Source organism: Streptomyces sp. NPDC003248 (assembly GCF_055563235.1).
Genome location: NZ_JBVHDT010000008.1, coordinates 56,202 through 111,949 on the forward strand (window position 1 = coordinate 56,202; position 55,748 = coordinate 111,949).

Sequence of the window (55,748 nt, forward strand, 5' to 3'; positions counted from 1 at the left end):
CACCGCGGGGCATGTCGACGGAGTGCTGCTGGTCTCCAGCCACTCCGGTGACCCGGTCGCCACCGAGCTGCGCGAGGCGGGCGTGCCGCTGGTGGCGTGCGGCAAGCCCATCGGGCTCGGGTCGAAGGTGAGTTACGTGGCCGCCGACGACCGGGACGGCGCCCGTGACATGGTGCGCCATCTGGTCGCGCTCGGCCGCCGCCGGATCGGCGTCGTCACCGGCCCGCAGGACACCCCGGGCGGTGTGGAGCGGCTCGCCGGCTACCGGGAGGTGCTCGCCGAGGCGGACATCGCCTTCGACGAGCGGCTGGTCGTCCCCGGCGACTACAGCCGGGCCAGCGGGGAGGCCGGGGCCGAGCGGTTGCTGGCCCGGGTCCCCGACCTGGACGCGGTGTTCGTCGCCTCCGACCTGATGGCGCAGGGCGTGCTGGCCGCGCTGCGGCGGGCCGGCCGGCGGGTGCCGGAGGACGTCGCGGTCGGCGGCTTCGACGACTCGCCCGCCGCGACCGCCGCCAGCCCCGCCCTCACCACCATCCGCCAGCCCTGGGACCGGATCAGCAGCGAGATGGTCCGCGTGCTGCTCGCCCAGATAGGCGGCGAGGACCCCGCCGCGGTGATCCTGCCGACGGAACTGGTCCGGCGGGAGTCGACCTGAGCCGGTCCGCTGCACGGCGCTCTGGCTGCGGTCAGGGCCGGCTGGTGGCGGACACCTTCTGGTGGCAGGCACCTCGATACACCGGTACGGCGAGGACGAGCCGGTCCCGCTCCGCGCGGGCGCGGCGTGTTCCGCCTCGGCGGGTTCCGTCGTCAGGGGCAGCGCCTCCCGTACGTCGTTGCGCCCGCACTAGTTGCACGGTAAACGAACAGCGGCTTCGGTGTTACCGTGCGGGTATGGCAGCGAAGACGGCCGGGGCGGGCCTCGAGGAGCGGTGGCGGGACATCCTGGGGGTGCACGCGCGCACGACGTGCGAGATCGACCGCGTGCTGCATCCGCACGGTCTCGGCGCGAGCGACTTCGAGGTGCTCGACATCCTCGCCGCGAAGGCGCCCCGACAGGGTGACCAGTGCCGTGTGCAGGACCTGCTGGAACAAGTGCACCTCAGCCAGAGCGCCCTGTCCCGCCTCATCGGCCGGCTGGAGAAGGACGGCCTGGTGGAACGCTCCGTCTGCGTGGAGGACCGGCGCGGGGTGTGGGTCGCCCTCACCCGCAAGGGCCGCGACCTGCACGCCGAGGTGCTGCCGCTCCAGCGGGAGGTGCTGGAGCGCATGCTGGGCGGCTGAGCGCATGCGGCCGGCCCGCGATCCCGTGGCGTCCGCGTCGGCGCGGGCACGAGCAGGCGGGCAGGCGGGCACGCCCGAGGGGCCGCGGTCGGCCGAAGGGCGGCGCGCCCTGTACGACCGTCCGCGGGGACTCCCGGCCTCGGCAGGGGCCGTGGCTCACCGCGCCAGCAGGGTGCGCACTCCCTCCGAGGTGAGCGTCAGCGGGTGGTCGCCGGCCGCGTCGATGGAGAGCGACAGCTCCCCGTCCGGCCACTGCGCGGCGAGCGCGCCGAGCGGTACCAGGCGGTAGCGGTCGATCCCGGGCAGCAGGTCGGCCATCTCGGGTTCGGAGGTGAACACGGGCACGACGGGCGTGCCGCCGGGCTGCTCCAGCACGGGCAGCGCCAGCGTGCTGGGGTTGGTGACGTCCTCGTCGGTGGCGTCGTCCGGCACGGGCACGAGCACGTCGCAGTGCGCGAGAGTGTCCAGCGCGGTGGCGTCCCCGGTGTCCCGGGCCAGGGCGTCCAGCGCCTGCGCGGCGGGAGTGGCGTCGGGCTCGTGGGCGGGTGTCTGCATGACAGCTCCCCGGATAGCGGCGGTCGGACGGCCAGGTCCGGGCGGACATGCGTCAGGACCCGGTCCGGCCTCGCGTACCCGGCCCGCGGGAGCTCAACCGTGGCGACGCCCTGCCGGTGCCCGGGAATCCGGGGGCGGGCTCACCCCGTCCGCAGCAGTTCCGCGATCGTCGTGACCCGGACCAGCGGCCCGTAGAGGTCCATGACGTGCAGGGCCTCGGCGTGCGAGGCGTCGTCGACACCCGCGCAGGCGTCGGCGACGACCAGCACCTCGGTCCCGGCGTCGGCCGCGGCGAGGGCCGTGGACAGCACGCAGCGGTCGGTGCGGACGCCGGCCAGGACGAGCCTTCCCTCGTGCGCCGTGCGCGCGGCGAGACGCGCGGTCCACTTCCCGAACGTGGGGGCGTCCAGCACGTCCCGGGCCAGGGGCGCGAACTCGTCGATGAGGCGCCACAGGGGCGCGTTCGGGGGCTGCCGGGCGAACGGCCAGCGCTCGTAGTAGGCGCGCCAGGCGCCGGTGGGCTCCCGGGGCGCGACGAAGCGGGTGAAGACGACGCGGTCGCCGAAGGACCGCAGCAGCCGCCGTACGCCTGCTGCCGCCCCGGCGAACCGGGGGACCGCCCAGGGGCTCGCGGGGTCGGCGAAGACGTGCTGCATGTCGATGACGGCGAGCAGTCCGGCCGGGGTCATCCGCACGTCGCCACCTCCCTGCCCGGACCCCGGCCTCCCCCGCCCGGACCCCGGCCTCCCGCGCACGGACGCCGGCCTCCCGCGCACGGACGCCGCCACCGGCCGGTGCGGGGGTGCCGAGGTGCGCCGGTGGGGGTGTCGGCGTGGGGGTCGTCCGTCATCGTCGGCCTGTCTGTTCGGTCCTGTCGGTCGCCGGTCCTGTCGGTCGCCGGTCCTGTCGGTCGTACGTTCCTGTCGGTCGTACGGTCCTGTCGGTCGTACGGTCCGTCGAGCCTGCCGGTCCGCCGGTCGTGTCGGTCCGTCCCGTCGGGTGAGGGGCGCGAAGGTCGTGGTCACCCGTCACACTCCTACCCGGCAGGGCCCGCCGTCGATCCCTGCCACGGGCCGCCCGGGCGACGGACCGCCGACGACGACAGGAGCGGCTGTGAGTCCGGTCGCACCCCGCCCCGCACCACCGCGATCTCCCACAGAGGTCAACCTCCCGGAAAAGCAACGCAGTTGAGCAAGAAGCCGCTCCGCCGTCGGCCCCGCACCCGCGCCCGACCGCGCGGCCGTGCGGTCGGGCGCTTGAAGGGCCGGATCATCAGCGGGTTAGCATATGAGCGCCACCTAGCTCGAAAGAGATACCTGTGACTGTCAACGAGGACTCGTTCACCAACTGGAAGAACCGCGAGGAGATCGCGGAGTCGATGATCCCGATGATCGGCAAGCTCCACCGGGAGCGGGACGTCACGGTCCTGCTGCACAGCCGCTCCCTGGTGAACAAGTCGGTGGTCAGCATCCTGAAGACCCACCGCTTCGCCCGGCAGATCGCCGGCGAGGAGCTCTCGGTCACCGAGACGATGCCCTTCCTGCGGGCCCTCACCACGCTCGACCTCGGCCCCTCGCAGATCGACATCGGCATGCTCGCCGCGACCCACCGGGCCGACGACCGCGGTCTGTCGGTGGAGGAGTTCACCGCCGAGGCCGTCGCCGGCGCCACGGGCGCCGAGAAGATCGACCGGCGCGAGCCGCGCGACGTCGTCCTCTACGGCTTCGGCCGCATCGGCCGCCTCGTCGCCCGCCTGCTCATCGAGAAGTCCGGCTCCGGCAACGGTCTGCGGCTGCGTGCCATCGTCGTGCGCGGCGGCGCCGGGCGGGCCTCCGAGGATCTCGTCAAGCGCGCCTCGCTGCTGCGCCGCGACTCCGTCCACGGCCAGTTCCAGGGCACCATCACCGTCGACGAGGCGAACAACAAGATCGTCGCCAACGGCAACGAGATCAAGGTCATCTACGCCGACGACCCGACCACGGTCGACTACACGGCGTACGGCATCAAGAACGCCATCCTCATCGACAACACCGGCAAGTGGCGCGACCGCGAGGGCCTGTCCAAGCACCTGCGTCCCGGCATCGACAAGGTCGTGCTGACCGCGCCCGGCAAGGGCGACGTGCCGAACATCGTCCACGGCGTCAACCACGACACCATCAAGCCGGACGAGCGGATCCTGTCCTGCGCGTCCTGCACCACCAACGCGATCGTCCCGCCGCTGAAGGCGATGGCGGACGAGTACGGCGTGCAGCGCGGCCACGTGGAGACCGTGCACTCGTTCACCAACGACCAGAACCTGCTGGACAACTACCACAAGTCCGACCGCCGGGGCCGTTCCGCGCCGCTGAACATGGTCATCACCGAGACCGGCGCCGCCTCCGCCGTCGCCAAGGCGCTGCCCGACCTGAAGGCGCGGATCACCGGCAGCTCGATCCGGGTCCCGGTGCCGGACGTGTCGATCGCGATCCTCAACCTCCAGCTCGCCCGGGAGGCCACCCGCGAGGAGGTGCTGGACCACCTCCGCGAGGTGTCCCTGACCTCGCCGCTCAAGCGCCAGATCGACTTCATCAGCGCGCCCGACGCCGTCTCCAGCGACTTCATCGGCTCGCGCCACGCGTCGATCGTCGACGCCGGCGCCCTGAAGGTCGAGGGCGACAACGCGATCCTCTACCTCTGGTACGACAACGAGTTCGGCTACTCCTGCCAGGTCGTCCGCGTCGTCCAGCACGTCTCCGGGGTGGAGTACCCCACCTACCCGGCGCCGAGCGCCTGACCGACGGTCCGGCCCGCCCGGTCGGGGGCGGGCCGGACAAGCCCTAGGTGTGCCGCCTAGGCCGACTCCGTCTCCGGGCGTCCCGGCGCCGACCAGCGGGTGTGGAAGACACCGGGACGGTCGGTACGGCGGTAGGTGTGGGCGCCGAAGTAGTCGCGCTGCCCCTGGAGCAGCGCGGCGGGCAGGCGGTCGGCGCGCAGCGTGTCGTAGTGCGCGAGGGCCGCGGAGAACGCGGGGGCCGGGATGCCCCGCCGGGCGGCGGAGGCGACGGTCTCCCGCCACGGCACCTGCGATTCGGCGATCTCGGTGGCGAACCGCTCCTCCGCGAGCAGGCTCACCAGTCCCGGGTCGGCGGCGTACGCGGTGCGGATGCGGTCCAGGAAGGACGCGCGGATGATGCAGCCGCCGCGCCAGATCCCGGCCACGGCGCCCAGGTCGATCTTCCAGCCGAACTCGCCCGCCGCATCCTGGATCATCTTCCAGCCCTGGTCGTAGGCGATGACCTTCGACGCGTACAGGGCGTGCTCCACCTGCGAGGTGAAGCGCGCGGCCTCCGTCCGGCTGAGCGGGGACGCGGTTCCGCCGGGCAGTCCGGCGTAGGCGGCCCGCAGGTCGCCCTGGCCGGAGGCGGCGCGGGCGAAGGTGGCCTGGGCGATGGCGGTGACCGGCGAGGCCAGGTCCAGCGCCGTCTGCACGGTCCAGCGGCCGGTGCCCTTCTGCCCGGCCGCGTCCGCCACCACGTCCACGAACGGGGCTCCGGTGGCGGCGTCGGTGTGGGCGAGGACCTCGGCGGTGATCTCGATCAGGTAGGAGCCGAGCCGGCCCTCGTTCCAGGAACGGAAGACGCCGGCGATCTCGGCGGGGGCGTATCCGGCGACCTGGCGCAGCAGGTCGTACGCCTCGGCGATGAGCTGCATGTCGGCGTACTCGATGCCGTTGTGCACCATCTTGACGAAGTGCCCCGCCCCGTCGGTGCCGACATGGGCGGCGCAGGGCTCGCCGCCGACCCGCGCGCTGACGGACTCGACGATCGGGCCGAGCACGGCGTAGGACTCGGCGGAGCCGCCGACCATGATCGACGGCCCGTTGAGCGCTCCCTCCTCGCCGCCGGAGACGCCGGCGCCGACGAAGTGGATGCCGCGCTCCCGCAGGGCCTCCTCGCGACGGCGGGTGTCGGCGAAGTGCGCGTTGCCCCCGTCGATGATCATGTCGCCGGGCTCCAGGAGCGGGGCGAACTCGTCGATGACCGCGTCCGTGACGGTACCCGCCTGCACCATGATCATCACACGGCGGGGGCGTTCCAGCGCGGCCACGAACTCCTCGGCCGACTCGGCCGGGACGAACGCGCCCTCGTGCCCGAACTCCTCGACCAGCGCGCGTGTGCGGCCGACGCTGCGGTTGTGCACGGCGACCGTGTGGCCGTGGCGGGCGAAGTTGCGCGCGAGGTTGCGGCCCATCACGCCGAGGCCGGTGACGCCGATGGCAGCGGTTGCGTTCATGAGGTACGTCCCTTGTATCGGTGGCGCGGTCGGGGCGGGCGGCCCCTCGTGCCACCAGGTACGGCCCGCGGGCCGGTTCTTCTCGATACCGGGGGGTTCTTCTCGATGCCGGGGCGGTTCTTCTCGATGCCGGGGCCAAGAGGGGCGCCTTTCTCGGCGCCACGCCCCCCGTGTGGACCCGCGCGCCCCGGTGCCGGCGTCCGACCCGTCGGAGCCCGCCCTCACCCCCCTCCCCTGCTCCCCATCCTCCCCTGCTCCCCCACCGCCGTCGGGGCCGTGGCAGGTCACCGGTGTTGAGGAGAAACCGCCGTTCGGGGGCGGTCGGGCCGGGGCATGCTCGCCTGCGGGGGTGGCCGTCCCCGTGCGGTGACGCACCGCGCACCGGGCAGGCTCTGGAACGAGGGGGAAGATTCCGTGGCGTGGACGAGTGAGGAGTTCGGTCCGTCCCACGAGGGCATCGCCGGCGCGGTCCTCGCCGACGGCAGCGAGCCCAAGGCGGTGCTCCTGGACTTCGGCAGCGGCACCGACGGCGGGCTGGAGACCAGCGAGTGGTGGGCGTACGACGGGCGGCTGCGCCGTCCGAGGGCGGCCGGCTACCGCGCGGCGTGCGCGTGCGGCTGGCGCGGCGAGACCCGGCCGATCGACTGGGAGCGGGTGCCGGAGGACCGGCCGTACGACCTGGACACCGGGCCCGCCCACGGCGACTGGGCCGAGCACCTGCGCGCCGTGGAGCGGCGGACCGTACCGCTCCCCGACGAGCTCACCGACCTGATCGACCGGCTGGAGGACCATCTGGTCACGCTGGTGGACCAAGCGCCGGTGGCCGCCCTCCGCGCGGTGACCGCGCTGGAGCGCCTCCTGCCCGGCATCGGCCGGGAGGCGGCCCAGGCGGTCCGGGACGACGAGCTGTCCTGGGACTCGGTCGGCACCGCGCTGGGGATCGGCCCGGAGCGGGCCCGTTCCCTCCTCACCCGCTATCTGCTGCATCGCTGAGGCCGGGGGCGGGCGGGGTGGTGGTGCCCATCCCGGCGTGCCGGGGGCGGGGACGGTGCCGGTGCCGGTGCCGGCAGTGTCGATGTCGGCGGTGCCGGTGCCGGGGGCGGGGGCGGGGGCTGGAAGCCGTCGGGGCCGCCGCCGGTCGCCTCGGTCACGACCGGCCGGATGTGGCCGAAGCCACGCCTGCGATGAGGGTTCGGCCATGTCGGTCCGCGGGGGCCGCGGGCTACCGTTTTCTCCAGCCTTTCCCCGTACCCGTTCGGACGGCCCTCAGTGCGCGCAGACCTCTCCCCCCTCATCGCGGCGACCTCCCAGTGGCTGACGCGGGCCTATCCGGCCTCCGGCGGCGCGCTGGCCTCCGCCCTGTGCGAGGTGCAGGCGCGCCAGGCGGTGACCGTCGCCGCGTGGCTGCGGTACCCGACCGTGATGGACGCGGCGCTGGTCGGCATGGCGGGCCCCGGGGGCTCGGGCCGGCTGGACTGGATCAGCGGGACGGACGGCCGGGACGGCGAGGAGGGGGAGGAGGCCTGGCGCAGCTGGGTCGACGAGGTCGTGGCGAGCTGGGCGGCCTGTCTCCTCACCGACCCGGACCTGGCCGCGCTGGCCGTGGCCGGCCTCGACGGCGGTGACCACACGACCGGCATCCCGATGGAGTTCCGCCGTCTGGTCGCGCCCGACGCCCGCGACCGCCAGGCGGCGGCCCTGCTCCGCCACCCCGACCTCCTCGCCCCGGTCGCCCACCTGCACCGGGACCAGCTGCTGCACCTCCTGGGCCCGGGCCAGGCCCTCATCGCCTGAGCGACGGCGGCCCGACCAGGTCGGTGCCGGCAAGACGGCACGCTCGCCGTCCGCCACGAGGCGACCGGGCTGGTCACAGCCGTCGACGAGTGGCTGTGACCACAAGGCACCGGCGCCTCAGGCCGCCGCCCCCAAGGCCTCGCGGCGCGTCATCTCCTCGCCCGGTGCCGGGAGGGTCACCGTTCGGGTGGTGCGGCGGGCGCGCAGCAGGAAGCCCGATCCGATCGTGCCGGCGATGAGGAGACCCCCCGCGGCGAGGGCGCCGCGGGCGCCGGCCAGTTCCATGAGGAGCCCGAGGGCCGGCGGACCGCCCAGGCTCCACACCGTGCCGATGCTGCTCCACACGCCGAGCACGCGTCCCCGCAGGTGGGGCGGCGGGTCGGTTTGCAGGACGGCCCTACCGGCGGTGTCGGAGACGGACTCCACCACGGCCATGGGCAGGACCATGATCAGCAGAATGGTCAGGGACGGCGACAGACCCGCCACCACCTGGAGCAGCCCTCCCGCGGCGGCCAGCGCGCCCACCACCCGGACCGAGGGTCTGCGCAGCCGGGCGCCCACGACCGCGCCGAGGATGCCGCCGACGGCGAGCACCGTGGAGACCGTGCCGAAGGCACCCGGCCCGCCCGCGAGCGGCCCGGTGACGAGGACGGCGAGGGTGAGCCCGTAGTTCCGTCCGAAGACACTGCTGATCCCGGTGATGGAGGCGAGGGCGACCAGGCGTGGCCGGGTGGCGAAGAAGCGCAGCCCCTCCCGCACGGTCAGGTCGGCACGGCGGCCCGTGCCGGCGTCGTGGCGGCCGGCGGCACGCCGGTCGCGCTGGGACGGGACGACGGGCCGGCCGGCGTCCGCGCCGCCGGCCGCGCCGGGCGCCGGGCGCAGGAAGGGGATGACCGCCGTCACGAAGAGGAACGACAGCCCGTTGGCCCCGTACGCGGCCGCCGTGCCGAGGAAGCCCACCGTCACACCGGCCAGCGCCGTGCCGGCGAGCCGCCCCGCGTTGTAGACCAGCGCCCCGACGCCGATGGCGGACGGCACGTCCTCCCGGGGCACGAGGTCGTTGCCCAGCAGGGAGCAGGCCGGTCCGTCGACGGTGGCGATGGTGCCGGTCAGAGCGGCCAGCACCATCAGGGAGGTCATGTCGAGCCGGTCCAGCGCGACGAGCACGGCCGTGGTGAAGGCCACGGCGCCCAGGAGCGCCTGGCTGACCGCGGCCGTGAGCTTGCGCGGCCAGCGGTCGACGGCCGCGCCGCCCAGCAGGCTCATGAAGAGGGCGGGGGCGGCCTGGACCGACATGGACAGGCCGGTCGCGGCGGCGGAACCCGTGATCTCGAGGACGAGCAGGTTCTGGACCGTGAGCTGCATCCAGGTGCCGGCGTTCGACATGAAGTTCGCCACCGACCACCAGCGCATGCTGCGGTACCTCAGGGACCGCCACGGCGAGCGCGACGCCTTCCCGGCGGAGCCGGGGACGGAGGCGGAGCCGGGGGCGGGAATGGTGTGCGGGGCAGGGGAGGGCGCGGAGGCGGAAGACACAGTGCGGTACCCGAGGGGCGAGGCGGCGGTCACAGGGGCGGCGGAACCGGGGAACGCCGGCTGCGCTGCGCGGCCACTCCACCTAGTCGGTTACGGCGCGGACCATCGTGGCAGACGGGGCGGGTCGGACGGCGCCGGCACCTTCCGCGGCACTCCCGCCGGGAAGCCCAAGTCGCCGTGGTCGCGGGGCGGTTGCCGGGTCGAGTGTGGTTGCTCACAAGCCCGTGGGCGCGCCCCGCCCGCCCTCGGGTCCGGTCACCGCGCCCCAGCGCATATACGGGCGTCGCCCCGCCTGCCACCACGCCCCAGCGCATATACGGGTGCCGCCCCGTCCGTCACCGCGCCGGCGGGTCCGTCGCCGTGGCGACGGACCCGGGACGTCGGCGCGCGCTCGGGGGCCGGTCTCAGCTCTCCTTGCCCCGCCCGGTCAGCGCGTCGCGCATCCGGTCGACGAGGCCGACGCCCGGCGCCAGCATCTTGTTGGCCGGCGGCTTGTCCGGGGCGGCCGGGTGGGGCCGCGTCGGCGCCGTCTTCTTCGCCTGGCGGACCTTGTCGCCCAGCTCGTCGAGGGCGTCCGGGGAGCACGCGGCGCGCAGCCGGGGGAAGAGGTTGCCCTCCTCGTCGGCCACGTGGTCGCGGATCTCGGTCATCAGCATCCTGATCAGCCGGTCGAACTCGGGGTCGTCCGCCTCGCAGCCCTCGAGGTCCTTCATGATCTGCTCGGCCTTGGCGTGGTCCTCCAGCTCCTTGTCGGCGATGGCGTCCCCGCCGGGCACGTGCTCGCGCACGGCCGGGTAGAGGTAGGCCTCCTCCGCCACCGAGTGCCGGACCAGCTCCATCGTGACCTGGTCCGCCCGCAGCTTGCGGTCCTTGTGTCCGGACGGCAGCGCCTCGATCTTGCCGAAGAGCTCCTCGACCTCACGGTGATCGGTCACCAGCTCGTCGACGACGTTCCCACCATGACCCATGTCCTTCACCTCCAGCCTGGGCACGACGGCTCCGGTCGGACCCGCCTCGGGGCCGAGTGCCCCGCGGTGCCGGGCCGACACCCGGGTCGGGACCGGTTCGTCCGGGCGGACCGGCCGTGGTGCCGGCTGGTGCAGGTCGGTGCCGACTGGTGCGGATCGGTGCCGGTCGGTGCCGGTCGGTGCCGGTGCCGCTGGGTCAGGAGTCGCGCACCGGCGGTGCGTGAGCACAATAGGAGTCAACGTGTGAAAGCTACTGGCACGGAGACTCCGTGCCGGTGCCGTCGGGAAAACGGCGGCAGGCCGGACGGTGCCGCGATCGGCGGCGGAAACCGTCCGGCCCGTGCCCTCCCTGTCGTCACTGCGTCGCATGCCGCGCCGGACCCCGTTGCGCTGCTCAGCGTCTTCCGGATGCGGCTGAAGGGTGTCCCCCATGACCGAAGCCACCTCATCCCTGCCCTGGCGTCGCGCCGTGGTCACGGGCGGTGCCGGCTTCCTCGGCAGCCACCTGTGCGAGCGGCTGCTGGGTTCGGGAGTCGAAGTCGACTGCGCGGACAACCTCGTGTCGGGTTCACGCGTGAACGTCGCCCACCTCCGGGACCGCCCCGGGTTCCGGTTCGTGGAGTGCGACGTCTCCGCGCCGGACTGCGCCGACCGCCTGGCCGGGCCGTACGACCTGGTGCTGCACTTCGCCTGTCCCGCCTCCCCCGCCGACTACCTGCGGCTGCCGCTGGAGACGCTCGACGTGGGCAGCCTGGGCACCCGCGCCATGCTGGCCGTGGCGGAGCGCGACGGGGCCCGCTTCCTGCTCGCGTCGACGTCCGAGGTGTACGGCGATCCGCTCGTGCACCCGCAGCGCGAGGACTACTGGGGCAACGTCAACCCGGTCGGGCCGCGCAGCGTGTACGACGAGGCCAAGCGGTTCTCCGAGGCCCTGGTCACCGCCCATGTGCGGGTCCGGGACGCCGACGCCGGGATCGTACGCCTCTTCAACACCTACGGGCCGCGCATGCGGGCCCACGACGGACGCGCCGTGCCGACCTTCGTCTGCCAGGCGCTGGCCGGCGAGCCCCTCACGGTGGCGGGCGACGGCAGCCAGACGCGGTCCCTGTGCTACGTCGACGACACGGTGGACGGGATCCTGCTGGTCGCCGCGAGCCACTCGGTGCGGCCCGTGAACATCGGCGGCACCGACGAGGTCACGGTCCGTGACCTCGCCCGCCGGGTGGTGGAGCTGACCGGGTCGTCGTCCCGCATCGAGTTCGTCGACCGTCCCGTCGACGACCCCCAGCGGCGCCGCCCGGACACCACGCTCGCCCGCGAGCTGCTGGGCTGGGCGCCGAGGGTGCCCTGGGAGGAGGGGATCAAGCACACGATCGCCCACTTCGCCGCGACGCGGCCGCCGGCCCGGGAGCCGGCACCACAGGTCTGACGTCGTCACCCCGACGCCTTCCCCCAGCCGCCACGGAGGCACTGCATGCGTGTCCTGGGTATCAACGCCCTCTTCCACGATCCCGCCGCCGCCCTCGTCATGGACGGCAGGATCGTGGCAGCGACGGAGGAGGAGCGCTTCAGCCGTCGCAAGCACGGCAAGCGGCCGCTGCCCTTCTCCGCCTGGGAGCTGCCGGAGCTGTCCGCCCGCTGGTGCCTGGACCGGGCCGGGCTCGACCCGTCCGAACTGGACGCGGTCGCCTACTCCTACGACCCCGAACTCGCCCGTCCCGCCGACCTGCTGGGACTGCACGACCCGTGGGACCACCTGCGCCAGGACTACGCGCGGCGCGCCCCGGAGTTCCTCACCGAGGCCCTGCCCGGACTCGATCCGGCCAAGGTCCGCTTCGTCCCCCACCACGTCGCCCACGCCGCCTCGGCCGGCCAGGCCTCCCCCTACCCGGACTGCGCCGTCCTGGTGCTCGACGGCCGCGGCGAGTGCGGCTCCCACCTCGCGGGCCGCTACGCGAACCGTGAACTCACCGTCCTGGACTCGCAGTCGCTGCCGGACTCGATGGGCCTGTTCTACGAGGACCTCACCCAGCACCTCGGATTCCTGCGCAGCAGCGACGAGTTCAAGGTGATGGCCCTCGCCTCCTACGGGGAGCCGCGCTTCCTCGACGCGTTGCGCGCGTACGTCGGGCTGGACGGCCGGGGCGGCTTCCGGGCCCGTACCGTGCCGTGGGCCTCGCTCGTGCCGCCGCGCCCGGCGGGCGCCCCGTGGACGCGGGACCACGCCGACCTCGCCGCCAGCGCCCAGGCGTGCCTGGAGGAGGTGCTGCTCGGACTGGCGCGCCGGCTGCACGAGCGCACCGGTGAGGCCGTCCTGACGCTGGCGGGCGGGGTGGCGCTCAACTGCGTGGCGAACACCCGGCTGTACCGGGAAGGGCCGTTCGAGCGGGTCTGGGTTCAGCCGGCGGCCGGCGACGCGGGCACGGCGCTCGGCGCCGCCCTGCACGTCGCCCATCAGAAGGAGACGGTGGAGGCCATGCCCACGGCCGCCCTGGGCCGGGGCTGGAGCGACGCCGAGCTGCGCGCCTGGCTGGAGCGGGCGGCCGTCCCCTACGAGGAGCCCGGCGACATCGCCGAGACCGTCGCCGAGGAGCTGGCCCGGGACGGGGTCGTGGCCTGGTTCCAGGGCCGCAGCGAGTACGGCCCCCGGGCGCTCGGTCACCGGTCGCTGCTGGCCCACCCCGGGCGGGCGGAGAACCTGGAACGCCTCAACGCGGTCAAGGGGCGGGAGGAGTTCCGCCCGGTCGCGCCCATGGTGCTGGCGGAACGGGCGGCGGAGCTCTTCGACGGGCCGCTGCCCAGCCCGTACATGCTGTTCGTGCACGATGTCGCCGCCGGGTGGCGCGAGCGGATCCCGGCCGTCGTCCACGTGGACGGCACGGCGCGGATCCAGACCGTGGACCGGGCCGAGGAACCGCTGGTGGCCCGGATGATCGAGGGCTTCGAGCGGCGGACGGGGCTGCCGGTGGTGGTCAACACCAGTCTGAACACCGCGGGCCGGCCGATGGTCGACGATCCGCGGGACGCCCTGGAGTGCTTCGGGTCGGCGCCGGTGGATCTGCTCGCGCTGGGGCCGTTCGCCGTCCGGCGGAAGAAGGTGTTCGCATGAGGGACGCGTCCGGGGCGCCGGGCGCCCCCGTGCCCGGCGCCCCCGCGTACTCGGTGGTCGTGCCGACGGTCGGGCGGCCGTGCCTCGCCGACTGCCTGCGCGCGCTCGCCGCGGCCGCCGGTCATCCGCCCGAGGAGGTCGTCGTGGTCGACGACCGCCCGGAGCCCGTCGGCGGGCTGCCGCTGGAGGCGGCCGGCGTCCTGCGCGAGCGGGTCCGCTCCTTGCGCACGGGCGGACGCGGTCCGGCGGCCGCCCGGAACGCGGGCTGGCACACGGTGGGCACCCCGTGGACGGTCTTCCTCGACGACGACGTTCAGGTGCTGCCGGACTGGTCCCGCCGCCTGGCCGAGGACCTCCGGGCGGCCGGCGCGACGACCGGCGGCGTCCAGGGGCGGCTGACCGTCCCCCTGCCCGGGGACCGCAGGCCGACCGACTGGGAGCGGGGCACGGCCGGGCTGGAGCGGGCCGCCTGGGCCACCGCCGACATGGCCTACCGGACGGCCGCGCTGGTCGCCGTCGGCGGCTTCGACGAGCGGTTCCGGCGTGCCTTCCGTGAGGACGCCGACCTGGCGCTGCGGATGCGGGGGGCCGGCTGGACCCTGCGGCGCGGCAGCCGCACGACCCGGCACCCGGTCCGCCCGGCCGACCGCTGGGTGTCGGTGCGGGCCCAGCGCGGCAACGCCGACGACGCCCTGATGAACCGGCTGCACGGCCGCGACTGGTGGAGCCGCGCCGAGGCCCCGCGCGGGCGGCTCCCCCGGCACGTGCTGGTGACGGCCGCCGCGTTCGCCGCGACCGCGTGCGCGGCGGCCGGCCGCCACCGTGCCGCGGGCCTGGCCGGCGCCCTGTGGACGCTCGGCACGGCCGAGTTCGCCCTGGCCCGGATCGGCCCGGGGCCCCGCACCCGCCACGAGATCGGCACCATGCTCGCCACGAGCGTGCTCATCCCGCCGCTCGCGGTCGGCCACTGGCTGCACGGCACGGTGCGGCACCGCGGGGCCGTGCCGGTGGGAGGCCGGCCGTGAAGCGGGCGGGGGCCGTCCGCGCGGCGGGGGCCGGCGCGCGCCGCCCGGTGCGGCCGCGCCCGGTGCGGCGCCGCGTCCCCGTCGGCGCCGTCCTCTTCGACCGGGACGGCACCCTCGTCGAGGACGTCCCCTACAACAGCGACCCCGGCCTGGTGCGCCCGATGCCCGGCGCCCGGGAGGCCCTCGGCCTGCTGCGGGCGCGGGGCGTCCCGACCGCGGTGGTCAGCAACCAGTCGGGCATCGGCCGCGGGCTGCTCACGGACGCCGACGTCCGGCGGGTCAACGAACGGGCGGACGCCCTGCTCGGCGGCCTGGACGCCTGGGTGTACTGCCCGCACCTGCCCGACGACGACTGCGCCTGCCGCAAGCCCCGGCCGGGCCTGGTGATCGAGGCGGCCCGGCGGCTGGGCGTGGCCCCCGGCGCCTGCGTGGTGATCGGCGACATCGGGGCCGACGTCCTGGCCGCCCGTGCCGCGGGCGCCCGCGCCGTCCTCGTCCCCACCCCGGCGACCCTGCCCGCGGAGATCCGCACGGCCCCCCTCACCGCCCCCGACCTGCTGACGGCGGTCCACCTGATCCTGACGTCCGGTGCCCGTGCGGACGCCCCCGCCCGTGCTCCGACGGCGCCCGGGCCACCACGGACCACGGCGCCCGGCCACCGGCCGCCCCGGACCGCCCGAACCCGACACCACACCCCCACCGACCCGCCCCAGGCACCCGGCGACCAGCCGCCCCCGACCACCGGGACACGGGACCACACCCCGCCCGACCCCACCCGGCCGCCCCGGACCCCCGGGGCGCGGGACGACACCGCGGCCGGGGAGACCGGGGAGACCGGGGAGTGGGGAGGCCGGTCGTGAAGGCACTGGTCGTGCGCCTCGACAGCTTCGGCGACGTGCTGCTCGCCGGGCCCGCCGTCCGCGCGGTCGCGGCGCGCTGTTCCCGGGTGACGATGCTCTGCGGTCCGCAGGGCGCGCCGGCGGCGCGGCTGCTGCCCGGCGTCGACGACGTGATCGTGTGGGAGGCGCCGTGGGAGGGCGTGCGGCCGCCCTCGGTCCGGGAGGCCGACGTCGAGGGTCTGGTGCGGCGGCTGCGGGAGCGCGCGTTCGACGTCGCGCTCGTCCTCACGTCGTTCCACCAGAGCCCCCTGCCCACGGCCCTGGTGCTGCGCCTGGCGGGCGTCGGGCGGATCGGCGCCGACAGCGTCGACCACCCGGGCAGTCTGCTGGACGTACGGCACCGTCGGCTGCCCGGCCGGCACGAGGCGCAGGCCGCGCTGGACACGGCCGCGGCGATGGGCTTCCCGCCGCACGCCGGGGACGACGGCCGGCTGCGCGTGCTGCCGCCGCCCGACACCGTCGCGCTGACCGGCAACGGGCCCTACGTCGTCGTCCACCCCGGGGCGAGCGCGCCCGCCCGCGCCTGGAGTCCCGGGCGCTGCGCCGAGGCGGTGGCCCTGCTCGCCGAGGCCGGGCACCGCGTGGTCGTCACCGGCGGCCCCGGCGAGGCGGACCTCACCCGGCGGGTGAGCGGGGACACGGCGGTGGACCTCGGCGGCCGGACGGATCCGCGCACCCTGGCGGGCGTGCTGCGCACCGCCGACGTCGTGGTGTGCGGCAACACCGGCCCCGCCCATCTGGCGGCGGCCGTCGGCACGCCGGTGGTGTCGCTGTTCGCGCCCGTCGTACCGGCCGAGCGGTGGGCGCCGTACGGCGTGCCGAGCGTGCTGCTCGGCGATCAGCGGGCGCCCTGCGCGGACAGCCGGGCCCGGCACTGCCCCGTGCCCGGCCATCCGTGCCTGGAGGAGGTCACGGGCCGGGACGTGGTGCAGGCGGTGCGGAAACTCGTCGAGGAGCGCACATGAACATACTCGTCTGGCATGTACACGGCTCATGGCTGACCTCGTTCGTCCAGGGCCCGTACGACTTCCTCGTCCCGGTGACACCGGAGCGCGGACCGGACGGGCTGGGCCGGGCCAGGACGTGGGAGTGGCCGCCGTCGGTGCGCGAGGTGGGCCCGGCCGGGCTGCGCGAGGCCGGCATCGACCTCATGGTGCTGCAACGCCCGCACGAGCTCGGCCTGGCCGAGGAGTGGACGGGCCGCCGGCCCGGCGTCGACGTGCCCGCCGTCTACGTCGAGCACAACAGCCCGCACGAGTCGGCCGTCGGCACCCGTCACCCCCTCGCCGGCCGCACCGACATCACGCTCGTGCACGTCACCCACTTCAACCGGCTGATGTGGGACAACGGCCGCGCGCCGACCACCGTGATCGAGCACGGCGTCATCGACCCCGGCCATCTGTGGACGGGCGAGCGGCCCCGGGCCGCCGTCGTCGTCAACGACCCCGTCCGGCGCGGCCGTACCACCGGGACGGACCTGCTGCCCCGGTTCGCCCGCACCGTGCCGCTGGACGTCTTCGGCATGCGCACCGAAGGCCTCGGCGGCCGGCTCGGCCTGCCGCCCGACCGCTGCCGCTGCCGGGACCTGCCGCAGGGCGACCTGCACCCGGCGATGGCCCGCTGCCGCCTGTACCTGCATCCGGTGCGGTGGACGTCGCTCGGGCTCTCCCTGCTGGAGGCGATGTTCCTGGGGATGCCCGTGGTCGCGCTCGACACCACCGAGGTGCGGGAGGCCGTGCCCGCGGGAGCCGGGGTGGTCTCCAACCGGTTCGACGTGCTGGAGGACGCCGTCCGCCGCTTCACCGCGGACCCGGCGTACGCCCGCGCGACGGGGGAGGCCGCCCGGGCCGCGGTACAGGCCCGCTACGGAGAACGGCGTTTCCGCGACGACTGGGAGCGCCTGATCAAGGAGGTCACCCGATGAGCCCCAGCCACCCGACGGCCGGCCGCGTCGCCATGGTCTCCGAGCACGCCAGCCCCCTGGCCGAGCTCGGCGGCCCGGACGCGGGCGGCCAGAACGTGTACGTGGCCCGACTCGCCGGCCGGCTGGCCCGCAGGGGCCACGAGGTCGCCGTCTACACGCGGCGCGACGACCCCCGGCTGCCGGCCCGGGTCACCACGCCGGACGGGGTGAAGGTGGTGCATGTGCCCGCCGGACCGCCGGCTCCGATACCCAAGGACGAACTCCTGCCGTACATGCCGGAGTTCGGGGCGTGGCTGGCGCGGGAGTGGGCGGCGGAGCCACCCGATGTGGTGCACGCCCACTTCTGGATGTCGGGGATGGCGGCGCTGGCCGGGGCGCGCGCCCTGGGCGTTCCCGTGGTGCAGACGTACCACGCGCTCGGCACGGTGAAGAAGCGGCACCAGGGCGCCGCCGACACCAGTCCGCCGCAGCGCGTCGCGATCGAGACGGCGGTCGGCCGGGAGTGCGCCGGCATCGTCGCCACCTGTGCGGACGAGGTGTCCGAGCTGGTCGCCATGGGCCTGCCCCGCGACCGTATCTCCGTCGTCCCCTGCGGGGTGGACCCCACGCTGTTCGCGCCGGTCGCCGGCGCCCGCCGGCCCGCCTCCGCGCCGCGCCGGCTGCTGTCGGTCGGCCGGCTCGTCCCCCGCAAGGGCTTCGACCGGGCGATCCGCGCCCTGGCCGACGTGCCCGACGCCGAACTGTTCGTCGCGGGCGGGCCGGAACCGGCGCTGCTGGGCGCCGAACCGGAGGCGGAACGGCTGCTCGCCCTCGCCGAGGAGTGCGAGGTCGCCGACCGGGTGACGCTGCTGGGCGGGGTGAGCCCGGAGCGGATGCCCGGGCTGATGTCCGCGGCGGACGTCGTGCTGTCGCTGCCCCGCTACGAGCCGTTCGGGATCGTGCCGGTCGAGGCGATGGCCTGCTGCGCGCCCGTCGTCGCCTCCGCCGTCGGCGGCCAGCTCGACACCGTGGTGGACGACCTCACCGGCGTCCTGGTGCCCCCGGACGACGACCACGACCTCGGCGCGACCGTCCGTGCCCTCCTCGACGACCCGCCCCGGCTCGCCCGGTACGGCGCCGCCGGCCGGCGCCGCGTCCTCGCCCGCTACACCTGGGACCGCGTCGCCGACGGCGTGGCCCGGGTCTACGGCGCCGTGTCCTCCGTCCCCTCGCTCTCGGGAGTCGTCCGATGAAGAGCGTCACCGATGTCCCCCACTGCGACGACCTGATGAAGGCGCTCGAAGGATTCCGCGAGTACGCCTCCCCGGTGCTGCGGCGGTGGGGGGCCGGCCTCGCCGGCCGGCTGGCGGCGGGGGGCCGGCTGCTGGTCGCGGGCAACGGCGGCAGCGCCGCCCAGGCCCAGCACCTCTCCGCCGAGCTGGTCGGCCGCTACCGCGACGACCGCCCGCCGTTCTCCGCGCTCGCCCTGCACGCCGACACCTCCGCCACGACCGCGATCGCCAACGACTACGGCGTCCAGGAGATCTTCGCCCGGCAGGTCGCCGCGCACGGCCGGGCCGGGGACGTGCTGATGCTGCTGTCCACCAGCGGCGCCAGCGAGAACCTGCTCGTCGCGGCGGAGGAGGCCCACCGTCTGGGCCTGACCGTGTGGGCGCTGACCGGTCCGGCGCCCAACCCGCTGGAAGGGGCCGCGGACGGGGCGGTGTGCGTGGCGGCGGCGGCCGCCGCCACCGTGCAGGAACTGCACCTGGTGGCCGTCCACATGCTCTGCGAGTCCTTCGACCTGACGGTCGAGCGGCGCGCCGCCGTGGAAGGACGGCACCCGGCCGTCGACAGGCGGCACGACGCCGTGGACGGACGGCACCCGGCCGTCGACAGGCGGCACGACGCCGTGGACGGACGGCACCCGGCCGTCGACAGGCGGCGCCCGGCCGCCGGGCAGTGGCCGGCCACGACGGGGAAGGAGGGCGCATGAGCGCCCCGGCCCCGCTGCTCGTGGTGGGGGACGCGCTGCTCGACCACGACCTGTGCGGGCGGGCGGACCGGCTGGCTCCCGACGCGCCCGTACCGGTCGTCAGCGGGGCGCGGCGCACCTCCCGGCCCGGAGGGGCCGCCCTCACGGCCGTCCTCGCGGCGGCCGACGGCCGGCCCGTCACCCTGGTCACCGCGCTCGGCGACGACGAGGCGAGCGGGGCGCTGGTGGCACTGCTGCCCGACCGGGTGCGCCTGGTGCGGCTGCCGCTGGCCGGGACCCTGTCCAGCAAGACCCGGGTCCTCGCGGAGGGCACTCCGCTGCTGCGCCTGGACGACGGGGAGGGCCGTGCCCTGGAGGCGACGGACGAGGCGCGGCGGGCGGTCGAGGGGGCCGGTGCCGTCCTCGTCGCGGACTACGGCCGGGGCGCCGCCGGGGTCCTGCGCGAGGCGCTCCGGGCCGTGGCCGCGCGGGTGCCCGTCGTCTGGGACCCGCACCCGCGCGGGGAGCGGCCGGTGCCCGGCGTGCGGCTCGTCACCCCGTCCGCGAGCGAGGCGCGGGCCTTCGCCGGCGGTGAACCGCCCGCCGGCGCGAGTGCCCTGCGCACGGCGGCGGGGGACGCCGAGACCCTGGTCCGCACCTGGCGGGCGGCGTCCGTGGCGGTCACCCTGGGCGGGCGGGGCGCGCTGGTGTCGCACGGCGGGACGCCGCTGCTGGTGCCGTCACCGGTCACGGCCGAGGGCGACGCCTGCGGGGCGGGCGACCGCTTCGCCGCCACCGCCGCCGGGTGCCTGGCGGACGGCGGACTCACCGAGACCGCCGTACGGGAAGCCGTGCACGCGGCGACCCGGTACGTCGCCGAAGGGGGCGTCCGCTCCCTTGCAACGCCCCCGGACCCCTCCCCGCCCACGCCCGTGCCGGCCGACGGCGGACCGACGCGGGACGCCCTGCGCACGGCCGCCCGGGTCCGGGCCGCGGGCGGGACCGTGGTCGCCGCCGGCGGCTGCTTCGACCTCCTGCACGCCGGCCACGTCGCGCTGCTCCAGGCCGCCCGCCGCACCGGGGACTGCCTGGTGGTGTGCGTCAACTCGGACGCGTCCGTGCGCCGCCGCAAGGGCGGCGGACGGCCGCTCGTGCCGGTGGCGGACCGGATCCGGGTGCTGCGCGCGCTGGAGTGCGTGGACGCGGTCGCCGTGTTCGACGAGGACACCCCGGAACGGCTGCTCGCCGAGCTGCGCCCGCACATCTGGGCGAAGGGCGGCGACTACGCCCTGGAACGGCTGCCGGAGGCGCCGCTCGTGGAGAGCTGGGGCGGGCAGGTCGTCCTCCTCCCCTACCTGGACGGCCGTTCCACCACCGGCATCGCCGCGAGGGCGGCCCGGTCGCCGCGGCCGTCCGGCCCGGCCCCGGAACGGGAGCGCGGATGACGACGCGACCGCGGCTGCTGGTGCTGCGCGCGCTGGGCCTCGGCGACCTGCTCGCCGGGGTGCCCGCGCTGCGGGGCGTGCGCCGGGCCTTCCCCGGGCACCGGGTCGTCCTGGCGCTGCCCGCGGCGCTGCGCGAGGCCGCCCTGGCCACCGGGACGGTGGACGACGTCCTGCCGGCGGAGGCTCCGCACCGGGGTGTGCCGTCGCTGGACCACTGGCCGGGGCCGCCCCCGGACCTCGCGATCGACCTGCACGGCAACGGCCCCGCCAGCCGTGACGCGCTCGCCGCCCTCGCCCCGGGCCGGCTGCTGGCCTTCGCCCAGCCCGACCCCCCGCCCCCGGTGTGGCGGCCGGACGAGCACGAACGCGCCCGGTGGTGCCGGTTCCTGCGGGGCTACGGCATCGCCGCCGACCCCGACGACGTACGGCTGCCCGCCCCGGCCGGGGCCTCCCCGGCGCCGGGTGCGGTGGTCGTCCACCCGGGCGCGGAGTCCGCCGCCCGCCGCTGGCCGGCCGAGCGGTACGCCGCCGTCGTGGGCGCGCTGCGCGCCGCCGGCCACCGTGTCGTGGTCACGGGCGGTCCGAAGGAGGACGCCCTGGTCCTGGACGTCGCCGCGCGCGCGGGGCTGCCGGGGCGGGACGCGCTGCGCGGCGGGCTGCCGTTCGGCGCGCTGTCGGCGCTGGTGGCGCGCGCCGCGCTGGTCGTCAGCGGCGACACGGGGCTCGCGCATCTCGCGGTGGCCCACGCGACGCCGTCGGTGACGCTGTTCGGACCGGTCTCCCCGCGTCTGTGGGGCCCGCCCCGCCGCGCCCGCCACATCGCCCTGTGGAAGCCCGGACCGCCCGGGGACCCGCACGGCGCCGTGCCCGATCCCCGGCTCCTGCGCATCCGGACCGGCGAGGCGACCGCCGCCGCCCTGGCGCTGCTGGCTCCCGGCCGGCCGGCCGCCCCGCCGCACCAGGAGGAGGAAGCCCGTGTCCGCTGAACCCCTGCCCGCCGAGCCCGTCCGCGAGGGGGCGCCGGACGACCGGATCACGGTGGCGGTGATCACCCGCGACCGGCGGGCCGGCGTCCTGCGGACCCTCGACGCCCTGGCCGCGCTGCCCGAGCGCCCGCCCGTGATCGTCGTCGACAACGGTTCCGACGACGCCACCTTCGAGGCGATCCGGCGCCACCCGGCGGCCCCCCGCGTCCTCAGGCCGCACCGCAACACCGGCGCGGTGGGCCGCAACCTGGCCGTACGGCGCGCCACCACCCCGTACGTCGCGTTCAGCGACGACGACTCCTGGTGGACGCCGGGCGCGCTGCGGCGGGCCGCGGACCTGCTCGACGCCCATCCCCGGCTGGGTCTGGTGGCCGCCCGCACCGTGGTCGGCCCGGGCCGGGCGGAGGACCCGCTCAACGCCGTGCTCGCCGCGTCGCCGCTGCCGTACGAGGCGGATCTGCCGGGGCGTCCGGTGCTCGGTTTCCTGGGATGTGCCTGTGTGGTGCGCCGGGAGGCCTTCCTGGGGGCCGGCGGCTACCATCCGCTGCTGTTCTTCGGCGGCGAGGAGACCCTGCTCGCCTACGATCTCGCGGCGGCCGGCTGGGGGGTGACGTACGAGCCCGCCCTGACGGCCTGTCACCACCCGGAGCCGGGCGGCCGCGACGGGCGGTCCGTCCGTGTGCGCCGCAACGAGGTGCTGACCCTCTGGCTCCGCCGGCCCCTCGGGGTGGCGCTGCGCGCCACCGCGCGCCTCACGGCCGCCGCGGTCGCCGGTGAGCCGGGGGCCCGCCGCGCCCTGCGGGAGGTGGCCGTTCGGCTGCCCGCCGCGCTCGCCCGGCGCAGACCGCTGCCCCCGGCGGTGGAGCGGGCGGCCCGGCTGCTGGACCGGCCCGGCGCACCCGGCGGGCCGGCGTGAACGCGGGCGCGAAGGACACCCGGACGACGGTGGTGGTCATCACCCACAACCGGCGCTCGGAACTCCTGCACACCCTCACCCGCCTGCGGGAGCTGCCCGAGCGGCCCTCGGTGATCGTCACCGACAACGGCTCGACGGACGGCACGGCCGCGGCGGTCCGGCGCGCCTTCCCCGGGTTCACGCTGCTGGAGCCGGGCCGCAACCTGGGCGCCGTCGGACGCAACCTCGCGGTGCGCCGGGTCCGGACGCCGTACGTCGCCTTCTGCGACGACGACACCTGGTGGGAGCCGGGCAGCCTGCGGCGGGCGGCCGACCTGCTCGACGAGCGGCCGCGCCTGGCCGGCGTCACGGCCCGCATCGTCGTGGAGCCCGGCGGCACCGAGGACCCCGTCGTCAAGGAGCTGCGCGAGTCGCCCCTGACCGGGCCGGACTCCCTGCCGGGGCCGGCCCTCGGCTCCTTCCTCGCCGCCGCCACCGTCCTGCGCACCGACGCCTTCCGGGCGGCGGGCGGCTTCCACCCCGGGCTGTGGCTCGGCGGCGAGGAGGAACTGCTGGCCACCGATCTGCTGCGGCAGGGCTGGTGGCTGAGCTACGTCGAGGAACTGACGGTCCATCACCAGGCGTCGGTGCTCCGCGACAGCACGGCACGCCGGATCCTGGGCATCCGCAACACCCTCTGGTTCACCTGGCTGCGCCGCCCGCTCCTGCCGGCCCTGCGGCGCACGGCCTACCTGGTGGCCACCGTCCCCCGCGACGCGGCGTCGGTGCGCGCCTTCGCGTACGCGGCCGCCGGTCTGCCCTGGGTGCTGCGGCAGCGTTCCCCGGTGCCGCCGGAGATCGAGCGCCGGCTGGCGGCGCTGCAACGGGCCCGGCGGTCGTCGACGGCCCGCCGGTACGTGGGGTGAGGCGGTAGGCGGGTGACGCGGTACGTGGGCTGAGGCGGTATGTGGGGTGAGGCGGTACGTGCGGTGAGGCCGGCCGGCGTCGCGGGCGCGGGACGTGCCGGTGGCCCACGCCGTCGTGGCGCGTGGGCCACCGGCAGGGCGCCACGGCCCCGAGGAACCGCGGTCGTCCGAAACCGCGGTCGTCCGGAACCGCGGCGGTCGTCCGGAACCGCGGTCGTCCGGGCGGCCGGGGCGGTGCTCAGGAACCGCTGCCGCCGCCCGCGCCCGCTTCCTCGTCCGCGTCGTCGCGCTCGCCCTCCGCCTGGGAGGGTGTCGTCTGGGGCTCGGGGACCGCGTCTCCGGACGCCTCGCGGGTGTCGACCTCTTCCGGTTCGCCCTCGGCCTGGGACGGGGTGGTGTGCTCGTTCATGGTGGTCACTCCTCCTGACGTGTGGCGGCGCCGCCGACGCGGGACGGCAGGTGGCGGCGCGCTCACTCCTCGGTGGTCTGCTGGGTCCAGGTCCAGGCGTACTGCAACCAGTCCGCCAGCGTGACGGCGCCCAGGCCCGCGCAGAGCAGGCGGGTGGCCCTGGGCGTCCAGACGTAGGCCGCGACCAGGCCGCCCGCCATCCACACGGACGAGCAGAACGGGCAGGACACCAGGTCGCCGACGGCCCGCCGCACACCGTCGCCCCGGGGCTCGTCCATGACCTCCGCGCCCAGGGCGTGGCCCTTGCGGCGGGTGAACGGCGCCCGGACGAAACTGGTGACCTTGTCCCTGGTGAGCAGCCGGGCCGCCTTGTACGTGGCCGCGCCCAGCAGGACCACGTCCCACGGCGGCACCCGTTCGGGCAGCCGCACCCCCTGCCGTCGCGCCACGACGGCGAGCGCGGCGGCAGCGGCCGTGAACGTACCGGCGAGCACCGCATAGCCGCCGAGCGGCTCCTCCTCGCCGTCGCTCCGCTCCTCGTACCGCACGGCGTCAGCGGTCATGGCACCTCCCAAGACGGTCCGGGTCTCCACGGGCGCCCGAGTTCCCTCGCCCGGAGGCGGCACACGCGCGCCGGCCGCCGCCGTGGCGGGGGCTCCGCGGGGGGCGGGACGCACCACCGGGCCGCGCCCCCGGTCGCGGGGCGCACCGGACCACGCCCTGCCACCCCTACCCCCGCCCCCGCCCCCGCCCACCGGGAGCGCCCCGCTGCCGTCCGGTTTGTGTCGGCGGGCAGCGGGAAGTCGGGGCGCGGGAACCGCTCGGCGGAGGGAGGCCGCATGTCCTCGCGTACGACGACCACGGCCGCGCCGCCGTCCGGTGAGCGGCCGTGAGGACGACCGGGCCGGGTGCGGCCGGCCCCCGGGAGCGGCTGGGCAACGGTCTCTTCGCCCGCGTCGCCGGGCCGGACGGCCCGCGCAACCGCGCCCGGATCCACGGCACGCCCGGCCCCCGCTGGTTCGGTCCGGAGCGTCCCGTCCGCCGGGTGCACGTCGACGCGTCGATGTTCATCGGCGGGCTCTCCGCCCTGCTGCTCCAGTCGCTGCACCCGCTCGCCATGGCGGCCGTGGCCGCGCACTCCGGCTTCCGCGGCGACCCGTGGGGCCGGCTCCAGCGCACGAGCACCTTCCTGGCCACGACGACGTACGGCACCGCCGGGCACGCGCAGCAGGCCTGCGACCAGGTCAGGGCGGTCCACGCACGCATCCACGGGGTGACCGCGGACGGGGAGGCCTACCGCGCCTCGGACCCGCACCTGCTGGCCTGGGTCCACGTCGCCGAGATCGACAGCTTCCTCCGGGCCCACCAGCGCTACGGCCGGCACCCCCTGTCGGACGACGAGTGCGACGGCTACGTGGCGGACACGGCCCGGATCGCCCGGGCGCTCGGGGTCCCCGACCCGCCGCGCACCCGGGGCGAACTGGCCGCGCGGCTGGCGTCGTACCGCCCGGAGCTCAGGGCCACCGCGGCGGCCCTGGACACCACGCGCTTCCTGCTGCTGAACCCGCCCGTCCCGCTCGCCGCGCGCCTGCCCTACGGCGTGCTGGCCGCCAACGCCGTGTCGCTGCTGCCCGGCTGGGCCGCCGACGAACTGCGCCTGCCGCGGCTCCCGTTGGTGGACGCCCTCTGCGTACGGCCCCTCGGGACCGCCGTCACGGTGGCGATCCGCTGGGCCCTGGCACCGGCCCGGCGCGCGCCGGTCGTGCCGCCGGGCACCCCGTGACCGCGCGGGTGCGCCACCGCCCGAGTGCACCCGCTCGCTCCCCCGTGCCCGAGCACCCGTCGGTCCGGCGGGCGATGAACCCGGGCGGTCGGACGTTTCCCGTCGGGGCGGGGCGACGGGCCCGCCCGCCGGTGGACGGAGCGGGGGAGACCCGATGAGCGAGAAGGCCCGGAAGCTGTTCGAGGCGCTCGATCTGGACCACAACGGGATGCTGACCCGCGAGGAGGTGATCACCGCCCTGCGGACCAAGGGCCCGTCGCCGGCCGCGTCGGGCGATCTGCCGTTCTGAGGGGTGGGGGACGGCGACGCCTCCTCGGCGCTGTTCGACGCCGCCGACCAGAACGGGGACGCGGTGCTGACCCTGGAGGAGTTCGCGGCGGTCGTGGACCGGCGTTTCGGCCGGCGCTGACAGGGCCGGCGCGGGAGCGGACGCCCGCCGGGATGCCCGCCGGACGGTCGGCGGGCGGTCGGCGGGCGGTCGGCGGGCGGTCGGCGGGCGGTCGGCGGGCGGTCGGCGGAGGGGCCCGGTGCCGGCCCGTCGGCCGGGCCTCGGCCCGCGTGGTGGGGGCCGCCGGGTGGTGCGACGCTTGAGGCAGGGGGTCCGAGGAGGGCGACCGGGAGGGCCGATGGGACGGGACGTCCCGGCGATGGTCTTCACCCGCGAGGACCGCCGCCGGTACCGGATCAAGATGCAGGGGTGCCTCGACGCGTTCGCCCAGATGCTGCGCGAGGCACGGTTCGAGTCCGAACGGCCCCAGGTGGGGCTGGAGATCGAGCTGAACCTGGTGGACGGTGACGCCGAGCCGGCGATGCGCAACAGCGATGTGCTGGAGGCGATCGCGGACCCCGCCTGGTCGACCGAGCTGGGCCGGTTCAACCTCGAGATCAACGTCCCGCCGCGCCGGCTGACGGAGGGCGGGCCCGACGCGTGGGAGTCCGAGATCCGCGCGGCGCTGAACCACGCCGACGAGCGCGCCCGGTCGGTCGGCGCCCATCTGATCATGATCGGCATCCTGCCCACCCTGCGGCAGGAGGACATCGGTGAGGACTCGTTGTCCGAGAACCCGCGCTACCGCCTGCTCAACGACCAGGTGTTCGCGGCCCGGGGCGAGGACCTGCACATCGAGGTGGACGGCGTCGACCGGCTGCGGACCTACGCGGACACGATCACTCCCGAAGCCGCCTGCACCAGCACGCAGTTCCACCTCCAGGTCTCCCCGGAGGAGTTCCCCGGCTACTGGAACGCGGCGCAGGCGATCGCCGGGGTGCAGGTGGCGCTGGCGGCCAACTCGCCCTTCCTGTTCGGCAAGGAGCTGTGGCACGAGACGCGGATCCCGCTGTTCGAGCAGGCGACCGACACCCGCCCGCAGGAGATCAAGGTCCAGGGGGTCCGGCCCCGGGTGTGGTTCGGGGAGCGGTGGATCAACAGCGTCTTCGACCTGTTCGAGGAGAACCTGCGCTACTTCCCGGCGCTGCTGCCCCTGTGCGACGAGCAGGACCCCCAGCAGACCCTGGACCGGGGCGACGTCCCCGAGCTCTCCGAGCTCACCCTGCACAACGGCACCATCTACCGCTGGAACCGCCCGGTCTACGCCATCGCCCACGACACCCCGCACCTGCGGGTGGAGAACCGCGTGCTCCCCGCCGGCCCGACCGTCGCCGACACCCTCGCCAACGGCGCCTTCTACTACGGCCTCACCCGCGCCCTGGTGGAGGAGGAGCGGCCGGTGTGGTCGCGGATGTCCTTCTCGGCCGCCGCGGACAACCTGCACACGGCGGCCCGGCAGGGCATCGAGGCACGGCTGTACTGGCCCGGGATGGGCGAGGTGCCGGTGCCCGAGCTGGTCCTGCGGCGGCTGCTGCCGCTGGCGCACCGCGGGCTGGAGCACTCCGGCATGGACGACGCCTGGCGGGAGCCGCTGCTCGGCATCATCGAGCAGCGGTGCGTCACCGGCCGCAACGGGGCCCTGTGGCAGAAGGAGATGTTCCGTCACCTGTCCGCCGCCGCGCGCCCCGGCCGCCACGAGGCGCTGCGCAGGATGACGCGGCTCTACATCGACTACATGCACCTCAACGCCCCCGTGCACACCTGGCCGGTCGACTGAACCCCGGTCGACTGGGCCCTGGTCGACTGGGCCCCCGTCGCCCGAGTCCCGGCCGCCCGCAACCGGACCGGCCCGAGCCGGTGTCTCAGTCCGCGTGACCCGGCGGTCCGGCACCGCGGACCGGCGGCCTGCCGCGGCTGGGGGGACGGCGATGAGCGCATGGGCGGTACCGGGGTACTCCGAGTCGTGCGAACTCGGCTCCGGCGCGGGCGGCCGCGTGGTCGCGGCCGTGCACGACCGGACCGGCATGCCGGTCGCCGTGAAGTACCTCGGCGAGTCGCTGCGGGCGCGCCCCGGCTTCGTGCGCGGCTTCCGCACGGAGGCGGAACTCCTCGGCGGGCTGGACAGTCCGTACGTGGCCGGTCTCTACGAGTACGTCGAGGCGGCCGAGGGCGCGGCCATCGTGATGGAGCTGGTGGACGGCATCTCCCTGCGGGCCGTGCTCGTCCGGGAGGGCGCCCTGTCGCCCGAGGCCTCGCTGGTCGTCCTCAAGGGCTCCCTGCTGGGTCTGGCCGACGCGCACCGGGTCGGTGTGGTGCACCGGGACTACAAGCCGGAGAACGTCCTGGTCTCCCCGGAGGGGCTGTCCAAGCTCGTCGACTTCGGCATCGCCGTGGAGACGGGCCTGCGGGCGGGCGTCGCCGGGACCCCCGCCTACATGGCGCCGGAGCAGTGGACCGGCGCGCCGGCCTCGCCCGCCACCGACGTGTACGCCGCGACCGCCACCTTCGTCGAGTGCCTGACGGGCCGGAAGCCGTTCGCGGGCGGCAACCTGGCCGAGCTGGCGCTCCAGCACGTGCAGGGCGCCGTGCCCGTCGAGGACGTTCCCGAGGCGGTGCGCCCGCTGGTCCGGCGGGGGCTCGCCAAGTCGGCGGCGGACCGTCCCCGGGACGCGGCGTCGTTCGTCGCGGACCTGGAGGCGGTGGCCGTCGCGTCGTACGGCGGGGACTGGGAGGAGCGCGGGCGCGGGCGTCTGGCCGCCGTCGTGGCACTGCTGCTGTTCCTGCTGCCGTCCGCCCGGGAGGCGCCCCGCTCCACCGCCGACACGGCCCGTACGGTGCTCCGCGGGGACGCGTTCCGGGGCCGGCTCCGTCCGTGGCGGCCCACGTGGCCGGGGGTCGCGGTGTCGGCGGCCGCCGCGCTCCTCGCGGTCCTGCCGGCCGAGGACATCGGCCAGGGCGGTGCGGTGGGTGCCGGGCCGGCGGCACGGGTCGTGGCCACCACGAGCGCCACTCCTGACGCCGGCGGAGACCCCGGCGCGGGCTCGGTGCCGTCGAGCCCGGAGCCCTCGCCCCCGACGTCGGCCGCGACCACTCCCCCGGCCTCCGCCGGCCCGTCGTCCGACGCCCCCGGCCCCTCCCCGGAACCCGCCGTCTCCTCGGCGTCTCCGTCCCCGGCTCCCCCCGGCACCGGGACGACGACCGGGGCGCCCACGACGCCCGGCTCCCCGACCGCCACGACGGGCACCTCCGCTCCGCCCGCGTCACCCGCGCCGCCCGCGGTCGAGGACATCGCGGTCTCCGACTTCCGGCAGACGGGTCCCACCACGGCGACGGCGACGATCACCGTCTCCACGGACGGTCCCGGGCCGGTCTCCGTGACCGTCGGCTGGTTCACGGCGGACACCGGCGGTCAGCCGGGCGCCGCCGACGGTCGGACCACGACGGTGCGGCGCGACGGCGCCACGCGCTACACGCTCACCGTCGACCACGTCTTCCAGGGCACCGGCTGCTACTGGGCCGTCCAGGCCACGAGCAGCCCCGCCTCCGCCGACGGCGGCGCCACCCAGCAGCTCCCGACACGGCAATGCGAGATCCGATGACCATGAGCACACCACCCCACGACCCGCCCCCCGACCCCCGGGCCATCCCCGCACCCGCCCCCGACCCCCGGGCCACCCCCGCACCCGCCCCCGCACCCGGCGCCATGCCCATGGCTGCCGCCGCCGCCGACGACGACGGCTACAGCGCCACCGTGCTGGCCGGCCACTGGTTCCAAGGGCCGGGCCCGGACACAGAGACCCGCACGGGGACCCCCACGGCGGTGCCGACGCCGCGGGCCGGTCCGACGGCGCCCGGGGACGCCGGCCGGACGCTCCTGCGCTTCGGCCCGGGGGTGGACGCCGCCCTGGCCCGTCACCCGCGGGCGGCGTTTCCCGCGAGGCCGCTCCCGCCGCCCGCACCGCCGCGCCGGCGCCGCCACGCCCTGCCCGCGCTCGTGCTGGCCGCCGCCCTCGCCTTCGTGTTCTGGCGGCAGCACTCGGCGGGTCCCGTCGTGGTGCGCGAGGTGACGGTGACGGCGGCCCGGCAGAGCACGGGCTGCGACGGGACCGCCGACGTCGTCGCGGTCGTCCGCACGGACGGCGGGCCCGGCACGTTCTCCTACCGGTGGGTGCGCAACGACGGCACGGCCTCGGACCTGCTCCACGCCACCGTCGCCGGCGGCCCCCGGCACACCCGGCTGCACCTGCTCTGGACCTTCGGGGGACAGGGCCGCTTCCCCGCCGCGGCGGAGCTGCGCGTCCTGTCCCCCGTCCGGCGCGCGGCCGAGGTCCGGTTCTCCTACGACTGCCCCTGACGGCGCTCGTACGACCGCCTCCCCGGCTGACGCGACCGCCCCGGCCGCCACCGGCCGCTCCCCGGTCACCCCTCGGCCGGTCAGGCGATGCCCCCGTTGGCGAACAGGACCTGGCCGTTGACCCAGCGTCCCGGGCCGGCCAGGAAGGCGACGGTCTCGGCGATGTCCTCCGGCCGGCCGAGGCGCTCCAGCGGGGGCTGCGCGGCGAGGCGGTCGACGGCCTCCTGGTCCTTGCCCTCCAGGAAGAGGGCCGTCGCCGTGGGCCCCGGCGCGACGGCGTTCACGGTGACGTCCCGGCCGCGCATCTCGCGGGCGAGCACCATCGTCATGGCCTCGACGGCGCCCTTGGTCGCGGCGTAGGCGGCGTAGGCGGGGAAGGCGAGCCGGGTCACCGAGGTGGAGAAGGTGACGACGGCGCCGCCGTCGCGGACCCGGCGGGCCGCCTGCTGGGCGACGACGAACGTGCCGCGGATGTTGGTCCGGGACATCCGGTCGAACGTGTCGAGATCGAACTCGGCGACCGGCCCCAGCAGCATGACGCCCGCGGTGTGGACCACGACGTCGATCCCGCCGAAGGCCTTCTCCACCTGGTCGAAGGCCTCGCTCATGGCGGTCTCGTCGGCGACGTCGCCGGTGACCGCGACCGCCCGGCCGCCGCTCCGCTCGATGGCGGCGACGGTCTCCTCGGCGGCCGTGCGGTTGCCCGCGTAGTGCACCCCGACGGCCATGCCGTCGGCGGCCAGGCGGTGGGCCACGGCGCGGCCGATGCCGCCGGAGGCCCCGGTGACGAGTGCGACTCGGGTGGTGTCGGACATGGTGCTGCCTCCGCATTCTTATGGACGTGCCGTCCATATAACCACTTTGTGAACGTGGCGTCCATATGTAGGGTGGAGAAACGGTCCTCACCACCACAGCAGGAGGACCGGACGCTCACCACGGGAAGGCCGACACATGCCGGAGCGGACGGGACGACGGACGGAGTCACCGGAGCGGACGGAGTCGCCGCAGCGGACGGAGCGGGAGGAGGTCCCGCGGGTCCGGCGCGGCCGGGGCCGGCGCCCGGCCGCCGAGGTGCGGGCCGCCACCCTCGACGCGGCCGGAACCCTGCTCCTGCGCGCGGGCATGGGCGCCTTCACGATCGAGGCGGTCGCCGCGGAGGCCGGCGTCAGCAAGACGACGATCTACAAGTGGTGGCCCTCCAAGGGGGCGCTCGCCCTCGACGGCTACTTCCACGCGGTGGAGTCCGCGCTGACGTTCCCGGACACCGGGGACATCGAGGCCGACCTGACGGCGCAGCTCCGCGCGTTCGTCCACGTCGTCACCGGGACGCCCGCCGGGCAGGTGATCGCCGAGCTCATCGGGCAGGCGCAGACCGACCCGGACCTGTCCGCCGCCCTGCTGGAGCGCTACTCCGGCCCGCGCCGCGAGCTGGCGGTCCGCACGATAGGCAGGGCGCAGTCACGGGGGCAGGTGCGCGCGGACGTCGATCCCGAGGTCCTGGTCGACCAGCTCTGGGGCGCCTGCTACCACCGGCTGCTGATGCCCAGCCTGCCCGTGACGGAGGAGTTCGCCGTGAACCTGGTGGCCAACCTCATGCGGGGCGTGCGCGCCTGAGCGGCCGGCTTCCGACCGGGCGGCCGCCGCCGTCCCCGTCACAGGATCTCCTGCTCCGCCCAGATGATCTTCCCCTCGGCCGTGTACCGGGCGCCCCACCGATGGGCGAGCTGCGCCACCAGGAACAGGCCGCGGCCCCCCTCGTCCGTGCTGCGGGCGTGCCTCAGGCGCGGGGCGGTGCTGCTGGCGTCGGCGACCTCGCAGGTCAGGTGCCCGTCGCGGAGCAGTCGCAGCCGTATGGGGGGTTCGGCGTGGCGGATGGCGTTGGTGACCAGCTCGCTCACGATGAGCTCCGTCGTCATGGCCAGCTCGTCCAGTCCCCAGGCCGCGACCTGACGGGTGGCGCAGGCCCGGACGTCACCGACGGCGGCGGGGTCCACGGGCACCTCCCAGCAGGCGATCCGGTCGGTGCCCAGCGCGTGGGTGCGGGCCAGGAGCAGGGCGATGTCGTCGGGCTGCGGGCGGGGCACGAGGTGCCGCACCGCGGTGGAACACAGGCTGCCGAGGTCGGTGTCGGAGTGGGCCAGCACCTCGCCGAGCCGGGCCATGCCCCGCTCGACGTCGCCGTCGCTCCCCCGCACGAGCCCGTCCGTGTACAGGCCCAGCAGGCTGTTCTCGGCGAGTTCGATCTCGCCGGCCTCGAACGCCATCCCGCCCAGTCCGAGCGGAGGGCCGGCCGGGGGCTCCGGGAACGACACCCGCCCGTCGGGGGCGACGACCACGGGCGGCGGGTGTCCGGCCCGGGCCATCGTGCACCGCCGGGTGACGGGGTCGTAGACGGCGTACAGACAGGTCGCCCCGAGGAAGGCGGCCGTGGTGCTCCGGGCCGTCTCGTCGTCGGTGCGCTCCGCGCTCAGCCGGAGCACGAGGTCGTCGAGGTGGGCCAGGAGTTCGTCGGGGGGCAGCTCCATGTCGGCGAGGGTCTGCACCGCGGTGCGCAGCCGACCCATGGTCGCCGCGGCGGTGATGCCGTGCCCCACGACGTCGCCGACGACCAGGCCCACGCGCGCCCCGGACAGGGGGATCACGTCGAACCAGTCCCCGCCCACCCCGCCCGTCGCGTCCGCCGGGAGGTACGAGGAGGCCACCTCCAGCGCCGTGCCGCCCGACAGGGCGTGGGGCAGCAGGCTGCGCTGGAGGGTGACCGCCGCCGAGTGTTCCCGGGTGTAGCGGCGGGCGTTGTCGACGCACAGTGCCGCCCGCGCCACCAGGTCCCGCGCCAGCAGCAGGTCGTCGGGCCGGAACGACACCGGGTTGAGCGTCCGTATGAACGTGGTGAGGCCCAGGACGGTGTTCCGTGCCCGCATCGGTACGGAGATGAGGGAGTGCAGCCCGAACTCCCTGATGGTCGCCGCCCGTTCGGGCTGCTCGGTGACCCACAGGCCGTCGGACGCGTCGAGGACGGGGAGCAGGAGCGGCTCGCCGTGGACGAGGAAGTCCGCGTCGTACGGCGGGGGGAGGAAGCCCGCCCGCTCACCGACCCGGGCCACGGCCTCCGGGCAGCCCTCTCGCACCGAGCTCATTCCGGCGCGGCGCAGCACCGGCCGGGCGGGGGCCGGTCCGGCGTCCATCAGCCACGCGCCGTGCCCCTCGGTGCTCAGGACCGCCTCCAGCAGGTCGACGACGACGAAGTCGGCGAAGCGGGGAACGGAGAAGTCGGCGAGTTCCTGGGCGGTCCGCATCACGTCCAGGGTCGTGCCGACGCTGGTGCCGGCCTCGTTGACCAGCGACAGCAGCCGGCGGGCGCTCCACCGCTCGGTGATGTCCAGGACGAGGTAGCAGACACCGGTGACGGTCTCGTCGGCGTCCACCAGGGGGAAGAAGGACATGGAGTAGGCGTGCCGGCGGTGCGGGTCGGCCCAGCTCCACCCGACGAACTCGCGGTCGGGGATCGGGGCCTTGGTCCTCAGGACCGTGCGCATGAGTTCTTCGAGGGCGTCGGTCCGCAGCCCGGGCAGGAGGTCGCTCAGCCGGCGTCCCAGACGCTGTTCGCGGGGCACTCCGCCGATGCGTTCCAGGGTGTCGTTCACCCATACGAAGCGCAGGTCCCGGTCCATCACCGCCATGCCGACCGGGGAGCGGGTCAGGAAGCCGTCGAGCACGGACCGGCCCACCGTCCACTCCTGCCGCTGCGGGCGCGCCGAGAGCAGGAAGCACTCGTCGTCGCCGATCCGGAAGGACGCGGAGACCCGCAGGTCCACGTCGACGGAGCGGCCGTCGCGGTGCCGCAGGGGGACCATGCCGCTCCATCCCTGTCCGGCGCGGCACCGCTGCGCGACGGCGGCCACCCGGGCCGGGTCGTCGGGCATCGCCACCAGGCGGGCCGCGGATCCGCCGACGGTCTCGGACGCCGGGTGGCCGAGGAGTTCCTCGGCGGCCGGGGTCCAGCCCACCACCCGGCCGTCCGCGGACACCACCGCCGCCGCGTCGGTGGACGCGTCGAGGAGGTCGCGCGGTGCCGCGGACGCCGGCCCGCCGGAAGCCTGGGGCGCAGGTTCCACGGGTGCCGTCCGGTCCGTGCGGGTGCCGTCCTCCACACGACCATGTTCCTGCGTGTCCGGCCGATGTGCACGGTTCCGGCCTGTCCGGCCGTGTGCGGACCTCCCGGTCCCGAGCCGCGCGTTTGGGGACGCCGCCCGCGGGAGGCAGCATGGAGGTACCGGTGGTCGGCCCCCGGGAGGGCGCCGAGACCGGAGGAGGTCGCTCAGTCCCGCCGAGCGGTGGAGGTCGATGCCGGATGACAGCCGACGACTCCCTCCCGTTGGACGGGGACGCGTTCCGTCCGGAGGGGCCCGCCTCCACCGGTCTGCTGGACGTGCTGAGCGTGGCCGCGATGGTCCTCGACACCGAGGGCCGCATCGTGTTCTGGACCCCGCAGGCGGAGGAACTGATCGGCTACAGCGCCGAGGAGGCGCTCGGCCAGTACGCGGCCCGGCTGATCATCCACCCCGAGCATCTGAAGGCCGTCGTGAAACTGTTCACGGAGGTGCTGGAGACGGGCCGGAGCTGGGCCGGTGCCTTCCCCGTCCGGCACAAGGACGGCAGCAGCCGGCTGATGGAGTTCCGCAACATGCGGCTCCAGGACGACCTCGGTGACGTGTACGCCCTGGGCATCGCGGCCGACCACTCCCTGCTCCAGCGGGTGGAGACCGATCTGGCGCTGTGCGAGCGGCTGATCGACCAGTCCCCGATCGGGCTGGCGCTGCTCGACCCCGACCTGCGGTACCTGCTGGTCAACCCGGCGCTGGAGCGCATCGACGGCATCCCCGCCGAGGACCACGTCGGCCGTCTGCTCCGGGAGACCCTGCCGCTGTCCGACGTCCAGACCATCGAGTCGGCGCTGCGGCAGGTCCTCACCACCGGCACCCCGCTCCTCGACCAGTACCACGTGGGCCGTCCCCCCACCGACCCGGAGCAGGAACACGCCTGGTCCCTGTCGTTCTACCGGCTGGAGGACCCCGGCGGGCGGGTCCTGGGCGCGGCCCTGTCGGTCGTCGACGTCACGGAACGGCACCGCGCGGCCGCCGAGGCCGACCGGGCCCGGCGCCGCCTGGCGCTGATCGCCGACGCCTCCGCCCGCGTCGGCACCACGCTGGAGGTGGAGGAGACAGCCCGCGAACTGGCCGAGATCGCGGTGCCCCAGCTCGCCGACGTGGTCGCCGTGGACGTCCTCGACTCGGCCCTGGCCTGCCGGCGCGCACGCCGTCCGGACAACGGCCCCGAGCTCTTCCGTGCCCTCGCGCTCAAGGCGGACCGGCCGACGGTGGCCCTGCGCGCCGCCGACCCTCCCGGCGACCTGACGGCCTACGACGGCGACCGTCTGGTCACCCTGTGCGTCCACACCGGCCGGCCGGTCCTGGTGCGCCACGTCGGCGAGCGGGACCTGCCGCGCATCGCCCGGGACGCCGAGGCCAGTTCCCTGCTGGCCCGCGCCGGTGTCCACTCGTACCTGGTCGTGCCGTTGATCGCCCATGGCGAGGTGCTCGGCGCCCTCGACCTCAAGCGCACCCGCAATCCGCTGCCGTTCGACGAGGACGACGTCGTGCTCGCCGCCGAGCTGGCCGGGCGTGCCGCCGTGGCGATCGACAACGCCCGCTGGTTCCAGAGCGTGCGCAACACCTCCCTCACCCTCCAGCGCAGCCTGCTGCCCGACCACCCGCCCCGGCACACCGGTCTGGAGCTCGCCTCCCGCTACCAGCCCGCGCAGGCCACCAGCGAGGTCGGCGGCGACTGGTACGACGTGATCCCCCTGACCGGCGACAAGACCGCACTGGTCGTCGGGGACGTCATGGGCAACGGCATCGACGCCGCCGCCACGATGGGCCGGCTGCGGACCGCCACCTGCGCCTACGCCGACCTCGACCTCGCCCCGGCCGCGGTGCTCCAGCACCTGGACAAGATCACCTGCGATCTGGAGCACTACATCGTGACCTGCCTGTACGCGGTGTTCGATCCGCGCACCCGGGAGTGCCGCGTCGCCAACGCCGGCCACATGCCGCCCGCGCTGTCCGGGCCCGGCCGTGACCCCAGGCTGCTCGACCTGCCCTCCGGCGCCCCGCTGGGCGTCGGAGGCGTCGCCTTCGAGACGACGACGGTCGTCCTCGGCCCCGGCGATCTGCTGGTCCTCTACACCGACGGCCTCGTCGAGACCCGCAGCCATCCCCTCGACGACCGCCTCGACACCCTTCTCGGGTTCCTCGACGAACCGCACCGGCGGCTGGAGGAGACCTGCGACCTCCTGCTCTACGGCCTGCGCCACCCGGACGACCACGACGACGTCGCCCTGCTCGTCGCGCGGGCCCTGTGAACCGGCCGCGCGCGGTGAACCGGGGGCACGCGGTGAACCGGGCGCCGACGGACGCGGCGCCGCTCGCCGTGCGCCGCGGGCCGGATCCACCGGTGAGCGGCCGTCAGGCTCTGTAGGGGGCCGGGGGGAAGGACGGAGGGCCCGGCGTGATGACACGTGCCAGATCGCGGTGGATCCGCTCGGCGTCGCGGCGCACCTGGTCGGGCACGTCACCGCGTTCGGTGATGAGGCGGGCGTAGATCGGGGTCTCCTGGAACATGGCCGGTGACTTCCTCACGGTGCGGGAACGGTGTCCGTGGTCCGGCCCCGGTCGCCGCACCTGCGGTGGCGGCGGCACCGGACCACCCCCTACACCTTAAAGATCTCCACTGACACCCGGTGCCCCGGCTACCTCCGCTGGGCGGCGAGGCGGACCGGGGCGTTGGCGGCGCCGTAGCCGCCGTAGCCGCCGGTGCGCTGCACGAGTTCGAGGAAGACATGGCCGACGGTCGCGGTGTAGCAGTGCCGGAACTCGCCGCCGCGCTCGTCGCGGTCGTACAGGATGCCGAGGTCGCGGTACGTCTCCAGTTCGTCCGCGGGCAGCTCGTACCGCGCCTGGAGGTCGTCGTAGTAGTTCGCCGGGATCCGCAGGAGTTCGGCGCCCTGCTCCCGGACGCGGCGCGCCGTCGTCACGATGTCCTCGACGGCGAAGGCGACGTGCTGGGGGCGGCCTCCGCTCGCGTCGTCGGGGCCGGGCGCGAGGTTGAGGACGATCCTGGGTCCGCCGTGCGGGGCGGTCAGGGCGCGGCTGCGGAAGAGGCCGTAGGGGTCGGCGAGGTCGACGGTGTCGTGCGGTCGCAGGCCGAGGACGGCGCGGTGGAAGAGGACCGCCTCGTCGAAGTGGTGCCAGGGCTGGGTGAGGGCGAGGTGGTCGATGCAGGTGACGCCGCCGGCCGGGCTGGGGCGTGTCTTTCGGATCAGCCCGACTCTGTCTGCGGTGCCCTGTCGATGCCGGTGAGCGGGGCGTGGTGCGTGCAGCTGCAAGGCGGAGGAGGGCGTCGATGCGGAGCATCGGCAACCGACGACAACGCCGCAGATGCGCGTGCCACGCCCCGCGGCCCCGGGGTGATCCGAAAGACACGCCCTTGGGGTGTCGTGGAGCGGCTCGAAGTCGTCGGTCCAGCTGGGCAGTCCGGGCCGGTCGGTCGCGCAGTGGAGCAGTTCGGTGCCGTCCGGTGCGGCGATGGCCTCCAGGGGGACGTCGTGGACCGCGCGCCGCTTGGGGAGCGCGGGCGCGAGGAGGGCCTCGGCACGCCGTGCCGCGGCCGCCGGGTCGGGGGTCTCCAGTCCGATGGCCGCGAGGGTGGTTCCCGAGCGGCGCGTCGAGGTGCCGGTGTTGACCAGGACGCGGGCGGCGCCCTGCTCCCACAGCTCGACGGGTTTGCCGCGGTGGCGGCCGGTGCGGGCGAAGCCGAGCGCGGTGAGCAGCGTGCCGACGGGCTCGGGGTCGCCGGCGGCCAGCTCCGCGAAGGCCACTCCGGACGGGACGACGGGGGCCGGGAGCGGGGAGACGCCGGCGTTCTCCTCCAGCGCGAGCAGCGACCGCAGTCCGTCCACCGCCGTGCGGCCCGCGTCGGCCTGGCGGAAGACGTCGTTGAAGACCTCCAGGGAGAGCGGGCCGTCGTAGCCGGCGTTCAGGACGTGGCGGACGAGACCGGTGACGTCGAAGCCGCCCTGGCCGGGGAAGCAGCGGTAGTGGCGGCTCCACTGGAGGACGTCCATCGCCATCAGCGGGGCGTCGGCGAGTTGCAGGAAGAAGATCTTCTCGCCGGGGATGTCCTCGATGCCCCGGGGGTCGGAGCCCCGGGAGAGGATGTGGAAGCTGTCCAGGCACACCCCGAGTGCGGGGTGGTCGGCCTGTTGGACGATGCGCCAGGCGTGGTCGTAGGTGCTGACGTGCCGTCCCCAGGCGAGCGCCTCGTAGGCGACGCGGATGCCGTGGTCCTGGGCGAGGTCGGCGAGCCGGGCGAGCTGCCGGGCGGCCAGGGAGTCGTCGGCGAGGGTCTGCGGGGAGACGTTGGAGCAGACCAGGACGGTGTCGGCGCCGAGCCTGCGCATCAGGTCGAACTTGTGCCGGGCGCGTCGCAGGGTGTGGTCGAAGAGCTCTTCGGGGACGCCCTCGATGTCGCGCATCGGCTGGTAGAGGTCGATGCTCAGGCCGAGGTCGGCGCAGCGGGCGCGGATCTCCTCGGGGGTGAGGGGGGCGGCGACCAGGTCGTTCTCGAAGATCTCGACCCCGTCGAAGCCGGCCCGTGCGGCGGCCGTGAGCTTCTCGGTGAGCGTGCCGCTGAGGCAGACGGTGGCGATCGACTTACGCATGCGTCCTCCCGGCGCTGATCCGGGTCCGGTCCCCGCGTCCGGCCGGGCCGGCACTCGCCCCGCGTCCGGGGGCCGCCGGCCCGGCCGTCGTCCTGAGAACTGCTGCTGTCACTGGAACTCCAAGCTGACCACTAGGTGGATCGACAGGTCCACTGTACGGTCACAGTAGAGGAGGGAGAGGCACCGGACAAGGAAGCGCCGCCCGCGACGGGTCCGCCGGTCAGCCTCCAGGCGGCGCCTGAGCCGCTTTCCTCCCCTTGCCCACCGGCCTGCCTGCCGTTGCGGCGGGGGTGACGTCCGACGGCCTACCGCCGCAATCCGTCCACGCAGTGGACCACGAAGACCGACACGCGGCACCCGGAAGGGCGGCGCGGGCCGCCTTCCGGGTTCCCGTACGGCGCCTGCGTCGTTGCGGTTACCGTGGTCCGCAGAGCGGACTGCCGTCGTGGCCGACGGGGTCCGCGACGGGCGGCACGAGCAGGGAGACGACGGGTGGACGGCGGCGAGACGGCGCGGGCCGAGGACGAACGGGAGCAGCCGGGCACCGGTGTGCGCAGTGTGCGCCGGGCCGTCGACATCCTCAACCTGCTGAGGGAGGACCGGCCGGTCGTCACCCTGCGCGAGATCACGGAGGCCACGGGGCTGGCGAAGACCACCGCGCTGCGCCTGGTGCAGACCCTGGAGGAGACCGGACTGCTCGGCTCGCACCCGGCCGGTTACACGGCGGGCCCCGGGCTGTGGCGCTGGGCCTACCTCGCCCGCGCCCGGTGGGAGGTGCCGCGGGAGACCCGCAAGGTGATGCGCGACCTCGCCGACCGGCTCGGCGAGACCGTGAACATCTTCGTCGCCCGGGACGTCCAGCGCGTCTGCGTCGCGCACGAGGAGAGCCCCCACCCCCTGCGCCACGTCGTCGACGTCGGCGACGAACAGCCGCTGTGGGCCGGCGCCTCCTCCAAGGTCCTGCTGCGCGACGCCCCCGACGCCGTCCTGCGCCGGGTCGCCCTCGCCTCACCGTACGGCGAGGCGCACACCGACCGGCTGCGCGCCGGGGCCGCCGAGACGGCCCAGCGCGGCTACGCCGTCAGCAGCAGCGAGTTCGACGAGGGGCTGACCGCCGTCGCCGTGCCGGTCACCGGCCGTTCGGGGGCGGTCGTCGCCTCCCTCTCCGTGAGCGGGCCCAGCCACCGCTTCCCGTACGAGGCCGTGGAGCGCTTCGCCGCCGAACTCGCCGCAGCCGCCCGCCTCATCTCCGCCCAGGGCTTCAGCCACCCGCTGAGCAGCGGTCACTGACCCCCGTCACGGAGCTTCCGGGGACGGCGGCCGCGGCGCGCGGCGCAGGAAGCGGATCACCGGACGGCCGTGCGCGGTGGTGACCTCGGCGCGGACGCCGTACACCTCCTCGATCAGCTCCGCGGTCAGGACGTCGCCCGGTGTCCCCTCGGCGACCGCGCGTCCCTCCCGGAGCACCAGCAGCCGGTCGCCGTACATGGCGGCGAGGTTGAGGTCGTGCAGGGCGATCACGGTGGTGACCGGGAGACCGGCGACGAGGTCCAGCAGGTCGAGCTGGTGCTGGATGTCGAGATGGTTGGTCGGCTCGTCGAGCAGCAGCTCGCGGGGTTCCTGGGCGAGGGCGCGGGCGATCTGGGCGCGCTGGCGTTCGCCGCCGGACAGGGTATGCCAGGACTGGGCGGCCCGGTCGGCCAGTCCCGTGCGCTCCAGGGCCTCGGCGACGGCCCGCGCGTCCGCCGCCGTGGCGGCCGTCCAGGCCCGGCGGTGGGGGATGCGGCCGAGGGCGACGACGTCGCGGACGGTCAGCTCGGTCTGGGTGTGGGCGTGCTGCTCGACGGTGGCGACCCGGCGGGCGGTGGCGCGGCGGCCGACCTGCGACAGGGGCCGCCCGTCCAGGGTGACGACCCCGGCCGTGGGGGCGAGGACGCCGGCGAGCAGCCGCAGCAGGGTCGACTTGCCCGACCCGTTGGGGCCGATGAGGCCCACCGTCTCGCCGGGGCGGAGGGCGAGGGTCAGGCCGTCGAGGATGAGCCGGCCGTCGGCGCGGCGGGTGACACGGCTCGCGCGGAGCCCGGACGCCGGGGCCGCGACGGGAACAGCAGGCGCCCCGCTCCCGGCTCCGGCGTGAGCGTCCTTCACGTCTTCCTCCTTCCTCGGTGGAGCACTGCCACGAAGACGGGTACGCCGATCAGGGACGTCACGACGCCCACGGGCACCTCCTGGGGGTCGAGGACGGTACGGGCGGCGGTGTCCACCCAGACCAGGAAGACGGCCCCGGCCAGTGCGGTGACCGGGAGCAGGCGGGCGTGGCCGGAGCCGGTGAGGGCGCGCGTCGCGTGCGGGAGGACCAGGCCGACGAAGCCGATCGCCCCTGCGCAGCTGACCAGGACGGCGGTGAGCAGCGCGGTCGCGCACAGCAGGACCAGCCGGGCGCGGCCGACGCGCACGCCGAGCGAGGCCGCGGCCTCCTCCCCGAAGGCGAACGCGTCCAGGGTGCGGGCGTGTCCGAGGCAGACCCCGAGCACGGCCGCCAGGACGCCCGCGCACAGCAGCACGTCGGTCCAGTCGGCGCCGGAGAGCGAGCCGAGCAGCCAGAACAGCACACCGCGGGTCGTCTCGGCGTCGGCCGAGGTGAGCACGGTGAAGGAGGTCAGCGCGGAGAACAGCTGCATCGCCGCGACGCCGGAGAGGACGACGCGGTCGGTGCTGCCGCCGAGGCTGTGGCTCAGCAGCAGGACGAGCCCGAAGGACACCAGCGCCCCGGCGAACGCGCCCCCCGACAGGGACACCGCGCCGCCGCCCACGCCGAGCACGACCACGGCGACCGCGCCGGTGGAGGCCCCCGAGGACACCCCGAGCACGAAGGGGTCCGCGAGCGGGTTGCGCAGCAGCGACTGCATCACCGCCCCGCACAGCGCGAGTCCCGCCCCGCAGACGGCGGCGAGCATCGTCCGGGGCATGCGCAGGTTCCAGACGATGCCGTCGCGCAGCGGCGCCAGCCGGCTCTCCCCCGCCCCGAGACGGGCGGCGACCGACCACCACACGTCCGAGGCGGAGATGTCGGCCGGGCCGATCGTCACGGCGACGGCGACCGAGACCGCGAGGACGAGCAGGCCGCCGGCCGTCACGAGCGTGTCGCGCAGCCTCACCCGGCGAGCCCGAACGAGCGCAGTCCGGCGGCGACCTGTTCGATGCCCTCGACCGTGCGGATCGACGGGTTCATGGCCTGGCCGCTGAGCAGGACGTACCGCTTCTTCTTCACGGCGGTGAGGTTGCGGGTGGCGGCGTCGGTCTCCAGGAAGCGGATCTTGGCCGCGGCGGTCTCCGCCGTCTGCGACCTGCGGGTCAGGTCGCCCAGGACGATGACGTCGGGGTCACGGTCGGCGACCGTCTCCCAGTTGATCTGCGGCCATTCGTCGTGCGTGTCGGAGAAGGCGTTCTCCGCGCCGACGGCCCGGGTGATGGCGCCGGGGGCGCCGCAGCAGCCGGCGAGGTAGGGCGACTCGGAGTTGGCGAACCAGTACATGAGGGAGACGCCGGAGGCGTCCAGTCCGGCGGTGGCCTCGCGGACCCGTTCCCGGAGGCGCGCCACGAGCTTCTCGCCGCGCGCCTCGACGTCGAAGGCGCGGGCCAGGTCGCGTATCTCGCCGTACACGGCGTCGAGGGTGAGCGGCTCGCTGCGGGAGCCGTCGCCGCCGCTGTCGTTGTCCTTGCCCTCGGAGCAGTCGGACGGCGAGACGTAGGTGGGCACGCCCAGCTTCTCGAACTGCTCGCGCGTGGCGACGCCGCCCTTGCCGAGGGTGGAGACGAACGAGGCGGTGACGAAGTCCGGTTCGGCGTCCAGCACCTTCTCGAAGGACGGGTTGTTCTCGGCCAGCCGCGGCACGGAGGCGTTGGCCTTCTCCAGTCCCTTCAGCACCGGATCGGTCCAGGTGGCGGTGCCGGCCATGCGGTCCTGGAGGCCGAGGGAGAGCAGGATCTCGGTGGTGCCCTGATTGAGGGAGACGGCCCGCCGGGGTGCCGACTCCAGCGTGACGCGGTGACCGCAGTCGACGATGGTGCGCGGGTAACCGGCGGCGGCCCGCTCCCCGCCCGCGGCGGATGCGCCGGAGCCTGCGCAGGCGGTGAGCAGGAGGGCGGGGGCGAGCAGGAGGGCCGCGGTGCGCGGGGCGCGCGGCGGTGTGGAACGGAGCACGGGCATGCCTCGGGTGTCGGGGCTCGTACGCGGAGCCTGGCCTGCGGACGTCCGCCACGCCCTGGGGCGTGCCGGTGCCAGCAGGTCTTCGGACTCGGGTTCGTCCGCGCGGGGCGCCTTCCCGGTTCGGTGCCGCGCCGGCCCGCCGGCCGGCCCGTCCCCTTTCCCAGTGGCATGTGTGCCCCGCCCGTCCCCCTCACCGCTGCGCGTCAGCTCCGGATTCGCACCGGATTCCCTGGCCTCGGATGTGGCTCGACTGGCCTCGGCAGGCTATCAAGCCGCCGGTACGGCCAGGTCACGGCATCGGCCGCGGGCACGGTCCGGAGCAGGCACCCGGTGCTGTGCGCTCCGGAAGCAGGCGCCCGGCTCACGGGCGGTCGGGAAGCAGGCGTCCGGTTCACGGGCGGTCGGGAAGCAGGCGTTCGGTCCACGGGCGGTCCGGCGTCCGCCGCGGGCTCGGCCCCGGCGTCCGGCGCGCGGACGGTCCCGGAGCCGACGTCCGCCGCGCGGGCGGCCCCGGAGCCGGCTGGTGTCCGGCGCGCGAGCGGTCCCGGACCCGGCGCCCGGCGTCGGGCGCGTGTGCGGCCCGACGGCTCCTCGGGGTCCGCCGGAGATCGCGGCAGAGGCCCGTCGATAGGGTCGCCCCATGACTGTCGCCCGTTCCGTCGCCCTGTTCGTCGTCGCCGCCCTGTTCGAGATCGGCGGGGCCTGGCTGGTCTGGCAGGGCGTCCGCGAGCACAGGGGCTGGGTCTGGGCCGGGGCGGGCGTGATCGCGCTGGGCCTGTACGGCGTCGTGGCCACCTTCCAGACCGACGAGAACTTCGGCCGCATCCTCGCCGCCTACGGCGGTGTCTTCGTCGCCGGATCGATCGCCTGGGGCATGGTCGCCGACGGCTACCGTCCCGACCGCTACGACGTCGTCGGCGCCCTGGTCTGCCTCGCCGGCATGGCCGTGATCATGTACGCGCCGCGGGCACGGTGAGCCGGCCCGCCGTCGCCGGCCGGGTGCGCCGGCGGGCAGCGCGGTGCCGCCGCGGCTCGCGCCGGACGCGCGTGCGTCACCGGCCGCCGTGGGGGCAACCGTGCGGGTGCGGGGTGACCAGGCCGCTCTGGCAGACGATGACGACGAGCTGGGCGCGGTCGCGGGCGTGGAGTTCGTTCATGGCCCGCTGGATGTGGCCGCGGACGGTCAGCGGGCTCAGCGCGAGCCGGTCGGCGATCTCGGCGTTGGACACGCCGCGCGCGGCCAGCGCCGTGACCTCCCCTTGCCGGTCGGTCAGGGCCTTCAGGACGTCGGGAGCGCGAGGAAGTCGTCGGTGTCCGGGGTGGCCGGTAAGCGGGTGACGAGGGCCCGCGTGGCGGCCGGGGAGAGGAGGCCTCGTCGGCCGACGCGCCCGGGTCCTCCGGCACGAGGAGGAGGACCCGGTACCTGCCGGGGACGACGGCGGGCCCGTCAGCCGGCGAGCACGCTCGCGAAGAAGTCGAGCGACCGGTCGACCTCCTTGAGGGAGGGGCCGCGGTTCAGGTGGCCGTGCGTCATGCCCGCCGCCAGGTACGTCCGGACCGGGACACCGCACTCGTCCAGTTGCCGGGCGAGGAGGTCGCCGGACGGCCGGAGGTCGTCGAACTCGGAGAGGACGACACCGGTCGGGGGCAGGTCGTTCAGGTTCGCCGCCCCGGGCATCGCGTCCGCCGGCAGGTCGGTCAGACGGCCGACGTAGTTGCGCACCATGCCCTCGATCGACTCGGTGGTGAACCGCAGGAGCGACGGCAGGTCCCGCATCGCCGCCGCCGTCTCGTCGTCCAGGGCCGGGGTCGGGAAGTGGGCGAAGGGATAGGCCAGCAGCAGGGTGTCCGGGCGGGGTTCGTGCCGGTCGCGCAGCCGGATCGCCGTGGACAGGGCGAGGGCCGCGCCCGCGCTCGCGCCGCCCAGGGCGACGGGGCCGCGCGCCCGGCCGGATCCGTGGAGCCAGAGCCACGCGGCGTGCGCGTCGTCGACGGGGACGGGGTGGCGGACGCCGTCCACCGCCAGCCGGTATCCGACGGAGACCACCAGGGCCCCGGCGCGGGCGGCCAGCTCGGCGGAGACCGTGTGCGCTTCCGGCATGTCGAGATCACCGGCCGCGAAGCCGCCGCCGTGCAGCCACAGCAGCGCGCGGCGGGGCTCGTCGCGCGGGGCGTACACACGGACGGGCACCTCGCCGTGCGGCCCGGGGACCAGGTGGTCCTCGACCGAGACGTCCGGCAGGCTCCACTCGCCGGGATCGCTGTAGTACTCCGCGAGCCGGGCGCTCGCCTCCGGGTCGGACGCGGCGTCCTCCCAGCCGAGGCCGTCGAGCAGGTGCAGCTTCCCGGCGAGGAAGGGATCTATCGGCATGGGCGCTCCCAGGGTGTCGGGTCCGTGGTGCGGGCGGGCGTGCCCCGGGAACGGGCGCGGCCTCGGGCGAGGACGCCGGTCCCGGGGCTCCTTGTCGGGACCAGTGTGATCGCTCGGCGCCGCGGGGCGGGAGACCGGCGGCGCCGGCTGCCGGGAACGGACGCCGGCGGAGATCCTCCGGAAACCCCCTGCGGCAGGCGTGAACCCTGGACCGGTGACGTTCGTTACTCCTCGGAAGCATCCACACACTCCACGGCACGAGAGGTTGTCCATGACGGGTCTCACGGAATCGATCGAATCGATGGAGCAACTCGCCACGGTCTGGCGCGCCTTGGTCCTCGACCGGGAGCCGCGCGCGGACGTGCGGGACCTGCCGGGCGTCGCCGTGCGCTGGGCCGACTGCCGGTTCGCGTTCTGGAACTGCGTCACACTGACCGACGTGGGGGCGGACGCGGCACTCCTGGAGAGGCGTCTGACGCGGGCGGCGGACATCATGCGCGCGAAGAAGCACCCGGGCTTCCTGTGGCTCTTCGAGGACCTCCTCGACGGCGGGGCACGCGCGGGCCTGGCGGAGGCGGCCGAACGGGCCGGTCTCCAGCACGCCTTCGCCGGCACCGGCATGGCCGGGAACCTGCTCCCCGTGCCCGACCCGGTCCACCCGGACCTGACGTTCGCGCGGGTGAGCACCGACGAACAGCTGCGGGCGTACGCGGACATCAACGCCCGCGCCTACGGATTCCCGCTGGAGGACGGCCGCGACGGACTCCTCGGCTCCGCGCTGTGGAAGACCGGGGTGCACGCCTACCTCGGCCTGCGGGACGGTGTCCCGGTGACGTGCGCCGCGACGCTGGAGGCGGAGGGACGCCTCTTCGTCGTGCTCGTCGCCACGGACCCCGCGTGGGAACGCAGGGGCTACGGCGAGGCGGTGACCCGGAAGGCGCTGCACGAGGGCGCCCGGGCGACCGGGCTGACCCGCGCCACTCTGCACGCGACCGCCGCCGGGGCACCCGTGTACCCCCGCATCGGTTTCGAGCCGAACTCACCGGTGCACTTCTACGGCCTGAAGAGCTGACCCTCCGCCAGCGGGCGTGCCGCTCCGTGCCCCTGACGCCCGCCGGTGCCGTCGCGCCCGGTATCGTGCATCGACTTCGCGGACCTGCGTTCCCGGACCGCCCCGGCGCCCCGACCGCGCCGGGGCGTGTCCCCGACCACGGGAGTACGGCATGGCGCACGCCCCCAGCACCCGGCACGCCTTCACCCTGGAAGTGGAGCTGGCTCCTCCGATCGACGTGGGCGAGACCCCGCACGGCCGACGCCGGGTGATCCCCATCACCGGCGGCACGTTCAGCGGGCCGGACGCCCGCGGCCAGGTCCTCCCGGGCGGCGCCGACTGGAATCTCGTCCGCCCGGACGGCGTCACCCACCTGTGGGCGCGCTACACCCTGCGCACCGACGACGGCCACCACCTCATGGTCACCAACGAGGGCTGGGGCACCCGGGACGAGGCGTCCGTGCGGCGGATCTCCGCGGGCGGCGGCGGGAAGCCGGACGGCTGGTACTGCCGCACCAACCCTCGCTTCGAGGTGGGTGAGGGGCCCTACGCGTGGATGAACCACACCCTCTTCATCGGTGACCTGCGTCCCCCGGTCGGCCTCGACCGCGTGACCATCGTCGTCCACCGCGTGACCTGACGCGTCAGCGCCGGCCCCGCAGGAGAAGTCACGTCGAAAATATTGACGTGCCCCGGACAGAGCTCTACTTTCTGACCGACTCACCGAACCACGTTCGACATATCGGCCATGCGGAAGGTGCAGAGCCGCCGTTCCTCTCCCATGGTCCACTCGTCCTGCCGCCGTTCGCCCGTCCGCCGCCGTGAGCTCACCCGACCCGCACACACCCGGAGAGCCGATGAGCGCACCATCCCGCCCCCAGGCCACGCCGTCACGCAGACTGTTCCTGGGCGCCGCCGCGGCCGGCTCCATGGCCCTGGCCGCCGATCTGACGCTGGGGACCGGCCCCGCCCACGCCGCCGACTCCGCCTACGTCATGGGCTACTTCACCGAATCGCCCCAGGGCGTCGGCACCGACTACGGCCTGCACCTCGCCGTCAGCACGGACTCCCTCAACTGGATGCCGCTGAACCAGAACAACCCGGTGGTCACCCCCACCGCCGGAGCCGGCGGCCTGCGCGACCCGTTCATCCTGCGCAAGCAGGACGGCACCTTCGTCGTGCTCGCCACCGACCTCAAGGGCACCGACTGGACCTACAACAGCCAGACCATCCACGTCTGGGACTCCACCGACCTGCGCACCTTCACCAACTACCGCCGCCCCCACCTGCACGACATGGTCACCCACAGCTGGGCCCCGGAAGCCTTCTGGGACGCCTCCCGCGGCCAGTACGCCCTCATCTACTCGTCCGTGAACTCGTCCGGCCACAACGTCCTCATGGTCAACCACACCACCGACTTCACGACCGTCTCCGCCCCCCAGGTGTTCTTCGACCCGGGCTACGACGTCATCGACGGCGACATGGCCGTGGGCGTGAACGGCGTCAACTACCTCTACTTCAAGAGCAGCAGCACCGGAGGCCTGGTCGGCGCCCGGTCCACCTCGCTCAACCCCGGCAGTTTCACGCCCTTCAGCACCACGGTCGCCCACGGCGGCACCGAGGCACCCACCCTGGTGAAGTCCCTGACCTCCGGCACCTGGTACCTCTGGGCAGACACCTACACCCCCAACGGCGTCTTCTACGCCTGGCAGACCACCGACCTCGCCGCCGGCACCTGGACCCCGGTCGACCAGAAGCTCTACACCCACCCGGTCAACGCCAAGCACTGCACCATCGCCACCATCACCAGCACCCAGTACGCCGACCTCGTCACCCGCTGGGGCGCACCCACCTGGAACCGGCTCAAGTCGTACAACTACCCCGACCGCTACGTACGCCACGCCGACTTCACCGCACGGATCGACACCTACCCGTTCGACCCCTACACCGACTCCCAGTGGCGCCTCGTCCCCGGCCTGGCCGACGCCTCGGGCGTCTCCTTCCAGTCGGTCAACTACCCCACCCGCTACCTGCGGCACTACGACTACCAGCTCCGACTGGACGCCGACGACAGCACCACCACCTTCGCCCAGGACGCCACCTTCCACCGGGTCAACGGCCTGGCCGACGCCTCCTGGGCCTCCTTCCGCTCCCACAACCAGCCCACCCGCTACATCCGGCACTCCGCCTACGCACTGCGCATCGACCCGATCTCGACCGCCACGGACCAGGCCGACGCCACCTTCTCGGTCGGCTACTGATCCCCTCGACGCGGCCACGCGCAACGGCCGGCTCCCGCAGGCCGTTGCGCGCCAGAGCACATCTCCGTCGCGGGCGGTCGTCGGCTGGTAGGCCGTCCCCGACAAGGCGGCGCCCACAAAGGTCCTTCGGCTCATGCGTGGTGAGGTCATGCCCTCACACTGTCAGCGGGCGGGCACCCCGGGCATCGGGGTCGCCCCCGAGTGATCCCTGGTTCCACCCCGACGCGGCCCGGGAGCCGAGCCGGCCGCTTCCGAAGGCGTGCGCCGCCGGGCCCGGTGCCGCACGTCAGCGGGGTGCGGACAGCGGTCTCGCCGTCACGCGCAGGCGGCCCTGTTCGGGGTCGGCCACGACCGCCGTGCCGAGCCCCTGGTACAGCAGGCGCCAAGCGCGCAGCCCGGTCCACAGCGCACGCTCCCAGTCGGCTGCCGCGAGGTGCGGAGCCGTACGGGTGTTCAGGTGGACGGCCGCGGTGACCAGGTCGGGATCCAGCAGGTCCTCGACGTCCGTGCCGAGCCGGTCGAGGGCGAAGACGTGGGCGAGAGCGGCGGCGGCGTGCTCGGCGGACTCCTCGCGGGCGGTCGCCGGACGATCGGGCAGGAACACCCCGGGGCTGAGGCGCTGAAGGGTGGGTGACCAGCCGAGGCAGACCGCGTTGGCCAGGAAGAACACCGGGAGGTAGCGGTACCCCGGGACCGCCGCCGCGGTCTCCGTGCAGGGACGGCCGAGCGGGCGCCCCGCGTGGCGCAGCTCGGTCACACGGTTGCCGGAGGGGTCCAGGGACTCGTGGAACTCGATGCGGTACATGGGGGCGGTGCTCCTCACCGAGGCCGTTCGGCCGCTCGACCGCTCGGCCGTCCGAACGGCCGGACGTCGGCCGCCGACCGTTTTCCTGCGGAACGTCCGTATCGGATTTCTGAGGAACGTCCGTCTCGGATTCGTTCGTTCATGGCGCGTACCGTCCTTCGGCGTGCGCGGTGACGGCGGCCACCAGTTCCCGGTCATGGGCGAGGGCGGGGTCGAGGAAGTCCAGGACGCGGCGGGCGGCCTCGGGGAGCGGGCCGCGGGCGGCGGCCAGCGCGGTGTCCGCGGAGGCGTCCTGCACCGGGGCGCCCGCGCCCCGCAGGTGCAGCAGCCATGCCGCGATCGCCTCGGTCGCGGCCCGCGGCATCCGGCCGTGGGCGCGTTCGGCGCGCAGTGCCGGCAGGATGCGCACGGGAAGCTTCTGCGAGCCGTCGGCGGCGATCTGCGCCAGGGTGTGCCGGATCCGGGGGTTGGCGAAACGGGCCAGCAGCGCCTCCTGGTAGGCGGCGAGATCGCGGGCGGGCAGCCGCAGGTGGGGGGAGGCCTCCGCCCACCACCGCGTGAGCCGGTCCCGGCACCGCGGGTCGGCGACCGCGTCGGCCACCGTGGTGTGCCCGAGGGCGGATCCGGCGTAGGCCAGCAGCGAATGGCCGCCGTTGAGCAGCCACAACTTGCGCTCCTCGTAGCGGCTCACATCGGCCACGACCCGCGCGCCCGCGTCCTCCCAGGCGGGACGGCCGGCCGGGAAGTCCCCGCCGAGCACCCACTCGGAGAAGGGCTCGGTGACCACCGGCGCGGCATCCGCGCGGCCGGTGGCGGCGCGCACCGCGGTGACGTCCTCGTCGGTACTGCCGGGAGTGATCCGGTCGACCATCGTCGTCACGTACGCCGCGTGCTCCGCGGCGGCGACGAGTTCGGCCCGCCCGGTGGCCTCGGCCGTCTCCCGCACCACACGGCGGACCACGGCGCCGTTGCCCGGCAGGTTGTCGCAGGACACGACGGCGACGGGCCCGTGGCCGGCCGCTCGGCGCGCGGCCAGGCCGGCCAGCAACCGGGCGGCCGCGGTGACGACGGGGGCCCGCACGTCGCCGCACAGCGCCGCGAGGTCGGCGGCGACGTCCGGCCGGCCGGTGTCGAGCCCCGGTTCGCCGCCGCCCGCGAGGGCGTACCCGGCCTCGGTGACGGTCAGGGTGACCACCGCGAGCGCGGGCCGCTCCCAGTACTCCAGCCAGGCGGTGTGGTCGCTTCCCGGATGCGCGGCCGTGAGCGAGCCGACCACCTCGCAGCGGTCCTCGCCGGTGTCGCGGGTCACCAGGGTGTAGAGGCCGTCCTGGGCGGCCAGCGCGCGGGCGAGTTCCGGGCGGCGGCCGGAGAACGCCGCGATGCCCCACCGGGCGGCGTCCGACGCCCGGTCGGTGTACCAGGCCTGGTGCGCCCGGAAGAAGCCGCCCAGTCCCAGGTGGAGGATGCGTACGGGGGCGGCCGGGCGGGTGCCGGGACCGTGGGCGCGCGTCAGGGGCCGTGCGGGGGCGTCGGATGCCGGGATCACAGCTTGAACGCCTTTCGCGGGTTCACGGTCACCAGGTCGGCGGCGGTCTCGAACGCCTCGTCCTCCGCCAGCCGGTGTTCGGCGACGAGTTCGGCGAGGATTCCGCAGTCCAGCCGGCGGGACATGTCGTGGCGGGCGGGGATGGAGCAGAAGGCGCGTGTGTCGTCGACGAAGCCGGAGGTGCGGGTGAAGCCGGCGGTCTCGGTGACCGCGCGCCGGAAGCGGCGGATCGCGTCCGGCGCGTCGAGGAACCACCACGGGGCACCCGCGTAGACGGACGGGTAGAAACCCGCCAGCGGGGCGATCTCCCGGGAGAGGACGCTCTCGTCGAGGGTGAAGAGCACGAGCTGGAAACCGGGATGGGTGCCGTACCGTTCCAGCAGCGGGCGCAGCGCCCTGGTGAACTCGGCCCGCACCGGGATGTCGTGCCCGGTGTCCGGCCCGTGGCGGTCGGACGTGGGGCTGTGGTGGTTGCGCCACACGTGCGGGTGCAAGGTCATCACCAGGCCGTCCTCGCAGGACATCCGCGCCATCTCCAGCAGCATGTGCCGGCGGAACGCCGTGGTCTGCGCCTCGTCCGCCTCGCCGGCCAGCGCCGCGCGGAAGATGCGGGCGGCCTCCGCGGGCGGCAGCGGTTCGGCCCGCACGTCCAGGTGGCTGTGGTCGGCCGAGGTGGCGCCGTGCTCGACGAAGTGGCGGCGCCGCTCCTCCAGCGCCCGCAGGTAGCCGTCGTACTCACCGGTGTCGATGTCGGCGGTCCGGCCCAGACGCGCCACCGCCCCGGCCCAGTCCGCGCGGGCCGGCTCCAGGTAGCGGTCGGGGCGGAAGGTCGGCACGACCCGGCCGTGCCAGCCGGGATCGGCGGCGAGCGCGCGGTGCGCCGCGAGGTCGTCGCAGGGGTCGTCGGTGGTGGCCAGCACCTCGATGCCGAAGCGCTCGAACAGGGCCCGGGGCCGGAAGGCGTCGTCGGCCAGCCGGTCGGCGATCCGGTCGTAGATCCGGTCCGCGCTGTCCGGGCCCGGACGCTCGGTGACACCGAAGATCTCGGCCAGCTCCGACTCGAACCAGTACCGGACCGGGGTGCCGCGGAAGACGGCCCAGTGCTCGCACAGCCCGCGCCACACGGCCCGCGCCTCCGGCTCCGCCAGCGGCCCGCGGCCCACGCCCAGCTCCGTCAGGGGCACACCGGCGGCGTGCAGCAGCCGTGTCACGTAGTGGTCCGGGGTGATCAGCAGGCTCGCCGGGTCGGTGAACGGTGTGTCGTCGGCGAGCAGGCGCGCGTCGACGTGACCGTGCGGGGAGAGGATCGGCAGCTCACGCACGCTCTCGTAGAGCCGGCGGGCGAGTGCGCGGACTCCCGGATCGGCCGGCAGCAGGCGGTCGGGAGACAGCGGGGAGGAGGCGGTGGGAGCTGGCATGCGGTGAAGTGTGAGTCGGCCCGGCGGCACGCAGCAATCGGTTGCCATGAGTTGTCCCGGGTGTTTGCGGCCCACCCGCCGGCCGTGGTCGTCTTGCCGCCATGACGACCCGCCTCACGCAGAGCTCCGACACATCCGGCGCCCGGTCCGCGGCCCTGATCGGGGGCCCGGGCGAGGTCCTGGCCGAGGAACGGCTGGCGCGGTTCGTCCGCGAGCGGCTCGCCGGAGAGGACCTGGACGGCCGCAGCGTCTGCCTGGTGGTGCCCGACGCCACCCGCAGCTGCCCGCTGCCCCTGCTGCTCTCCAGCGTCCACGCCGCCCTCGCGGGGCGGGTGAGCCGGCTGACCGTGCTCATCGCCCTCGGCACGCACGCCCCCATGGGGGAACGCGAACTGGCGGCCCACCTCGGCTACCCGGAGGGTGGCCTGGACCGCGTCTATCCGGGCATGACCGTGATCAACCACCGCTGGTGGGAGCCCGACACGTTCGTGTCGGTGGGCACGGTCCCCGCCTCCCGGGTCGCGGAGCTGTCCGGCGGTCTGCTGCGCCGGCGGGTCGACGTGCGGCTGAACCGGGCGGTGGTCGAGCACGACGTCGCCCTGGTCGTCGGGCCGGTGTTCCCGCACGAGGTGGTGGGCTTCTCCGGCGGCAACAAGTACTTCTTCCCCGGAGTGGCCGGCGCCGAGGTCATCGACGTGTCGCACTGGCTGGGAGCGCTCATCACCAGTTCCGAGATCATCGGCACCCTGGGCGTCACGCCCGTGCGGGCGCTGATCGACGAGGCCGCGGCGATGGTCCCGAGCCGGCGGCTGGCCCTGTGCGTCGTCGCCGCGTCCGGTTCGGGCGCACTGCACGCCGCCGCGTACGGGACCCCCGAGAGCGCGTGGGCCGCGGCGGCCGAGGTCTCCGCCGAGACCCATGTGCGCCACCTCGACGCGCCCGTGCGGCGGGTGCTGTCCCTGGTCCCGGCCAAGTACGACGACATCTGGACCGCCGCCAAGGGCTTCTACAAGCTGGAACCGGTGGTCGCCGACGGCGGCGAGGTGATCCTGTACGCCCCGCACATCCGCCGGATCTCCGAGATGCACCCGGAGATCGAACAGGTGGGGTACCACTGCCGTGACTACTTCACCCGGCAGTGGGACCGCTTCAAGGACCTGCACTGGGGCGTGCTCGCCCACTCCACCCACCTGCGGGGGGCGGGGACGTACGACGAGGAGCACGGGGAGCGCTGCCGGGTGACCGTCACCCTGGCCACCGGCATCCCCGAGGACGTCGTCCGCGCGGCGAACCTCGGCCACCTGGACCCGGCCGAGGTGGACGTCGAGGCGTTCGCCGCCGATCCGGACACGCTGGTGGTGCCCGAGGCCGGAGAGGTGCTGTACCGGCTGCGTCCGCCCGCTCCGGGCGGCGGGCGGCCCGGGCCGGGCCGGGGCCGCTGAGATGCGGACGGCATGGCTCGACGTCTCCGCGGGCGTCGCGGGCGACATGCTGCTGGGCGCCCTGGTCGACGCCGGCGCCTCACTGGACGCGGTGCGGACCGCGGTGGACGCGGTGGTCCCGGGCACCGTCCGGCTGACGCGCGAGCGGGTGACGCGCGCCGGGATGCGCGCCACGCGGGTGGTCGTCTCCCCGCTCGCCGCGGACCAGCCGCACCGCACCTGGGCCACCGTCCGCGCGCTGCTCGACCGGGCGTCACCGGCTCTCCCGGAACGGGCACGGGAGCGCGCCTCGGCCGTGTTCACCCGGCTGGCCGAGGCCGAGGCCCGCGTGCACGGGATCGCACCGGACGACGTCCACTTCCACGAGGTCGGCGCCTGGGACTCCATCGCCGACGTGGTCGGCGTCTGCGCCGCGCTGCACCGGCTCGGCGTGGGACGCGTCACGGCGAGCCCCCTCGCGGTGGGCGCCGGCACGGTGCGGACCGCCCACGGCGAGCTTCCCGTGCCGGTGCCCGCCGTGGCGGAACTCGCCACCGGCTGGCGGATCCACGCCGGGGGCCGGGGCGAGCTGGCCACGCCCACCGGAGCGGCCCTGGTCACCGCGCTGGCCGAGGAGTGCTCGGACGTGCCGTCGATACGCCTGGAGGCCACCGGCGTGGGCGCGGGCAGCCGGGACACCCCGCGGCGGCCGAACGTGGTGCGCGTCCTCCTCGGCACCCCCGCCGCGGCGGACGGCGACACCGGCGGCCCCGCGGACGCCGTTCTCCTGGAGGCCAACGTGGACGACCTCGACCCCCGTCTGTGGCCGGGGGCGCTGTCGGCACTGCTGGAGGCGGGCGCCTCGGACGCGTGGCTGGTGCCGGTGCTCATGAAGAAGGGGCGGCCGGCGCACACGCTGTGCGTGCTCGCACCGCCCGCGCGGGCGGACGTCCTGCGCGAGACGGTGTTCCACCAGACGAGCACCCTCGGCGTGCGCGAACACCGGGTGCGCAAGACGGCCCTGGACCGTGGCTGGGTCGACGTGGAGGTCCTGGGTGGCCGGCTGCCCGTCAAGGTCGGTCATCGCGACGGGACGATCGTGCAGGCCACGCCCGAGTTCGAGGACGCGGCCCGCCTCGCCGCCGACCGGGAGCTGGCGGTGCGGGTGGTGCTCGACGCCGCCGTCGCGGCCGCCGCCGCCCGCGGCCTGGCCCCGGGCGCGCCGCTGCCGCAAGACATCGGGCGCCGCGGAGCCCCCGGCGACGCCGCCGAATGAACCGCCGCCCGCCTCGGCTGCACTCGCGTGCGGGCGGCGCCGGCGGACGGGCACCCCAACTCCCCCGACCGCCCGTCACCCTCCGGGCGTGGATTCCCGGGGCGGCCCGTCGCACGACGGCTCCCGTGCTTCACACGGGCGAGGGCGCCGCGATCTGTGCCGCCAGG

The 55,748-nt window shown here is 75.2% G+C and carries 49 protein-coding genes, 2 pseudogenes and 1 riboswitch (2 of these 52 cut by a window edge); of the genes and pseudogenes, 31 read left to right on the forward strand and 20 right to left on the reverse strand.

Annotated features, from left to right (window positions below; all coding sequences use genetic code 11):
- Together ACZ3KJ_RS20245 and ACZ3KJ_RS20250 are read left to right on the forward strand one after the other, a co-directional pair.
- Positions 1-655, forward strand: the 3' portion of a protein-coding gene (locus ACZ3KJ_RS20245) for a LacI family DNA-binding transcriptional regulator (protein WP_467528707.1). 377 nt of this gene lie to the left of the window's left edge; 655 of the gene's 1,032 nt are visible here — the last part of the coding sequence; its start codon lies beyond the left edge, outside the window; the stop codon is at positions 653-655.
- Positions 656-891: 236 nt separating this feature from the next.
- On the forward strand, positions 892-1,281 hold the full coding sequence (locus tag ACZ3KJ_RS20250) for a MarR family winged helix-turn-helix transcriptional regulator (RefSeq protein WP_467528709.1): 390 nt from the start codon (positions 892-894) through the stop codon (positions 1,279-1,281).
- 156 nt (positions 1,282-1,437) lie between these two features.
- Here the strand turns inward: ACZ3KJ_RS20250 and ACZ3KJ_RS20255 are convergent, their stop codons facing one another.
- Positions 1,438-1,836, reverse strand: a complete 399-nt coding sequence (locus ACZ3KJ_RS20255; RefSeq protein WP_389516082.1) for an SseB family protein — start codon at positions 1,834-1,836, stop codon at positions 1,438-1,440.
- Positions 1,837-1,976: 140 nt separating this feature from the next.
- Complete coding sequence (locus tag ACZ3KJ_RS20260) at positions 1,977-2,525, reverse strand: cysteine hydrolase family protein (protein WP_467529075.1); 549 nt, start codon at positions 2,523-2,525, stop codon at positions 1,977-1,979.
- 629 nt (positions 2,526-3,154) lie between these two features.
- On the opposite strand from ACZ3KJ_RS20260, the gene ACZ3KJ_RS20265 reads away from it, so the two are divergent.
- Positions 3,155-4,609 carry a glyceraldehyde-3-phosphate dehydrogenase gene (locus tag ACZ3KJ_RS20265; protein WP_467528711.1) on the forward strand — a complete coding sequence of 485 codons (1,455 nt, stop codon included), beginning with the start codon at positions 3,155-3,157 and terminating at the stop codon, positions 4,607-4,609.
- Between the two features lie 56 nt (positions 4,610-4,665).
- Here ACZ3KJ_RS20265 and gndA read toward each other — a convergent pair whose 3' ends face one another.
- A complete protein-coding gene (gndA, locus tag ACZ3KJ_RS20270; RefSeq protein ID WP_467528713.1) occupies positions 4,666-6,108 on the reverse strand; it encodes an NADP-dependent phosphogluconate dehydrogenase in 1,443 nt (480 codons plus the stop codon).
- Between the two features lie 414 nt (positions 6,109-6,522).
- Here gndA and ACZ3KJ_RS20275 point away from each other — a divergent pair, with 414 nt between their 5' ends.
- Both ACZ3KJ_RS20275 and ACZ3KJ_RS20280 read left to right on the forward strand, forming a co-directional pair.
- Positions 6,523-7,101, forward strand: a complete 579-nt coding sequence (locus tag ACZ3KJ_RS20275) for a hypothetical protein (protein WP_467528715.1) — start codon at positions 6,523-6,525, stop codon at positions 7,099-7,101.
- Between the two features lie 276 nt (positions 7,102-7,377).
- Positions 7,378-7,902, forward strand: a complete 525-nt coding sequence (locus tag ACZ3KJ_RS20280) for a hypothetical protein (RefSeq protein WP_389516089.1) — start codon at positions 7,378-7,380, stop codon at positions 7,900-7,902.
- 117 nt (positions 7,903-8,019) lie between these two features.
- Here the strand turns inward: ACZ3KJ_RS20280 and ACZ3KJ_RS20285 are convergent, their stop codons facing one another.
- A complete protein-coding gene (locus ACZ3KJ_RS20285; protein WP_467528717.1) occupies positions 8,020-9,315 on the reverse strand; it encodes an MFS transporter in 1,296 nt (431 codons plus the stop codon).
- Between the two features lie 527 nt (positions 9,316-9,842).
- Entirely contained in the window at positions 9,843-10,406 is a 564-nt protein-coding gene (locus ACZ3KJ_RS20290; RefSeq protein WP_467528718.1) for a hemerythrin domain-containing protein, read from the reverse strand.
- Positions 10,407-10,836: 430 nt separating this feature from the next.
- Here ACZ3KJ_RS20290 and ACZ3KJ_RS20295 point away from each other — a divergent pair, with 430 nt between their 5' ends.
- The 12 genes from ACZ3KJ_RS20295 to ACZ3KJ_RS20350 are packed head-to-tail and all read left to right on the forward strand — an operon-like array spanning position 10,837 to position 23,569.
- Positions 10,837-11,835: an NAD-dependent epimerase/dehydratase family protein gene (locus ACZ3KJ_RS20295; protein WP_467528720.1), complete on the forward strand. Its 999-nt coding sequence runs from the start codon at positions 10,837-10,839 to the stop codon at positions 11,833-11,835.
- Positions 11,836-11,880: 45 nt separating this feature from the next.
- On the forward strand, positions 11,881-13,515 hold the full coding sequence (locus ACZ3KJ_RS20300) for a carbamoyltransferase family protein (protein ID WP_467528722.1): 1,635 nt from the start codon (positions 11,881-11,883) through the stop codon (positions 13,513-13,515).
- Positions 13,512-14,540, forward strand: coding sequence for a glycosyltransferase family 2 protein (locus ACZ3KJ_RS20305; protein WP_467528724.1), 1,029 nt, complete (start codon positions 13,512-13,514; stop codon positions 14,538-14,540). The genes ACZ3KJ_RS20300 and ACZ3KJ_RS20305 overlap by 4 nt, the downstream gene beginning before the upstream one ends.
- Positions 14,537-15,400, forward strand: coding sequence for a D-glycero-alpha-D-manno-heptose-1,7-bisphosphate 7-phosphatase (locus ACZ3KJ_RS20310; RefSeq protein WP_467528726.1), 864 nt, complete (start codon positions 14,537-14,539; stop codon positions 15,398-15,400). The genes ACZ3KJ_RS20305 and ACZ3KJ_RS20310 overlap by 4 nt, the downstream gene beginning before the upstream one ends.
- Complete coding sequence (locus ACZ3KJ_RS20315) at positions 15,397-16,404, forward strand: glycosyltransferase family 9 protein (protein WP_467528728.1); 1,008 nt, start codon at positions 15,397-15,399, stop codon at positions 16,402-16,404. The genes ACZ3KJ_RS20310 and ACZ3KJ_RS20315 overlap by 4 nt, the downstream gene beginning before the upstream one ends.
- Positions 16,401-17,363 (forward strand): glycosyltransferase, encoded by a 963-nt coding sequence (locus ACZ3KJ_RS20320; protein WP_467528730.1) that lies wholly within the window; start codon positions 16,401-16,403, stop codon positions 17,361-17,363. Before ACZ3KJ_RS20315 ends, ACZ3KJ_RS20320 begins: the two co-directional genes overlap by 4 nt.
- Positions 17,360-18,595, forward strand: a complete 1,236-nt coding sequence (locus ACZ3KJ_RS20325) for a glycosyltransferase (protein WP_467528732.1) — start codon at positions 17,360-17,362, stop codon at positions 18,593-18,595. The genes ACZ3KJ_RS20320 and ACZ3KJ_RS20325 overlap by 4 nt, the downstream gene beginning before the upstream one ends.
- A complete protein-coding gene (locus tag ACZ3KJ_RS20330; RefSeq protein WP_467528734.1) occupies positions 18,592-19,338 on the forward strand; it encodes a D-sedoheptulose-7-phosphate isomerase in 747 nt (248 codons plus the stop codon). The genes ACZ3KJ_RS20325 and ACZ3KJ_RS20330 overlap by 4 nt, the downstream gene beginning before the upstream one ends.
- Positions 19,335-20,762 carry a D-glycero-beta-D-manno-heptose 1-phosphate adenylyltransferase gene (rfaE2, locus tag ACZ3KJ_RS20335; protein WP_467528736.1) on the forward strand — a complete coding sequence of 476 codons (1,428 nt, stop codon included), beginning with the start codon at positions 19,335-19,337 and terminating at the stop codon, positions 20,760-20,762. Before ACZ3KJ_RS20330 ends, rfaE2 begins: the two co-directional genes overlap by 4 nt.
- On the forward strand, positions 20,759-21,748 hold the full coding sequence (locus tag ACZ3KJ_RS20340) for a glycosyltransferase family 9 protein (RefSeq protein WP_467528738.1): 990 nt from the start codon (positions 20,759-20,761) through the stop codon (positions 21,746-21,748). The genes rfaE2 and ACZ3KJ_RS20340 overlap by 4 nt, the downstream gene beginning before the upstream one ends.
- Positions 21,738-22,664, forward strand: coding sequence for a glycosyltransferase family 2 protein (locus ACZ3KJ_RS20345; RefSeq protein ID WP_467528740.1), 927 nt, complete (start codon positions 21,738-21,740; stop codon positions 22,662-22,664). Before ACZ3KJ_RS20340 ends, ACZ3KJ_RS20345 begins: the two co-directional genes overlap by 11 nt.
- A complete protein-coding gene (locus ACZ3KJ_RS20350) occupies positions 22,661-23,569 on the forward strand; it encodes a glycosyltransferase family 2 protein (RefSeq protein WP_467528742.1) in 909 nt (302 codons plus the stop codon). The genes ACZ3KJ_RS20345 and ACZ3KJ_RS20350 overlap by 4 nt, the downstream gene beginning before the upstream one ends.
- Positions 23,570-23,807: 238 nt before the next feature.
- Here ACZ3KJ_RS20350 and ACZ3KJ_RS20355 read toward each other — a convergent pair whose 3' ends face one another.
- Positions 23,808-23,978, reverse strand: coding sequence for a hypothetical protein (locus ACZ3KJ_RS20355; protein WP_467528744.1), 171 nt, complete (start codon positions 23,976-23,978; stop codon positions 23,808-23,810).
- Between the two features lie 62 nt (positions 23,979-24,040).
- Positions 24,041-24,541 carry a DUF1360 domain-containing protein gene (locus tag ACZ3KJ_RS20360; RefSeq protein WP_467528746.1) on the reverse strand — a complete coding sequence of 167 codons (501 nt, stop codon included), beginning with the start codon at positions 24,539-24,541 and terminating at the stop codon, positions 24,041-24,043.
- 326 nt (positions 24,542-24,867) lie between these two features.
- Between ACZ3KJ_RS20360 and ACZ3KJ_RS20365 the strand changes: the two genes are divergently transcribed.
- From ACZ3KJ_RS20365 to ACZ3KJ_RS20385, 5 genes and pseudogenes are all read left to right on the forward strand, one after another.
- Complete coding sequence (locus tag ACZ3KJ_RS20365; protein ID WP_467528748.1) at positions 24,868-25,761, forward strand: oxygenase MpaB family protein; 894 nt, start codon at positions 24,868-24,870, stop codon at positions 25,759-25,761.
- Positions 25,762-25,915: 154 nt separating this feature from the next.
- Positions 25,916-26,170, forward strand: a pseudogene (locus ACZ3KJ_RS20370) (EF-hand domain-containing protein).
- A gap of 217 nt (positions 26,171-26,387) precedes the next feature.
- Positions 26,388-27,866, forward strand: coding sequence for a glutamate-cysteine ligase family protein (locus ACZ3KJ_RS20375; protein ID WP_467528749.1), 1,479 nt, complete (start codon positions 26,388-26,390; stop codon positions 27,864-27,866).
- Positions 27,867-28,017: 151 nt separating this feature from the next.
- Positions 28,018-29,688 (forward strand): serine/threonine-protein kinase, encoded by a 1,671-nt coding sequence (locus ACZ3KJ_RS20380; RefSeq protein ID WP_467528751.1) that lies wholly within the window; start codon positions 28,018-28,020, stop codon positions 29,686-29,688.
- A gap of 2 nt (positions 29,689-29,690) precedes the next feature.
- The gene (locus ACZ3KJ_RS20385) at positions 29,691-30,443 is read left to right on the forward strand and encodes a hypothetical protein (protein ID WP_467528753.1); all 753 of its coding nucleotides are present in this window, start codon (positions 29,691-29,693) and stop codon (positions 30,441-30,443) included.
- A gap of 80 nt (positions 30,444-30,523) precedes the next feature.
- On the opposite strand, the gene ACZ3KJ_RS20390 is transcribed toward ACZ3KJ_RS20385, so the two are convergent.
- Entirely contained in the window at positions 30,524-31,258 is a 735-nt protein-coding gene (locus ACZ3KJ_RS20390; RefSeq protein ID WP_467528754.1) for an SDR family oxidoreductase, read from the reverse strand.
- Between the two features lie 136 nt (positions 31,259-31,394).
- Here ACZ3KJ_RS20390 and ACZ3KJ_RS20395 point away from each other — a divergent pair, with 136 nt between their 5' ends.
- Positions 31,395-32,057 (forward strand): TetR/AcrR family transcriptional regulator, encoded by a 663-nt coding sequence (locus ACZ3KJ_RS20395; protein WP_467528756.1) that lies wholly within the window; start codon positions 31,395-31,397, stop codon positions 32,055-32,057.
- Between the two features lie 38 nt (positions 32,058-32,095).
- Here the strand turns inward: ACZ3KJ_RS20395 and ACZ3KJ_RS20400 are convergent, their stop codons facing one another.
- Positions 32,096-34,558 carry a SpoIIE family protein phosphatase gene (locus ACZ3KJ_RS20400; protein ID WP_467529077.1) on the reverse strand — a complete coding sequence of 821 codons (2,463 nt, stop codon included), beginning with the start codon at positions 34,556-34,558 and terminating at the stop codon, positions 32,096-32,098.
- A 236-nt stretch (positions 34,559-34,794) separates the two neighbouring features.
- On the opposite strand from ACZ3KJ_RS20400, the gene ACZ3KJ_RS20405 reads away from it, so the two are divergent.
- Positions 34,795-36,864: a SpoIIE family protein phosphatase gene (locus ACZ3KJ_RS20405; RefSeq protein ID WP_467528758.1), complete on the forward strand. Its 2,070-nt coding sequence runs from the start codon at positions 34,795-34,797 to the stop codon at positions 36,862-36,864.
- 103 nt (positions 36,865-36,967) lie between these two features.
- On the opposite strand, the gene ACZ3KJ_RS20410 is transcribed toward ACZ3KJ_RS20405, so the two are convergent.
- Together ACZ3KJ_RS20410 and ACZ3KJ_RS20415 are read right to left on the reverse strand one after the other, a co-directional pair.
- On the reverse strand, positions 36,968-37,123 hold the full coding sequence (locus ACZ3KJ_RS20410; protein ID WP_389516137.1) for a hypothetical protein: 156 nt from the start codon (positions 37,121-37,123) through the stop codon (positions 36,968-36,970).
- A 128-nt stretch (positions 37,124-37,251) separates the two neighbouring features.
- Positions 37,252-39,222 (reverse strand): TIM barrel protein, encoded by a 1,971-nt coding sequence (locus ACZ3KJ_RS20415; protein WP_467528760.1) that lies wholly within the window; start codon positions 39,220-39,222, stop codon positions 37,252-37,254.
- 492 nt (positions 39,223-39,714) lie between these two features.
- On the opposite strand from ACZ3KJ_RS20415, the gene ACZ3KJ_RS20420 reads away from it, so the two are divergent.
- Entirely contained in the window at positions 39,715-40,512 is a 798-nt protein-coding gene (locus ACZ3KJ_RS20420; protein ID WP_467528762.1) for an IclR family transcriptional regulator, read from the forward strand.
- A gap of 6 nt (positions 40,513-40,518) precedes the next feature.
- Here the strand turns inward: ACZ3KJ_RS20420 and ACZ3KJ_RS20425 are convergent, their stop codons facing one another.
- The 3 genes from ACZ3KJ_RS20425 to ACZ3KJ_RS20435 all read right to left on the reverse strand — a co-directional run bounded on the left by ACZ3KJ_RS20425 (position 40,519) and on the right by ACZ3KJ_RS20435 (position 43,432).
- Complete coding sequence (locus ACZ3KJ_RS20425; RefSeq protein ID WP_467529079.1) at positions 40,519-41,259, reverse strand: ABC transporter ATP-binding protein; 741 nt, start codon at positions 41,257-41,259, stop codon at positions 40,519-40,521.
- A 107-nt stretch (positions 41,260-41,366) separates the two neighbouring features.
- Entirely contained in the window at positions 41,367-42,380 is a 1,014-nt protein-coding gene (locus ACZ3KJ_RS20430) for a FecCD family ABC transporter permease (protein ID WP_467528763.1), read from the reverse strand.
- A complete protein-coding gene (locus ACZ3KJ_RS20435) occupies positions 42,377-43,432 on the reverse strand; it encodes an ABC transporter substrate-binding protein (protein ID WP_467528765.1) in 1,056 nt (351 codons plus the stop codon). Before ACZ3KJ_RS20435 ends, ACZ3KJ_RS20430 begins: the two co-directional genes overlap by 4 nt.
- Before the next feature lie 56 nt (positions 43,433-43,488).
- A riboswitch (cobalamin riboswitch) is annotated at positions 43,489-43,702 on the reverse strand.
- Positions 43,703-44,072: 370 nt separating this feature from the next.
- Here ACZ3KJ_RS20435 and ACZ3KJ_RS20440 point away from each other — a divergent pair.
- Positions 44,073-44,408, forward strand: coding sequence for a YnfA family protein (locus ACZ3KJ_RS20440; protein WP_389516148.1), 336 nt, complete (start codon positions 44,073-44,075; stop codon positions 44,406-44,408).
- Positions 44,409-44,484: 76 nt separating this feature from the next.
- On the opposite strand, the pseudogene ACZ3KJ_RS20445 reads toward ACZ3KJ_RS20440, so the two are convergent.
- Positions 44,485-44,801: pseudogene (locus ACZ3KJ_RS20445) on the reverse strand (response regulator transcription factor); the annotation flags it as partial.
- 78 nt (positions 44,802-44,879) lie between these two features.
- Positions 44,880-45,803: an alpha/beta hydrolase fold domain-containing protein gene (locus ACZ3KJ_RS20450; protein ID WP_467528768.1), complete on the reverse strand. Its 924-nt coding sequence runs from the start codon at positions 45,801-45,803 to the stop codon at positions 44,880-44,882.
- 271 nt (positions 45,804-46,074) lie between these two features.
- Between ACZ3KJ_RS20450 and ACZ3KJ_RS20455 the strand changes: the two genes are divergently transcribed.
- The 3 genes from ACZ3KJ_RS20455 to ACZ3KJ_RS20465 all read left to right on the forward strand — a co-directional run bounded on the left by ACZ3KJ_RS20455 (position 46,075) and on the right by ACZ3KJ_RS20465 (position 49,115).
- Positions 46,075-46,875 carry a GNAT family N-acetyltransferase gene (locus ACZ3KJ_RS20455; RefSeq protein WP_467528770.1) on the forward strand — a complete coding sequence of 267 codons (801 nt, stop codon included), beginning with the start codon at positions 46,075-46,077 and terminating at the stop codon, positions 46,873-46,875.
- 151 nt (positions 46,876-47,026) lie between these two features.
- Entirely contained in the window at positions 47,027-47,494 is a 468-nt protein-coding gene (locus ACZ3KJ_RS20460; RefSeq protein ID WP_467528771.1) for a DUF3237 domain-containing protein, read from the forward strand.
- A gap of 217 nt (positions 47,495-47,711) precedes the next feature.
- Positions 47,712-49,115, forward strand: a complete 1,404-nt coding sequence (locus ACZ3KJ_RS20465) for a glycoside hydrolase family 43 protein (RefSeq protein WP_467528773.1) — start codon at positions 47,712-47,714, stop codon at positions 49,113-49,115.
- A gap of 286 nt (positions 49,116-49,401) precedes the next feature.
- Here the strand turns inward: ACZ3KJ_RS20465 and ACZ3KJ_RS20470 are convergent, their stop codons facing one another.
- From ACZ3KJ_RS20470 to uxaC, 3 genes are all read right to left on the reverse strand, one after another.
- On the reverse strand, positions 49,402-49,920 hold the full coding sequence (locus tag ACZ3KJ_RS20470; RefSeq protein WP_467528775.1) for a hypothetical protein: 519 nt from the start codon (positions 49,918-49,920) through the stop codon (positions 49,402-49,404).
- A gap of 139 nt (positions 49,921-50,059) precedes the next feature.
- Positions 50,060-51,466 (reverse strand): mannitol dehydrogenase family protein, encoded by a 1,407-nt coding sequence (locus tag ACZ3KJ_RS20475; RefSeq protein WP_467528776.1) that lies wholly within the window; start codon positions 51,464-51,466, stop codon positions 50,060-50,062.
- Positions 51,463-52,884, reverse strand: a complete 1,422-nt coding sequence (gene uxaC / locus ACZ3KJ_RS20480; protein ID WP_467528778.1) for a glucuronate isomerase — start codon at positions 52,882-52,884, stop codon at positions 51,463-51,465. Before uxaC ends, ACZ3KJ_RS20475 begins: the two co-directional genes overlap by 4 nt.
- Positions 52,885-52,985: 101 nt before the next feature.
- Here uxaC and ACZ3KJ_RS20485 point away from each other — a divergent pair, with 101 nt between their 5' ends.
- Positions 52,986-54,326 (forward strand): lactate racemase domain-containing protein, encoded by a 1,341-nt coding sequence (locus tag ACZ3KJ_RS20485; RefSeq protein WP_467528780.1) that lies wholly within the window; start codon positions 52,986-52,988, stop codon positions 54,324-54,326.
- Between the two features lies 1 nt (position 54,327).
- Positions 54,328-55,581: a nickel pincer cofactor biosynthesis protein LarC gene (gene larC, locus ACZ3KJ_RS20490; protein WP_467528782.1), complete on the forward strand. Its 1,254-nt coding sequence runs from the start codon at positions 54,328-54,330 to the stop codon at positions 55,579-55,581.
- Positions 55,582-55,711: 130 nt separating this feature from the next.
- Here larC and larB read toward each other — a convergent pair whose 3' ends face one another.
- On the reverse strand, positions 55,712-55,748 hold the final stretch of the coding sequence (larB, locus tag ACZ3KJ_RS20495) for a nickel pincer cofactor biosynthesis protein LarB (protein WP_389516171.1). It continues 650 nt past the right edge of the window; only the last 37 of its 687 coding nucleotides appear in the window; its start codon lies off the right edge, out of view; it ends in the stop codon at positions 55,712-55,714.

Bases quoted from the DNA above. Each gene is read 5' to 3' on its own strand.
- ACZ3KJ_RS20415 (WP_467528760.1), bottom strand. From the start codon at position 39,222: ATGCGTAAGTCGATCGCCACCGTCTGCCTCAGCGGCACGCTCACCGAG.
- ACZ3KJ_RS20380 (WP_467528751.1), top strand. From the start codon at position 28,018: ATGAGCGCATGGGCGGTACCGGGGTACTCCGAGTCGTGCGAACTCGGC.
- ACZ3KJ_RS20385 (WP_467528753.1), top strand. From the start codon at position 29,691: ATGAGCACACCACCCCACGACCCGCCCCCCGACCCCCGGGCCATCCCC.
- ACZ3KJ_RS20395 (WP_467528756.1), top strand. From the start codon at position 31,395: ATGCCGGAGCGGACGGGACGACGGACGGAGTCACCGGAGCGGACGGAG.
- ACZ3KJ_RS20330 (WP_467528734.1), top strand. From the start codon at position 18,592: ATGAAGAGCGTCACCGATGTCCCCCACTGCGACGACCTGATGAAGGCG.
- ACZ3KJ_RS20300 (WP_467528722.1), top strand. From the start codon at position 11,881: ATGCGTGTCCTGGGTATCAACGCCCTCTTCCACGATCCCGCCGCCGCC.
- ACZ3KJ_RS20485 (WP_467528780.1), top strand. From the start codon at position 52,986: ATGACGACCCGCCTCACGCAGAGCTCCGACACATCCGGCGCCCGGTCC.
- ACZ3KJ_RS20410 (WP_389516137.1), bottom strand. From the start codon at position 37,123: ATGTTCCAGGAGACCCCGATCTACGCCCGCCTCATCACCGAACGCGGT.
- ACZ3KJ_RS20440 (WP_389516148.1), top strand. From the start codon at position 44,073: ATGACTGTCGCCCGTTCCGTCGCCCTGTTCGTCGTCGCCGCCCTGTTC.
- ACZ3KJ_RS20455 (WP_467528770.1), top strand. From the start codon at position 46,075: ATGACGGGTCTCACGGAATCGATCGAATCGATGGAGCAACTCGCCACG.
- ACZ3KJ_RS20295 (WP_467528720.1), top strand. From the start codon at position 10,837: ATGACCGAAGCCACCTCATCCCTGCCCTGGCGTCGCGCCGTGGTCACG.
- ACZ3KJ_RS20360 (WP_467528746.1), bottom strand. From the start codon at position 24,541: ATGACCGCTGACGCCGTGCGGTACGAGGAGCGGAGCGACGGCGAGGAG.
- ACZ3KJ_RS20305 (WP_467528724.1), top strand. From the start codon at position 13,512: ATGAGGGACGCGTCCGGGGCGCCGGGCGCCCCCGTGCCCGGCGCCCCC.
- ACZ3KJ_RS20320 (WP_467528730.1), top strand. From the start codon at position 16,401: ATGAACATACTCGTCTGGCATGTACACGGCTCATGGCTGACCTCGTTC.
- rfaE2 (WP_467528736.1), top strand. From the start codon at position 19,335: ATGAGCGCCCCGGCCCCGCTGCTCGTGGTGGGGGACGCGCTGCTCGAC.
- ACZ3KJ_RS20260 (WP_467529075.1), bottom strand. From the start codon at position 2,525: ATGACCCCGGCCGGACTGCTCGCCGTCATCGACATGCAGCACGTCTTC.
- ACZ3KJ_RS20340 (WP_467528738.1), top strand. From the start codon at position 20,759: ATGACGACGCGACCGCGGCTGCTGGTGCTGCGCGCGCTGGGCCTCGGC.
- ACZ3KJ_RS20390 (WP_467528754.1), bottom strand. From the start codon at position 31,258: ATGTCCGACACCACCCGAGTCGCACTCGTCACCGGGGCCTCCGGCGGC.
- ACZ3KJ_RS20405 (WP_467528758.1), top strand. From the start codon at position 34,795: ATGACAGCCGACGACTCCCTCCCGTTGGACGGGGACGCGTTCCGTCCG.
- ACZ3KJ_RS20325 (WP_467528732.1), top strand. From the start codon at position 17,360: ATGAGCCCCAGCCACCCGACGGCCGGCCGCGTCGCCATGGTCTCCGAG.
- ACZ3KJ_RS20470 (WP_467528775.1), bottom strand. From the start codon at position 49,920: ATGTACCGCATCGAGTTCCACGAGTCCCTGGACCCCTCCGGCAACCGT.
- ACZ3KJ_RS20460 (WP_467528771.1), top strand. From the start codon at position 47,027: ATGGCGCACGCCCCCAGCACCCGGCACGCCTTCACCCTGGAAGTGGAG.
- ACZ3KJ_RS20355 (WP_467528744.1), bottom strand. From the start codon at position 23,978: ATGAACGAGCACACCACCCCGTCCCAGGCCGAGGGCGAACCGGAAGAG.
- ACZ3KJ_RS20375 (WP_467528749.1), top strand. From the start codon at position 26,388: ATGGGACGGGACGTCCCGGCGATGGTCTTCACCCGCGAGGACCGCCGC.
- larC (WP_467528782.1), top strand. From the start codon at position 54,328: ATGCGGACGGCATGGCTCGACGTCTCCGCGGGCGTCGCGGGCGACATG.
- ACZ3KJ_RS20465 (WP_467528773.1), top strand. From the start codon at position 47,712: ATGAGCGCACCATCCCGCCCCCAGGCCACGCCGTCACGCAGACTGTTC.
- ACZ3KJ_RS20250 (WP_467528709.1), top strand. From the start codon at position 892: ATGGCAGCGAAGACGGCCGGGGCGGGCCTCGAGGAGCGGTGGCGGGAC.
- ACZ3KJ_RS20290 (WP_467528718.1), bottom strand. From the start codon at position 10,406: ATGGGTCATGGTGGGAACGTCGTCGACGAGCTGGTGACCGATCACCGT.
- ACZ3KJ_RS20450 (WP_467528768.1), bottom strand. From the start codon at position 45,803: ATGCCGATAGATCCCTTCCTCGCCGGGAAGCTGCACCTGCTCGACGGC.
- uxaC (WP_467528778.1), bottom strand. From the start codon at position 52,884: ATGCCAGCTCCCACCGCCTCCTCCCCGCTGTCTCCCGACCGCCTGCTG.
- gndA (WP_467528713.1), bottom strand. From the start codon at position 6,108: ATGAACGCAACCGCTGCCATCGGCGTCACCGGCCTCGGCGTGATGGGC.
- ACZ3KJ_RS20255 (WP_389516082.1), bottom strand. From the start codon at position 1,836: ATGCAGACACCCGCCCACGAGCCCGACGCCACTCCCGCCGCGCAGGCG.
- ACZ3KJ_RS20435 (WP_467528765.1), bottom strand. From the start codon at position 43,432: ATGCCCGTGCTCCGTTCCACACCGCCGCGCGCCCCGCGCACCGCGGCC.
- ACZ3KJ_RS20285 (WP_467528717.1), bottom strand. From the start codon at position 9,315: ATGCGCTGGTGGTCGGTGGCGAACTTCATGTCGAACGCCGGCACCTGG.